The sequence below is a fragment of the Citrobacter sp. Cb028 genome (assembly GCF_030336705.1).
Lineage (GTDB): Bacteria > Pseudomonadota > Gammaproteobacteria > Enterobacterales > Enterobacteriaceae > Citrobacter > Citrobacter braakii.
In genome coordinates this window covers 57,672-115,342 of the sequence record NZ_JAOWCZ010000026.1, presented here as the reverse complement: position 1 = coordinate 115,342, position 57,671 = coordinate 57,672, and the positions used below count along the sequence as shown (strand labels likewise).

At 50.0% G+C, this 57,671-nt stretch carries 53 protein-coding genes (1 of these 53 only partly in view); 24 read left to right on the top strand and 29 right to left on the bottom strand.

Going from position 1 to position 57,671, the window contains the following annotated elements; all coding sequences use genetic code 11:
• Positions 1-40: 40 nt before the first annotated feature.
• Complete coding sequence (locus OGV75_RS04225) at positions 41-472, bottom strand: carboxymuconolactone decarboxylase family protein (protein ID WP_131346641.1); 432 nt, start codon at positions 470-472, stop codon at positions 41-43.
• 90 nt (positions 473-562) lie between these two features.
• On the opposite strand from OGV75_RS04225, the gene pdxR reads away from it, so the two are divergent.
• Positions 563-1,897, top strand: coding sequence for a MocR-like pyridoxine biosynthesis transcription factor PdxR (pdxR, locus tag OGV75_RS04220; protein WP_286480382.1), 1,335 nt, complete (start codon positions 563-565; stop codon positions 1,895-1,897).
• A 124-nt stretch (positions 1,898-2,021) separates the two neighbouring features.
• Positions 2,022-2,372 (top strand): DUF2002 family protein, encoded by a 351-nt coding sequence (locus OGV75_RS04215; RefSeq protein ID WP_016154145.1) that lies wholly within the window; start codon positions 2,022-2,024, stop codon positions 2,370-2,372.
• A gap of 36 nt (positions 2,373-2,408) precedes the next feature.
• Here the strand turns inward: OGV75_RS04215 and alaE are convergent, their stop codons facing one another.
• Complete coding sequence (gene alaE, locus OGV75_RS04210; RefSeq protein ID WP_016154144.1) at positions 2,409-2,858, bottom strand: L-alanine exporter AlaE; 450 nt, start codon at positions 2,856-2,858, stop codon at positions 2,409-2,411.
• A 557-nt stretch (positions 2,859-3,415) separates the two neighbouring features.
• Between alaE and stpA the strand changes: the two genes are divergently transcribed.
• On the top strand, positions 3,416-3,817 hold the full coding sequence (gene stpA, locus OGV75_RS04205; RefSeq protein ID WP_053389460.1) for a DNA-binding protein StpA: 402 nt from the start codon (positions 3,416-3,418) through the stop codon (positions 3,815-3,817).
• Positions 3,818-3,853: 36 nt separating this feature from the next.
• Here the strand turns inward: stpA and OGV75_RS04200 are convergent, their stop codons facing one another.
• The 3 genes from OGV75_RS04200 to OGV75_RS04190 all read right to left on the bottom strand — a co-directional run bounded on the left by OGV75_RS04200 (position 3,854) and on the right by OGV75_RS04190 (position 4,950).
• Positions 3,854-4,033, bottom strand: a complete 180-nt coding sequence (locus OGV75_RS04200) for a GDFGVC terminal motif YodC-like protein (RefSeq protein ID WP_016154141.1) — start codon at positions 4,031-4,033, stop codon at positions 3,854-3,856.
• Positions 4,034-4,113: 80 nt separating this feature from the next.
• Positions 4,114-4,641, bottom strand: a complete 528-nt coding sequence (locus OGV75_RS04195; RefSeq protein WP_016154140.1) for a rhodanese family protein — start codon at positions 4,639-4,641, stop codon at positions 4,114-4,116.
• Positions 4,642-4,650: 9 nt separating this feature from the next.
• Complete coding sequence (locus OGV75_RS04190; RefSeq protein ID WP_016154139.1) at positions 4,651-4,950, bottom strand: ArsR/SmtB family transcription factor; 300 nt, start codon at positions 4,948-4,950, stop codon at positions 4,651-4,653.
• 184 nt (positions 4,951-5,134) lie between these two features.
• On the opposite strand from OGV75_RS04190, the gene OGV75_RS04185 reads away from it, so the two are divergent.
• Positions 5,135-5,293 (top strand): YqaE/Pmp3 family membrane protein, encoded by a 159-nt coding sequence (locus tag OGV75_RS04185; protein WP_003037242.1) that lies wholly within the window; start codon positions 5,135-5,137, stop codon positions 5,291-5,293.
• A 96-nt stretch (positions 5,294-5,389) separates the two neighbouring features.
• The gene (lysM, locus tag OGV75_RS04180; RefSeq protein WP_016154138.1) at positions 5,390-5,839 is read left to right on the top strand and encodes a peptidoglycan-binding protein LysM; all 450 of its coding nucleotides are present in this window, start codon (positions 5,390-5,392) and stop codon (positions 5,837-5,839) included.
• 12 nt (positions 5,840-5,851) lie between these two features.
• Here lysM and csiR read toward each other — a convergent pair whose 3' ends face one another.
• The 9 genes from csiR to OGV75_RS04135 all read right to left on the bottom strand — a co-directional run bounded on the left by csiR (position 5,852) and on the right by OGV75_RS04135 (position 16,241).
• Positions 5,852-6,538: a DNA-binding transcriptional regulator CsiR gene (csiR, locus tag OGV75_RS04175; protein WP_047358821.1), complete on the bottom strand. Its 687-nt coding sequence runs from the start codon at positions 6,536-6,538 to the stop codon at positions 5,852-5,854.
• A 45-nt stretch (positions 6,539-6,583) separates the two neighbouring features.
• Positions 6,584-7,984 (bottom strand): GABA permease, encoded by a 1,401-nt coding sequence (gabP, locus tag OGV75_RS04170; protein WP_016154136.1) that lies wholly within the window; start codon positions 7,982-7,984, stop codon positions 6,584-6,586.
• 153 nt (positions 7,985-8,137) lie between these two features.
• Positions 8,138-9,421, bottom strand: a complete 1,284-nt coding sequence (gene gabT, locus OGV75_RS04165; protein WP_019077521.1) for a 4-aminobutyrate--2-oxoglutarate transaminase — start codon at positions 9,419-9,421, stop codon at positions 8,138-8,140.
• Positions 9,422-9,446: 25 nt separating this feature from the next.
• The gene (gene gabD, locus OGV75_RS04160; RefSeq protein WP_016154134.1) at positions 9,447-10,895 is read right to left on the bottom strand and encodes an NADP-dependent succinate-semialdehyde dehydrogenase; all 1,449 of its coding nucleotides are present in this window, start codon (positions 10,893-10,895) and stop codon (positions 9,447-9,449) included.
• Between the two features lie 23 nt (positions 10,896-10,918).
• On the bottom strand, positions 10,919-12,187 hold the full coding sequence (gene lhgD / locus OGV75_RS04155; RefSeq protein ID WP_016157289.1) for an L-2-hydroxyglutarate dehydrogenase: 1,269 nt from the start codon (positions 12,185-12,187) through the stop codon (positions 10,919-10,921).
• 19 nt (positions 12,188-12,206) lie between these two features.
• On the bottom strand, positions 12,207-13,184 hold the full coding sequence (glaH, locus tag OGV75_RS04150; RefSeq protein ID WP_286480380.1) for a glutarate dioxygenase GlaH: 978 nt from the start codon (positions 13,182-13,184) through the stop codon (positions 12,207-12,209).
• A gap of 240 nt (positions 13,185-13,424) precedes the next feature.
• Entirely contained in the window at positions 13,425-14,138 is a 714-nt protein-coding gene (locus tag OGV75_RS04145; RefSeq protein ID WP_016157288.1) for an MgtC/SapB family protein, read from the bottom strand.
• 31 nt (positions 14,139-14,169) lie between these two features.
• Positions 14,170-15,405 carry an MFS transporter gene (locus OGV75_RS04140; RefSeq protein WP_016157287.1) on the bottom strand — a complete coding sequence of 412 codons (1,236 nt, stop codon included), beginning with the start codon at positions 15,403-15,405 and terminating at the stop codon, positions 14,170-14,172.
• A gap of 11 nt (positions 15,406-15,416) precedes the next feature.
• On the bottom strand, positions 15,417-16,241 hold the full coding sequence (locus OGV75_RS04135; protein WP_016157286.1) for an MBL fold metallo-hydrolase: 825 nt from the start codon (positions 16,239-16,241) through the stop codon (positions 15,417-15,419).
• A 336-nt stretch (positions 16,242-16,577) separates the two neighbouring features.
• On the opposite strand from OGV75_RS04135, the gene OGV75_RS04130 reads away from it, so the two are divergent.
• Positions 16,578-18,752, top strand: coding sequence for an extracellular solute-binding protein (locus tag OGV75_RS04130; protein ID WP_075847561.1), 2,175 nt, complete (start codon positions 16,578-16,580; stop codon positions 18,750-18,752).
• 56 nt (positions 18,753-18,808) lie between these two features.
• Here OGV75_RS04130 and OGV75_RS04125 read toward each other — a convergent pair whose 3' ends face one another.
• Positions 18,809-19,411: a short chain dehydrogenase gene (locus OGV75_RS04125; RefSeq protein WP_016154131.1), complete on the bottom strand. Its 603-nt coding sequence runs from the start codon at positions 19,409-19,411 to the stop codon at positions 18,809-18,811.
• A gap of 98 nt (positions 19,412-19,509) precedes the next feature.
• Between OGV75_RS04125 and OGV75_RS04120 the strand changes: the two genes are divergently transcribed.
• Positions 19,510-20,400, top strand: coding sequence for a LysR substrate-binding domain-containing protein (locus OGV75_RS04120; protein ID WP_286480379.1), 891 nt, complete (start codon positions 19,510-19,512; stop codon positions 20,398-20,400).
• Between the two features lie 43 nt (positions 20,401-20,443).
• On the opposite strand, the gene OGV75_RS04115 is transcribed toward OGV75_RS04120, so the two are convergent.
• The 3 genes from OGV75_RS04115 to OGV75_RS04105 are packed head-to-tail and all read right to left on the bottom strand — an operon-like array spanning position 20,444 to position 23,395.
• Positions 20,444-21,958: a tripartite tricarboxylate transporter permease gene (locus tag OGV75_RS04115; protein WP_016154129.1), complete on the bottom strand. Its 1,515-nt coding sequence runs from the start codon at positions 21,956-21,958 to the stop codon at positions 20,444-20,446.
• Positions 21,959-21,968: 10 nt separating this feature from the next.
• Positions 21,969-22,403 carry a tripartite tricarboxylate transporter TctB family protein gene (locus tag OGV75_RS04110; protein WP_016154128.1) on the bottom strand — a complete coding sequence of 145 codons (435 nt, stop codon included), beginning with the start codon at positions 22,401-22,403 and terminating at the stop codon, positions 21,969-21,971.
• A 14-nt stretch (positions 22,404-22,417) separates the two neighbouring features.
• Positions 22,418-23,395, bottom strand: a complete 978-nt coding sequence (locus tag OGV75_RS04105; RefSeq protein ID WP_080859118.1) for a Bug family tripartite tricarboxylate transporter substrate binding protein — start codon at positions 23,393-23,395, stop codon at positions 22,418-22,420.
• A 153-nt stretch (positions 23,396-23,548) separates the two neighbouring features.
• On the opposite strand from OGV75_RS04105, the gene tctD reads away from it, so the two are divergent.
• Both tctD and OGV75_RS04095 read left to right on the top strand, forming a co-directional pair.
• Positions 23,549-24,223, top strand: coding sequence for a transcriptional regulator TctD (gene tctD / locus OGV75_RS04100; RefSeq protein ID WP_016157281.1), 675 nt, complete (start codon positions 23,549-23,551; stop codon positions 24,221-24,223).
• Positions 24,210-25,661, top strand: coding sequence for a sensor histidine kinase (locus OGV75_RS04095; RefSeq protein ID WP_216403902.1), 1,452 nt, complete (start codon positions 24,210-24,212; stop codon positions 25,659-25,661). The genes tctD and OGV75_RS04095 overlap by 14 nt, the downstream gene beginning before the upstream one ends.
• Here OGV75_RS04095 and OGV75_RS04090 read toward each other — a convergent pair.
• From OGV75_RS04090 to OGV75_RS04075, 4 genes are read right to left on the bottom strand one after another with little or no spacing between them, the layout of a single operon-like run.
• Positions 25,654-26,736: a fimbrial protein gene (locus OGV75_RS04090; RefSeq protein ID WP_095715246.1), complete on the bottom strand. Its 1,083-nt coding sequence runs from the start codon at positions 26,734-26,736 to the stop codon at positions 25,654-25,656. The genes OGV75_RS04095 and OGV75_RS04090 overlap by 8 nt on opposite strands.
• 10 nt (positions 26,737-26,746) lie before the next feature.
• Positions 26,747-29,299 (bottom strand): fimbria/pilus outer membrane usher protein, encoded by a 2,553-nt coding sequence (locus tag OGV75_RS04085; RefSeq protein WP_286480378.1) that lies wholly within the window; start codon positions 29,297-29,299, stop codon positions 26,747-26,749.
• A gap of 13 nt (positions 29,300-29,312) precedes the next feature.
• Positions 29,313-29,984 (bottom strand): fimbrial biogenesis chaperone, encoded by a 672-nt coding sequence (locus tag OGV75_RS04080; RefSeq protein WP_016157277.1) that lies wholly within the window; start codon positions 29,982-29,984, stop codon positions 29,313-29,315.
• 54 nt (positions 29,985-30,038) lie between these two features.
• A complete protein-coding gene (locus tag OGV75_RS04075; RefSeq protein ID WP_502873967.1) occupies positions 30,039-30,611 on the bottom strand; it encodes a fimbrial protein in 573 nt (190 codons plus the stop codon).
• Positions 30,612-31,659: 1,048 nt separating this feature from the next.
• On the opposite strand from OGV75_RS04075, the gene OGV75_RS04070 reads away from it, so the two are divergent.
• The 11 genes from OGV75_RS04070 to OGV75_RS04020 are packed head-to-tail and all read left to right on the top strand — an operon-like array spanning position 31,660 to position 44,784.
• Positions 31,660-33,075, top strand: a complete 1,416-nt coding sequence (locus OGV75_RS04070; RefSeq protein ID WP_046274861.1) for an undecaprenyl-phosphate glucose phosphotransferase — start codon at positions 31,660-31,662, stop codon at positions 33,073-33,075.
• Positions 33,065-34,351, top strand: coding sequence for an outer membrane beta-barrel protein (locus OGV75_RS04065; RefSeq protein WP_046274862.1), 1,287 nt, complete (start codon positions 33,065-33,067; stop codon positions 34,349-34,351). The genes OGV75_RS04070 and OGV75_RS04065 overlap by 11 nt, the downstream gene beginning before the upstream one ends.
• Position 34,352: 1 nt before the next feature.
• Positions 34,353-34,910 (top strand): polysaccharide biosynthesis/export family protein, encoded by a 558-nt coding sequence (locus OGV75_RS04060; RefSeq protein WP_016154118.1) that lies wholly within the window; start codon positions 34,353-34,355, stop codon positions 34,908-34,910.
• 2 nt (positions 34,911-34,912) lie between these two features.
• Positions 34,913-37,042, top strand: a complete 2,130-nt coding sequence (locus OGV75_RS04055) for a GumC family protein (RefSeq protein ID WP_286480375.1) — start codon at positions 34,913-34,915, stop codon at positions 37,040-37,042.
• Positions 37,039-38,250 carry a lipopolysaccharide biosynthesis protein gene (locus tag OGV75_RS04050; protein ID WP_286480374.1) on the top strand — a complete coding sequence of 404 codons (1,212 nt, stop codon included), beginning with the start codon at positions 37,039-37,041 and terminating at the stop codon, positions 38,248-38,250. The genes OGV75_RS04055 and OGV75_RS04050 overlap by 4 nt, the downstream gene beginning before the upstream one ends.
• Positions 38,247-39,617, top strand: coding sequence for a hypothetical protein (locus OGV75_RS04045; protein WP_016154115.1), 1,371 nt, complete (start codon positions 38,247-38,249; stop codon positions 39,615-39,617). Before OGV75_RS04050 ends, OGV75_RS04045 begins: the two co-directional genes overlap by 4 nt.
• A 4-nt stretch (positions 39,618-39,621) precedes the next feature.
• Entirely contained in the window at positions 39,622-40,611 is a 990-nt protein-coding gene (locus tag OGV75_RS04040; RefSeq protein WP_286480373.1) for a glycosyltransferase family 2 protein, read from the top strand.
• Between the two features lie 14 nt (positions 40,612-40,625).
• Positions 40,626-41,837, top strand: coding sequence for a glycosyltransferase family 4 protein (locus OGV75_RS04035; RefSeq protein ID WP_286480372.1), 1,212 nt, complete (start codon positions 40,626-40,628; stop codon positions 41,835-41,837).
• Between the two features lies 1 nt (position 41,838).
• Positions 41,839-42,951, top strand: coding sequence for a glycosyltransferase family 4 protein (locus OGV75_RS04030; RefSeq protein ID WP_286480371.1), 1,113 nt, complete (start codon positions 41,839-41,841; stop codon positions 42,949-42,951).
• 2 nt (positions 42,952-42,953) lie between these two features.
• Positions 42,954-43,361 (top strand): hypothetical protein, encoded by a 408-nt coding sequence (locus OGV75_RS04025; protein ID WP_016154111.1) that lies wholly within the window; start codon positions 42,954-42,956, stop codon positions 43,359-43,361.
• 31 nt (positions 43,362-43,392) lie between these two features.
• On the top strand, positions 43,393-44,784 hold the full coding sequence (locus OGV75_RS04020; protein WP_216426096.1) for a DUF4832 domain-containing protein: 1,392 nt from the start codon (positions 43,393-43,395) through the stop codon (positions 44,782-44,784).
• A gap of 46 nt (positions 44,785-44,830) precedes the next feature.
• Here the strand turns inward: OGV75_RS04020 and galE are convergent, their stop codons facing one another.
• The 6 genes from galE to melR form a co-directional block, all read right to left on the bottom strand.
• The gene (gene galE / locus OGV75_RS04015) at positions 44,831-45,847 is read right to left on the bottom strand and encodes a UDP-glucose 4-epimerase GalE (protein ID WP_016154109.1); all 1,017 of its coding nucleotides are present in this window, start codon (positions 45,845-45,847) and stop codon (positions 44,831-44,833) included.
• A 67-nt stretch (positions 45,848-45,914) separates the two neighbouring features.
• Positions 45,915-46,853 (bottom strand): glucosamine inositolphosphorylceramide transferase family protein, encoded by a 939-nt coding sequence (locus OGV75_RS04010; protein ID WP_131405261.1) that lies wholly within the window; start codon positions 46,851-46,853, stop codon positions 45,915-45,917.
• A 259-nt stretch (positions 46,854-47,112) separates the two neighbouring features.
• Positions 47,113-47,748, bottom strand: a complete 636-nt coding sequence (locus tag OGV75_RS04005) for a carbonic anhydrase (protein WP_016154107.1) — start codon at positions 47,746-47,748, stop codon at positions 47,113-47,115.
• 154 nt (positions 47,749-47,902) lie between these two features.
• Positions 47,903-49,075, bottom strand: a complete 1,173-nt coding sequence (locus OGV75_RS04000) for a MalY/PatB family protein (protein ID WP_286480369.1) — start codon at positions 49,073-49,075, stop codon at positions 47,903-47,905.
• A gap of 124 nt (positions 49,076-49,199) precedes the next feature.
• Positions 49,200-50,660 (bottom strand): Na+/H+ antiporter NhaC, encoded by a 1,461-nt coding sequence (nhaC, locus tag OGV75_RS03995; protein WP_046275107.1) that lies wholly within the window; start codon positions 50,658-50,660, stop codon positions 49,200-49,202.
• Positions 50,661-50,853: 193 nt separating this feature from the next.
• Positions 50,854-51,792 carry a transcriptional regulator MelR gene (gene melR, locus OGV75_RS03990; protein ID WP_053389478.1) on the bottom strand — a complete coding sequence of 313 codons (939 nt, stop codon included), beginning with the start codon at positions 51,790-51,792 and terminating at the stop codon, positions 50,854-50,856.
• 309 nt (positions 51,793-52,101) lie between these two features.
• Here melR and OGV75_RS03985 point away from each other — a divergent pair, with 309 nt between their 5' ends.
• Complete coding sequence (locus OGV75_RS03985) at positions 52,102-52,602, top strand: anti-virulence regulator CigR family protein (protein WP_053389479.1); 501 nt, start codon at positions 52,102-52,104, stop codon at positions 52,600-52,602.
• Positions 52,603-52,681: 79 nt separating this feature from the next.
• On the opposite strand, the gene OGV75_RS03980 is transcribed toward OGV75_RS03985, so the two are convergent.
• Positions 52,682-54,430 (bottom strand): sigma-54 interaction domain-containing protein, encoded by a 1,749-nt coding sequence (locus tag OGV75_RS03980; RefSeq protein ID WP_049270992.1) that lies wholly within the window; start codon positions 54,428-54,430, stop codon positions 52,682-52,684.
• A gap of 379 nt (positions 54,431-54,809) precedes the next feature.
• On the opposite strand from OGV75_RS03980, the gene dpaL reads away from it, so the two are divergent.
• The 3 genes from dpaL to OGV75_RS03965 form a co-directional block, all read left to right on the top strand.
• A complete protein-coding gene (gene dpaL, locus OGV75_RS03975; protein WP_131405393.1) occupies positions 54,810-56,021 on the top strand; it encodes a diaminopropionate ammonia-lyase in 1,212 nt (403 codons plus the stop codon).
• Positions 56,022-56,057: 36 nt separating this feature from the next.
• A complete protein-coding gene (locus OGV75_RS03970) occupies positions 56,058-57,242 on the top strand; it encodes a YgeY family selenium metabolism-linked hydrolase (RefSeq protein WP_047499508.1) in 1,185 nt (394 codons plus the stop codon).
• A 67-nt stretch (positions 57,243-57,309) separates the two neighbouring features.
• Positions 57,310-57,671, top strand: partial view of an N-acyl-D-amino-acid deacylase family protein gene (locus OGV75_RS03965; RefSeq protein ID WP_080859110.1) — the 5' end (the start) only. 1,231 nt of this gene lie beyond the right edge of the window; the window shows 362 of its 1,593 coding nt (coding positions 1-362); the start codon lies at positions 57,310-57,312; the stop codon falls past the right edge of the window.

The following is a 57,671-nucleotide window of genomic DNA, read 5'->3' as shown; positions in this document are numbered from 1 at the left end:
TTGCCGGATGGCGTTTATGTCGCCATCCGGCAGCGCAGAATCACATGCGCATCCCTACCGCCAGACGGTTAAAGCAGTTCATCAGGCTAATAGCAAACGTCAGATCGCTAATCTCTTTCGCGCTAAAATGGTTGAGCAGCGGCAGATAAACGTCATCTTCGGCATGGGTGCTGGCTATATGGGTGACGGATTCGGCCCACGCCAGCGCTGCACGCTCCTGCTCGCTGAAGTGATGACTCACCCGCCAGCCTGCCAGCGCGTCCAGTTTGGCCTGCGCAACACCGGATTTGCGCAGCGCCTTACTGTGCATTTCCAGGCAAAAGGCGCAGCCGTTGATTTGCGAGACTCGCAGGTAAATCAGTTCCGTCAGCGTAGGTTCCAGCGCGCAGTTTTCCAGCGCTTTGCTGGCCTGAACCAAAGCGTTATAGATTTCAGGACTGAGTTCATAATAGGGCTGGCGTAACATTGTCATGGTATTTCTCCTCGTTTGGATGACCCGCAATGTAGCACTATAATGGACTGCTACAGAGAGCCATATTGTTGCCAAAAAAGCAGACCATAAATGCCACGCTATCAGCAAATCGCCCGTCAGTTAAAAAACGCCATTGAGAAAGGTGAACTAAAACCAGGCACAAGATTGCCCTCCAGTCGGACCTGGGCCCAGGAGCTGGGGGTATCACGTTCGACGGTGGAAAATGCCTATGCAGATCTGGTGGCGCAGGGCTGGCTCGCGCGACGCGGGCAGGCAGGAACATTTGTCAGTGAGCAACTGCGACCGGAAAACGCACCTGTGTCTCCCGCTATCTTCGCCGGAGAAAACCCCAGGCCGCAGCCTTTTCAGATGGGATTACCCGCACTCGATCTCTTCCCGCGGGATGTCTGGGCGCGGGTGATGGGGCGGCGTTTACGCACCCAAACGCGTTTTGACCTGGCCGTGGGCGATATTTGCGGCGAACGGGTTTTACGTCAGGCGATTGTCGATTACCTGCGCGTCTCACGCAGTATTGAGTGCCAGCCGGAGCAGATTTTTATTACTTCAGGTTACGCGGCATCAATGACGTTAATCCTGCGCGCTCTGTCTCAACCCGGTGAGGGGATGTGGGTCGAAGATCCTGGCTTTCCGTTGATTCACCCCGTGGTGGCTCAGGAGCGCATTGAGCTGATGCCGGTGTCGGTTGATGCCGATGGTCTGGATGTCTGTGCTGGGATCCGTGACTACCCGCAGGCGCGTTTTGTGCTGCTCACACCCGCACACCAAAGTCCGCTGGGCGTCGCCCTGTCATTAGACCGTCGCCACCAACTGCTTGAATGGGCGACTCGGGCGCAGGCGTGGATCATTGAAGATGATTACGACAGTGAATTTCGCTACCACGGTAAACCGTTGCCGCCGCTAAAAAGTCTGGATGCGCCCCAGCGGGTGATTTATGCCGGAACGTTCAGCAAATCGATGTTTCCGGCTTTGCGCACGGCATGGCTGGTGGTACCCCTGACTCAGGTCGAACATTTTCGTCAGCAGGCGGCGCTAACGGCCTGTAGCGTTCCGGTTTTATGGCAGCAAACGCTGGCGGATTTTATGCAAGATGGCCACTTCTGGCGGCACTTAAAACGTATGCGCCAGAATTATGCCCTGCGACGTCAATGGATGGAAAACGCGCTGAGCGAACAAGGATTTAACGTCATTCCTCAGGAAGGAGGGATTCAGCTGGTGATAACTGTCGACGGAGATGATGTTGCGCTAGTGCGCAAAGCGAATCAGGCCGGGCTGGCGGTTCAGGCGTTAAGCCGCTGGCGAATAACTTCAGCAGGAAAGGGGGGAATATTGCTGTCGTTTACCAACATCAGCTCGGTGGAAATGGCGCAGCAGGCGGCGTATCAACTGCGGATGTCGCTGACATAATTCTGCGCGGTTCTTAAGATATTAGTCCCACCATCGCCACTCGTTTATGGACTTTTCTGAAAGCGTTGCTAATGCTGAATCAGGTAAGGTAAGCCCGCAGTAAAAAAGATAACGAGGAAAATATATGTATTTACGACCTGATGAGGTGGCGCGCGTACTTGAAAAAGTGGGCTTTACCGTCGATGTAGTGACGCAAAAAACGTACGGCTATCGTCGTGGCGAAAATTATGTGTACGTTAACCGTGAAGCACGTATGGGACGTACCGCATTAGTTATCCATCCCACGCTAAAAGAGCGCAGCTCTTCGCTGGCGGAACCTGCGACGGATATTAAAACCTGCGATCACTACCAGCAATTCCCGCTATATTTAGCCGGAGAGACTCACGAACATTATGGTATTCCGCACGGCTTCAGTTCGCGAATTGCGCTTGAGCGTTATCTGAGTGGGTTGTTTGGCGACGTTAGTTCAAACTAATAATGCGACTGGCAGGGCCAGTCGCGAAGAGATCTGTCAGGCTTTAGCCTGGTGATAGCTGCTGACCTTAAACAGGCGGCGGCAATAATCAAGAAAGTAGCCATAGACCGCGCCCATCAGCATTGATACCACGATGTTCGAACTTACTGCAGCCGTAATCTGGTGCCAGTCTGCGCCAACCGTCAATAGAATAATCACATACACTGGTGACTGGAAGGTGACATAAGCCAGCACGTCCGCCAGGTTTTTCCCCCATCCTGCTTGCGTGGCTTTACGCGCCGCGCGCATAAACAAATCGCGATACATGCCGTATGGCCACGCGATCAGTATGTTGACGGGGATAGCCACCAGTCTGGAGTACAGAGACTGTTCGAAGCTCATTCCTGAAAGGAATATTTCGATCAACATGTTCACGACAGAACAATAAACAACCATCGCGAACGTGTCTGCTACTGCATGACGCAAGCGTGACTGCGGAGAGAACATGTTAATGCTCCTTGTAAAAAGGGAAAAAAAGGTTTTGAATACCTTCTTGCTAGTGATTTGTCTTGCTGCTTTCGCGTTTGAATAGGATATCTGCCTGGATAATAACTAGCAACTAGCTTAAAATTTTTATTTATTACCTTTTTGTCGATAAAATGCTCTGCAATGGTTTGTTTTTTGTTCGTTTTGGTATTTTCGTTGCTGATTTAATTAAAGGCATTTTAGATCAATGGGTTATGGAAATTTGTTTTTCTGAATTTTTTGCGCTCCTTTTCTCAATGTTGACTAATGTGCAATATGTATACGCACCGGCTCCGCGCGATGTTGTGGCCTGTTTCTCGACTGATACCCTGAGACTCCTTGCAGGTATATTTATAGCGACTAGCAGAGGAATAGAATATATCGCATAGGCGATGTCAAAATGGATGCTATAAATACACGAATTAGCTTTTTTGATTAGTAATATGCGAATAAATTAGACTGGAAATATAATAAGCAGTTGCATACAATATTTAGGGTAATACCGTTTTTATGTTTTACGTTAAAGAGGTTTTGTTAATATGAGTTCAATGTTAAAAAACTTAAATAATATCCGCTCGCTGCGTGCAATGGCTCGTGAATTTTCCGTTGATGTGCTGGAAGATATGCTTGAAAAATTCAGGGTAGTGACCAAAGAACGCCGTGATGAAGAAGAACAACTACAGCGCCAACGTGCAGAACAGCAGGAAAAAATTAATACTTTGCTGGCGATGATGCAGGCAGACGGGATCAATCCGGAAGAGCTACTGAGCATGACGCCTGCGACGGCAGGTTCAGTTAAAAAACGTCAGCCGCGCCCGGCGAAATATCGTTTTACCGATCTCAATGGTGAAACAAAAACATGGACCGGACAGGGTCGCACACCGAAGCCAATTGCCCAGGCACTGGCTGCCGGTAAATCTCTTGATGACTTTTTGATCTGATTATTAATGCGGTGAGGGCGACCTCACCGCTTATTTTCAGCAAACGCCAAAATCACCCTCTTCGGTATATCGCGTCACGTCAGCTGCTTTTAGCGTGAATTTTTCGCCGCTTTCATTACTGGCGTGTACCGCCACAATGTGATCGCCATTGACTTCGACAACTTTCAGTTTAGGTCCACCCATGCGTGGTTGAACCAGATCGCCAGGTTTAAACATATTGCTCTCCTTTATTTATCGCAGAACTCACCATAGATCACGTCAATCAGCGGGTACAGCGCAGTTTCAATGATTACCGCTTAATGAGTACGTCGGTTCCAGGGCATGATATCCAGCAATCGCGCCATGCCGCAAAAGCCGGTCACGCCAGCGAGTATTAGCCCGGCGCCCACAAAACCGCTCAGCAGGAAGAAGGCGCTGCTAACGGTGTAGCCCAGAATGACGCCGAGTAAGGCAAGGCTGCCTGCGGCTATCTGCACCTGGCGCATCAGCGGTAACGGTTGTGAACGATCTTTTGCCACCGGAAAACCTGCGGCTTTCCAGCCGTCAATGCCACCTTCCAACAACCAGACCTGCGCAGGCGCGGCAATAGCGTTCAGTTTTGTCGCCGCGTTTTGTGTACGTTTGCCTGACTGGCAGTGAAAAATCACCTGCCCGGCGCGTAAATTCGCAGGCAGCGATCCCTGCTCTAGCGTAGGTAATGGCGCCAGATGCGCCTCCGGAATATGCTCGTACAGATACTCGTCAGCATCGCGGATATCAATCAGTTTTGCGCCTTGTGCGACCAGCGTCTGCGCCTCGCGCGGGGAAATCGTCCCAATGGTCATGATGGCTCCTTATGGGCAATACAGTGTTTTTAATGTGGCGATCAGTGAATTCACGGCCGCATTTTTGATGGAGTACAGGATGCGCTGGGCATCGCGTTGGCTGTCTATCAGGCCCTCTTCACGCATACGCGCCAGATGCTGCGAAGTGGCGGAAGGACTCAGGCCGGTAACACGGGCTAATTCGCCCGCGCTGGTACCGGGTGAGCCGCAGAGCATGCACAAAATCAGCAACCTTTTCGGGTTACTCATCGCTTTTAGCAGGGCGGCAGCCTGCTCAGCGCTGGCCTGGAGTTGTTCAAGTTCAGTCATATGTATTTAAGCATGTTCTAAATTAAGCTTATTCTAAAATAAACGGTCAACGTACGCCAGCGTAAAGAGCGTAAAGGAGGGTAAAACAGCAGGGGAAGGCTGGCAGAGTTAGGTACACTGACTATGCTTAGAGATAAAATCTCTTTTTAAACAATGAGTAACTTTTTGCTTGTATGGAGTGTGTATGGGTTTCTGGAGAATCGTTTTTACTATTATTCTGCCCCCGCTTGGCGTGCTGCTGGGGAAGGGGTTCGGCTGGGCATTTATCCTCAATATTGTTCTGACGCTGCTGGGCTACATCCCGGGTCTGATCCACGCCTTCTGGATACAAACGCGTAACTAATTACCTTTCTACTACGGCGCTCTGGCGCCGTTTTCTTTTCGCTTCTTTCTCCTCTGCTACACTTCCTGGTGTTGATTGTTAACTACCGAGGTGGATATGGGACTCTTTAATTTTGTAAAAGATGCGGGTGAAAAACTGTGGGATGCGGTTACTGGCAACCATGACACTGCCGATCTGGCAAAAAAGGTACAGGAACACCTGAACAAAACGGGCATCCCGGATGCGGATAAAGTGAACGTCCAAATTAACGAAGGTAAAGCCACCGTTTCTGGCGATGGATTAAGTCAGGAAGCGAAAGAAAAAATCCTGATTGCGATTGGTAATATCTCTGGTATTGCCAGCGTCGACGATCAGGTAAAAACTTCTGCGCCGGCGAGTGAAAGCCAGTTTTATACCGTAAAATCAGGAGATACCCTGAGCGCTATTGCCAAACAGGTATACGGTAACGCCAACCTGTATAACCAGATATTTGAAGCGAATAAACCGATGCTGAAAAGCCCGGATAAAATTTATCCAGGGCAGGTTTTGCGTATTCCAGAACAATAAGAAAGTTCAGGCTTATTGCGTCAGCAATTTGCCGGACATCGCTTGTTGAATAATCGGAATGGGCGTCAGCAGGTGCTGGCGCATTAATTCGCTGGCACGTGCGGCATCGCGTGCCAGAATTGCTTCGGTCAGCGTTTGGTGCTGATCGTGTTTATCTTCCAACATCTCCACCGACAGCACCGTTTTTCGCAGCCAGATAAACCGGTAGCGCGCCGCCAAATCGAATAGCCGTTCGCGCATTTGCAGCAGATACTGTGAACCGCAGCCAGCGACAATTGCCGAGTGAAAAGCCTGATGGCGCTGATCCCACTCGTCGAGCATCTGTTCACTGGCGTCAACGGCTTCAAGCTTGCCGAGCATATGCGCCCGCGCCAGAATTTCAGCTTCCCAGGCGTCGCCGCCGCGTTCAATGGCCAGCGCGACCAGCATGGCTTCCATATTTGCGCGGGCATCGAAAATATCGAGCAACTCCTGTTCGGACATTGGGGCGACACGATACCCTTTCTGATTGACCACCGTGACCAGCCGCTCGGCAACCAACTGCGAAAGCGCTTCGCGTAGCGGTCCCACGCCAAGCTCATAGCGTGAGGTCAGCAGGCTCATACGCAGTTTTTCATCAGGCTGATACACACCGCGGATGATGTCGTTTTTCAGCCAGCGGTATCCATCAATGGCCGTCGGTTGGGGAATGGCGGTCATGGTCTTACTCCTGAACGGTTTTCCCGGCCTGCGCCGGGAAAAGGTTTAATGCGTATTTTGCAACGGTGCTTTTTGCCACGATAGCAGTTTTTTCCAGCGTGACATAATAGGCACGGTGCAAATAATTCCTATGGCTAACAACCCGGTAGAGATAACTTCCAGCTGTTGAGCCGGGCGAAAGAGCATCACCACCAGCACAAAGATAATAAAGGCGATTACCAGCCAGGTAAGCCACGGATAGAGCCACATTTTCAGTTTAATTTCACCGCCTCGCGCCAGCAGGATTTTGCGCATCCGCAGTTGGGAAATTGCAATCACCAGATAAACCAGCAGGGCGATGGCGCCGGAGCTGTCGATCAGGAATTTGAACACCTTGGCCGGGGCGTAATAGTTGACCACCACGGTGAGGAACGCGGCACCCGTAGACAGCAACACCGCCACATAAGGCGTTTTACTCCGGTTCGTTTTACCCATAAAGGCGGGAGCATCGCCACGACGGCTCAGGGAGTAAAGCATACGCGAGGACGTATACAGCGCGGAGTTCAGACAACTGGTTACCGAGAGCAATATGACACAGTCCATGATCAGCTTCGCGTGTGGGATATGCAGTAACTCCAGCACCGAGCGGTAAGAGCCCACCTCTTTCAGTCCCGGCATGTTCCACGGAATCAGCGCGACGACCACGAAAATAGAGCACAGATAGAAGATGGAGATACGCCAGATAACCGAGTTGGTGGCGCGGACGATGTGCTTATCCGGGGTATCGGACTCGGCGGCGGCGATGGTAACAATCTCTGCGCCCATAAAGGAGAACATGGTGATTAGCATCGCGCTGATCACCGCGCCAAAGCCATTGGGCATGAAGCCGCCCTGATCCCACAGGCGCGAAACTCCGCTGACCTCGGCATAGGGGTAGAAACCGCTAATCGCCACCGCGCCGAGAGTGATAAACGCCAGAATGGCAATCACTTTGCACAGCGCCAGCCAGAACTCGAACTCACCGTAATTTTTGACGCTCAGCAAATTACTGCCGGTTAATGCCAACGTGATAACCAGAGAAAACAGCCAGATAGGAATGCCTGGAACCCAGGAGTGCAGAATGATGGCGGCGATATTCGCTTCCAGCGGGATAACCAACACCCAGAACCACCAGTACAGCCAGCCGATGGTATAACCCGCCCACGGCCCGATGGCCTTATCGGCGTAGGTGGAAAAGGAACCGGTATCCGGGGTGGCAACGGCCATTTCGGCCAGCATGCGCATAATCATCACCACCAGCAATCCGGCGAACAGATAGGCCAGTAATACTGCGGGACCGGCTTCTGCAATCGCCACGCTTGAACCCACAAACAAACTTGCGCCGATAACCCCGGCAATAGACAGCATGGTGACGTGGCGTGATTTCAGCCCGCCCCCTAAATCATGTGATTGTGACACTTGCCCCATCTTTTAAACCTCTCGAAAGTATTTCACTTGGGAGAGCACCCCGGCATTCCCGCGCCGGGGCACGCGTATTTATTGTTATTGACCCTGTCTGCCGGATGGCGGCTCCGCCTTATCCGGCCTGAGGATTGCGTTTTTTATTGGTCGAATGCGGTGTTAACCCTGCTTCGCTTCGGCAAAACACTGAGCGATAATGTCCAGCCCCTGGCGGATTTGGGCATCTTCAATGGTCAGTGGGACAAGAATGCGCAGTACGTTGTAGTAAGGTCCGCAGGAGAGCAGGATCAGCCCTTTATCGCGCGCACGCGCGACGATTTCCGCAGTCAGTTTGGCGTCTGGTTTCGTGTGATCGCCGTCTTCAAACAGTTCGATTGCGATCATCGCTCCCAGCCCGCGTACATCGCCAATCTCGCGGTGGCTTTCCGCGATAGCCAGCAGGCCTTCGCGCAGGGTTTGCCCCAGGTCGTTGGCTTTTTGCAGCAGATTTTCCTGTTCGAAAATATTCAGTACCGCCAGCGCGGCGGCACAGGCAATCGGGTTACCGGCATAGGTACCGCCCAGACCGCCCGGTGGGATTGCGTCCATGACTTCGGCGCGTCCGGTCACTCCCGCCAGCGGGAAGCCACCGGCGATAGATTTGGCGAAGGTGGTGAGATCGGGCGCAACGCCCATCTGCTCCATAGCGAACAGCGTACCGGTACGGCCCGCGCCGCTCTGTACTTCATCGGCAATCAGCATGATGCCGTGCTCGTCACAAATGGCGCGCAGACGTTGCATAAAAGCAGGAGAGGCGGCGTAAAAACCACCTTCGCCCTGGACGGGCTCAATCACGATGGCGGCAACGTCTTCCGGAGCGGCATCATTTTTGAAGATACGGTGAATGCTGGCGATAGCATCGTCTTCACTGATGCCGTGCAGCGGGCAAGGATAAAGCGCACGATACACGTGGCCCGGCATCAACCCCATTCCGGCAGAGTACGGGTTTACTTTCCCGGTCAGCGACAGGGTGTAGTGGGTTCGACCGTGGTAAGCGCCGCTGAAGGCGATAGTGCCGGTTCGTTTGGTGGCAGCGCGGGCGATTTTCACCGCGTTTTCCACCGCTTCCGAGCCGGTTGTCACCAGCAGGGTTTTTTTGGCGAAATCGCCCGGCACTTTCTTATTCATGATTTCGCACAGCTCCAGGTACGGCTCATAGGCCAGCACCTGGAAACAGGTATGGGACAGCTTTTTCAACTGTGCTTCTACCGCAGAGACGATCTGCGGGTGCAGGTGGCCGGTGTTCAGCACCGCAATACCGCCAGCAAAATCGAGGAATTCACGGCCTTCAACGTCCCAGACTCGACAGTTTTCTGCACGCTCGGCAAAAATAGGATGGATTTGTCCTACGCCACGGGGAACGGCGTTGCTGCGACGTTGCATAAGTTCTTTGTTGGTGCTCATCAGGTGTTCTCCAGTATTTATTTTATTAAAGGCCGATGCACATATATTTGATTTCTAAGTAGTCTTCGATGCCGTATTTCGATCCTTCACGGCCAAGACCGGAGGCTTTGATTCCCCCAAACGGGGCGACTTCGTTGGAGATAATGCCGGTGTTAATCCCGACAATGCCGTATTCCAGCGCTTCGCCAACGCGAAAGACGCGGCTCAAATCACGGGCGTAGAAATAGGCGGCCAGACCAAACTCAGTGTCATTAGCCTGAGCGATGACGTCAGCCTCGTCCTTAAACCGGAACAGCGGAGCCAGCGGGCCGAACGTCTCTTCTTTGGCGACCTTCGCGTTGTCAGGCACATCCACCAAAATGGTGGGCTGGAAGAAGTTGCCGCCGAGTGCGTGAGGTTTGCCACCCGCGATAATGCGCGCGCCTTTATCCAGAGCATCGGCGATGTGTTCCTGCACTTTGGCTACCGCTTTCTCGTCGATCAGCGGCCCGGTGGTGACGTCAGGTTGCAGACCATCACCGAGGTGCAGTTTGCTCACTGCCTGCTGGAGTTTTTCGGCAAAACGGTCATACACGCCGTCCTGCACGTACAGGCGGTTGGCACAGACACAGGTTTGGCCTGCGTTACGGAACTTTGATGCCAGTGCGCCTTCCACGGCTTTATCAAGATCGGCATCGTCAAAGACGATAAACGGCGCATTGCCGCCCAGCTCCAGCGACACTTTTTTGATGTCTTTGGCGCACTGCTGCATTAACTGACGGCCAATTTCGGTTGAGCCGGTAAATGACAGCTTGCGTACCAGCGGGTTGCCAGTTAGCTCGTTGCCGACCGCGCTCGCTGAACCGGTCACCACGCTGAAAACGCCTGCCGGGATCCCGGCGCGATTGGCAAGCTCTGCCAGCGCCAGTGCGGAGTAGGGAGTCTGGCTGGCCGGTTTAAGCACCATTGTGCAACCAGCCGCCAGCGCCGGACCGGCTTTGCGGGTAATCATCGCCGCGGGGAAGTTCCACGGCGTAATCGCGGCGGTAACGCCGATCGGCTGTTTGATGACGATTAGGCGTTTGTCGGCCTGGTGGCCGGGGATCGTATCGCCATAGATACGTTTGCCCTCTTCGGCAAACCACTCAATAAAGGAAGCGGCATAGGTGATTTCACCTTTGGCTTCTGCCAGCGGTTTACCCTGTTCCAGGGTCATCAGACGGGCGAGATCGTCCTGATGCTCAATCATCAGGTTGAACCAGCGGCGCAGGATGTTGGCCCGCTCTTTGGCGGTCAGCGCACGCCAGGCGGGCAGAGCGCGGTTAGCGGCGTTAATCGCTTCGCGGGTTTCATCCGCCCCCATTTTCGGTACGCTACCTAATTGCTGACCATTGGCGGGGTTGGTCACCGCGATGGTCTCGCCGCTGTTGGCGTCACGCCAGTTGCCGTCGATCAGTGCCTGCTGGCGAAATAAGGTTGGATCGTTAAGTTGCATAATTGCGTCCTGTCTAAATCGTTTTAACGGGTGAATGCGGCGTGTAATGTTTCCACGCTACGTGCCGCACGCAGCGTGCGTCCGGGATTACTCTGGTTCTCCAGCAGCGCATGAACTTTGCTGACAATATGCGCGCCGATAGGGATCGCCGACGTTGCTGCCGGAGAAGGCGCGTTACAGGTGTGAATTGAGCGTGGCGTGGTGACAAACAGGAAATCGTCGATTAGCTTGCCGTCCGGTGATACAGCCTGTGCCCGCACGCCTGCAGGCCAGGGCTGCAGATCCTTGAGCGTCAGACTCGGGCAGTACTTTTGTACCAGCCGCAGATAACCGCTTTTGCACAGCGAATTCTTCATTTCGCCAAGTCCTGAGCGCAGGTTGTTTTGCAGCACGCGACGAATGCCGGAAGAGCTGAGGATCTCCAGCGTATCGCTGAGCGAGAAGTCGCGTTTACGGTAGCCTTCACGTTTAAATGCCAGTACCGCGTTGGGGCCCACGGTGACGCTGCCGTCAATCATCCGGGTCAGATGAACGCCGAGAAACGGCATCGCCGGGTCGGGGATGGGGTAGATCAGATGGTTGACTATCTGGTTATGTTCTGACGCCAGACGGAAATATTCGCCACGGAACGGACAGATGATAAAGCCGGGTTCAACGCCGAGCATTTTCACTAGTCGGTCCGCCATCAGGCCAGAGCAGCTAATCAGCGTCGCTCCCTCAAATTCCTGACCCTGACGGGTATGTACGACAACGCCCGCAGCGTGCTCTTTTAGCGCGCTGACCTCAGCGTTGTAGATAATCTCACCGCCTTTGGCCTGAAATATCTTCGCCATCGCGGCGGTGACTTCGCGGTAGCTGACGATCCCGCTCGACGGAACAAAAATACCGCCCAGCCCGGTGATGTTGGGTTCACGCTCGCGAAGCTCCTGCGCATTCAGCCATTCGCGCTCAAGGCCGTTAGCGGCGGTGCGATCCCACAGCGCACGCATGCGCTCCATTTCCAGTTCGGAGGTGGCAACCAGCATTTTTCCGCAGACGTCGTAGCGGATGCCGTTTTGATCGCAAAAGGCTTTTGTGGCGCGATTTCCGGCCAGGCAAAACTGCGCCTTCAGGCTGCCGGGGGTGTAATAGACCCCGGCATGAATTACGCCGCTGTTGTGGCCCGTCTGGTGACAGGCCGGGCCGGACTCTTTTTCCAGCAGCGCGATTCTGGCGTCCGGATAGACATCAATCAGCTGCATGGCGGTCGACATGCCGATAATGCCGCCGCCAATAATCACAAAATCATACATCCGCTTTATTCCTTCGCGCTTACTGATGGGTCTGGTAGTGGTTTGTCGCGTAAGCGAAATAACCACGCTGGCGCATCAGTTCGCGGCGCAGGTCAGGATGCGAGGTAAAGCGATCGCGACCGTGCAACCAGAACAGGTTGTTGATTAGCAGGAATTTACCGACTGAAACCGGAACGGAAATAATGGCCTTGCTGGTTTCCAACGCATCGGACAAATCGCTCAGCCAGACGCCTTCTTCATAATCTTTTGGCTGGACGAACTGGTCGATGTAGCGCATCACCGGACGGCCTTGCTGGTCAACGTCAAACACCGGATGGAACACTTCCTGGCTGACGTTTTTGCTTGGCGGTGCGGCAAAGCGCATGGTGCGACGGGCCAGCGGGTGGGTAAAGTACTGATCCAGATGTTCCCAGTCGTCGAGGTGCAGCAGCAGCGAGTTACCGCCGGTCATGTTCTGCTCGTCAATCTTCATCATCAGCACATAGTCGGTGATTTCTTCGAGGTAGGTTCCGTCGTTATGCAGCTCCATTACACGGTGCGGCTGGCGCAGATAGCTGTCTGAGTTATCAACGTTTTTCACCACAAAACGGGCATAGTATTGACCGCTCATCGCGTCAAAATTGGAGCGCCCGATAAGATGCGCTACCGCCGTCGCCAGCTTGACCATCTCTTCAGCCTGTGCGACATCATCCACGCCAACGGCGTTGATCAGCAGTGCGCCTTCGGCACGATCGAGCAACGTTTTCAGCAGCAAAGGCTGCAACTGATTACCGCACAGGTCGTCGAGGATCTTGCCCACTTTGAAGCGCAGGAAGGATTTGTATTCCAGTGCCTGCACCGGCCACTGCGCTACGGCTTTCAGAAATTGCTCAGTGGTCTCAGCGGAAAAAGTCAGCTCCAGCAGGCGTGGGGACTGGGCTGATGGTTTCAACGTGAAACCGCTGTAGTGCTGGGCTGGATCATCAGCGTTCGGTTTTACGGCAGTCAGTGCGTTCATCAAATCGTTCCTCTCAGTAGATTGTCAGGGAGATATGGCGCAGCTCGTTTCGTAGCCATAAATTAAAAATATCTACATTTTTGAAAAACGCGCACAGAATGGGCTTATTTGTTTATTATTTGTGATCAAAAACAACAATTATTTAACATTATAAAAAGTAAGTATTTAGAGGCTGGATGGATACTGAGTGGCTATTTCAGGGGCGAACCCCCCTGATTTTAAAGAAGAATATAAGGTGTATTAATGTTCAAGTGCGATGGCGCAGACGTGTTCAACATGAGTCAGATCGTGGTATAAGTCGGGCAAGGTCATCTTTTTACGTATTACGATTTTGAGATTAACCTCAATTTTGCCCTTCTTGATATCCCTGATCGTGATGTTTTCAATAATGTTTTTCTGTTGATGAATGCGGGTTATCAGATTTTCGAGAGCGTCGCGTTGATCAAGAATGACCCGCACTTTTACTTTTCCGGGAAACTGGTTTCTGGTCTGTAAGAAAATAATGAATGGGCTTAGTTTGATGGCGAGTAAAAATAAAGCCGTGGCAAAAAAAGCATGAAAATAAAAACCGGCTCCACAGGTGATTCCCACCCCTGCAGATGCCCAGACAATTGCTGCTGTAGTAAGACCAGAGATAGCATCGTCATGTCGGTGCAGAATGACTCCCGCACCGAGAAAACCAACGCCGCTGATAATCTGGGCCGCCAGGCGCATAGGATCGCTACGGATATTCATCGAAATTTCAGCATAGTATTCAGCAGATTGTATTGATACGACAGTTAACACACAGCTGGCTACGGATAAAATAACGCAGGTTTTGAAGCCGACCGGTTTCCCTTTCGATTCCCTTTCCAGGCCAATAATGCCACCCAGAATAAATGCAATGCTGATTTTGATGATCGTAGTTAAAGGCAACAATCCTTGCTCATTGATGATGGCGGCCAGATTATTCATGCAATTACCTTAATGAGAGAGTCTTTAACGATCAGGAGTTTGCTTTTTTCAATGTGAGGTCCGTTTTGCGTTTGGAAATATCGTCCCGGAAGAAAATCAGGAAGAATACGCTGACCACTGCGGCAACGCCTGCTGAAACTAGCCAGAATGTTTCCCATTGGGGTAACGACTCTGGACCTTGTTCCGTCACGGTGTTATTAAAGATTTGCCCGCATACGGTAGAAGCAAATAGCAGACCAACGCCGTTGGAGACGATAAATCGCAAGCTTTGGGCTTGTGCTTTGATCTCTGGCGCGGCTTTACGGTCAACATAAATGTCGCCCACGGTAAAGAAAAAGTCCCAGCAGAATCCTTGTAACATCAGGCCGATCAGCACAAACATCATGTTGGCATCCAGCGAAGCATTAGCAAATAATAGTGTGCGGATAATCCAGCAAACGGCGCCTAACATTAGAGTTATTTTGAAGCCAGCTTTCAGTAAGAAAAATGACAGCAGGAACATGAAAATGACTTCACAGGCGATGCCAACCTGCATCATTGAAGCGGCGTTATCGAATCCAAGCGCTTTTAAAAAGACCGGGATATAGGCGGAATAAGCCGTTTTGGGGATCATCAGGACAAAAATACTGAGCATCAAAACTGAGAAACTACGGTCTTTGAAGAGCGCCAGAGCATCCAGACATAACAGATCGCGAAGCGTAAACACGCTTCCTTTTGCTTTCGGTGGGGTATTTGGCAACGTAAAACAGTACAGGCCGAGAACGACACCTGAGGCCGACGCAATATACCAGGTGATGGTATTTCCAGAATAACCCATTTCACCAATGATAAAGCCGATGACCATAAAGCCAAATGTGCCGAATACACGAATAAATGGGAAGTATTTTACCCCGTTAATGTGGCTGAAACTGATACTGTTAGCCAGCGCAGTTGTAGGATAAAACAGCAGACCAACCAGGAAAATCATGGTCAACGTCATACCTGTGTTGTGTGCCTCAATAAATTGTGGAACAAACAACAGTACACCAGCATTAATTAAATGCAGGATCGCCATGACTTTTTGTGACGAAAAGAAGCGGTCGGCGACCATGCCAATAAATAGCGGGGAAAGAATAGTCGCCAGGCCAAGCAAGGCATAGGATGAGCCAATAATTGTCGCCATACCATAGGTGCTCAATACCAGCCCCATGGTCATATTCCAGGCACCCTGCATGAAATATTGTATGAACATCATAATCAACAGGCGTGGTGTTTTATTAAGGTCCATATTGCATATCCTTATTGATTGATGCTCAGGTTAAGCCCGTCCCAGGCGACAAGAATGTTTTCTTTGTCGCATGCCGCAATGAGATCGTCGTGCAGCAGACCTCCGCTGTGTGAAATATGCGAGACGATAAGTTGGCTATTTTTCTCAAGGCAACCCAGTTCCGCAAGCCTGTCTCTGGCGGCGAAGACTGTTTCCAGACTCATGTGGTTATTAGTACGATTATCACCATTAAAACCGTAGGTGCATTCCAGGACAGCCAGATCGATTTTTTTCCCTTTCAACCACTGCCATGTGAGCTCAGGAAACCAGCCTGAATCATGTCCGTAGAAAATGGACTGACCTTCCTTTTCGATAAACCAGGTATAACAAAGCTCCCACTTGGCATGGTTAGCCAGTAGTGGAGTGATGCGGTATCCGCGAGTTTCAACGGTCACGAAGGGAACCAGACAATGAAAAGCAAATCTTTCAGCGCTGTAGCCCGGTAACACTTGGGCGGCACCGTTAATTGCACGGTCATTACCAAAAATGTGCAACGGATGAGTAATCTCAAATCCGTACCCTTCCATCCGGCTAAAAAGATCGCCGACGTTGAAATGATCGGGATGAGTATGTGTGAACAATAGCGATCTGATCTCTGTTGCGTCCAGGCCATCTCGCAGCAGTTGCTGGCTGAATTCAGGCGCGACATCAATGAGTAGTTCATCGTCGATAATCGCTGAAGAGTGTGTGCGTAAGTCTTTGCCTTTACGAATGCGGGCTTGCTGGCAGTGCTCACAACGGCAAAAAGGATTGGGGATCCCTTCAGATGCAGCGGTTCCCAGAAAATGAATCTTCATGTTTCCCTCTTAATGACAAATGTGATTGTTGTTTTTTTAAGCGTTAGTGTAATGAAACGTAATTGGAACGTGTCAATTATGATTCCAGCGTTTTATATGAACAATGATCTTTTGCTTTAGAAGTGATCCTCTTCAAATATTATAAAATTTATATATGCATTTCATTGTGTTAAGAATTTAATGTCATGAGTTTTGTCTATGGATAGCGTCAGGCTTTTATTTTGATATGATTATAAAATGCACATTTTTGTTTTGTAACGTTCAAATTATTGTGCTGAAGATAGTTTCCTGATGAGTGCCGTGCTAGCATCAAAGCATCAGGGGAAGGATGTAAAAATGCCAACTATCAAAGACATAGCAAGAATTGCCGGTGTGTCGCATGGGACTGTTTCGAATGTGCTCAATGGCAGAGGGAATGTAAGCGTCGAGAAAATTGAAGCGGTTCAACGTGCAGCCCGGGAAGTTGGCTATCAGTTGAATGCGCAGGCGCAATCGTTGAGAGCCAGCAAAAGTCAGGGAGTGGCATTGATTCTGCCCGACATCAATGCCGAGCAGTATTTTCAACTCTATCGGGGATTGCATCAGGTCTGGCAGCCTTCATTAAGCGAACCGATTGACCTTTACCTGACCAATGATCTGCCCAATCTTGAGCTGGAGATCCTGCAAACGCTGGCGGCAAAGTCTTACCAGGCCATTGTCTCAGTCAGTTGCCTGAATGACAGTCAGCCCTATTACGACTTGCTCAGACTCTCTCCGGAGAATGTTTTGTTTGCCTATCGCCAGCCTGTCGGCGCAGTTTGTTATTTTAGCCTTGACTATGTGACTGCCGGCGAAGAAATAGCGAGAAGGGCGCTGGCACAGCAGCCGGGCCATATTGGCGTTTTCTGTGAACGTCTGGAATTTTCCCACAGCGCGCGCTTTACTCAAGCGATACAGGAAACCTGCCGGGAATTAAGTCCGCATACAAAGCTGACGATTTTACCTGCACATGCCAGTGAAGCTAACACCGTCGCTTTTGACTTTTTTCGTGGGGCAATTCCCGATCTGTTTATTGTCCAGGACTCTGAGAGAACGCGAGCACTAACGCAAGCAGCCTGGTTTGGTAGCTCCCAGTCCTGCCCGCCAATATTGCAACTGAGTGATAATCTTCCTGCATCTTTCGACGGGATCACAAGCTACCAAATGGATTATGGTCGTTTGGGGACAACAATTGCCTCCAGAATTCGCCAGCCCAAAAGTAAAGAAAAGCATCGTATTCTGACGAATTGCGGTTTTTCCTGGAATGGTCAGTACGTGCCGCCGCCTGAGAAAGAGGCGACGCTGAATATGTTAATTTTACCGAGTCCTTCGACTGATGCGTTGAAGAAACTATTACCCCATTTTTATCGCCAGACCGGTATTAAGGTAAATCTTGCGGTTTATCCCTATGATGAAGTTTTTGAAATTCTCTCCCATCTTCATCTACATCCTTATTACGATTTACTGCGAATCGATATGGCGTGTTTTCCCTGGTTTGCAGAGAAAGCACTATTACCACTGGAGTCCGTCTCTTCTGAGCTTCCGTTACTGCTGGAACACTTCTCTGAGCAAATTCAACAGCACTTCAGCATAGTAAATGGGACGGCATGGGCAATACCTTTTGATGCCAGTATGCAGCTTCTGTTTTATCGACGAGATCTGTTTGAAGATGCGACGATTAAACGGATGTTTTATGAAGCAACGGGAAAAGAGTTAACGCTTCCAGAGAGCTTTGCGCAATTTGATGAGATAGCGGCTTTCTTTAGTCAATTACATCAGCCAGAAAACAAGCAGCGCCCGATGGGAACGGCGGTGACGCTAGGAAGCTCAGGGCTTATCGCTACTGAGTATCTGCTACGTTACTACGCGCTCGGTGGGCGTTTGGTGCGTGAAGGCGAGCCGGTACAACTCGAGCCTTCACTTGCCACTGCTGCACTCGAACAATATCTACAACAACTTTCTATCGCCGTGAACCTGCCCGGAGAGTGGTGGAGTGACGCGGTAAAACAGTTTGAGCGTGGAAATCTTGCCATGCTGATCATGTATCTCAATTTGTTTAACGATGTGGCGCACACCGCCATAGCTCCCACAATTGGCTATGCGCCCGTTCCGGGGCAACTTCCACAATTGGGGGGCGGCTCCATCGGAATGTCCCGCTACAGTAAAAAGAAAAAACAGGTTGAGCAGTTCTTTCATTGGCTCTATTCCGATGAAATTGCCCGGCATCTGGTTCTGCTGGGAGGGAATAGCGCCTGGTCTGGAATATGTCACGACCAAAACGTTCTCAATCTCTACCCGTGGTTTAATTTATTGAATGAAAAAGGTATGACGGGAATAAGGGAGTCTGAGGGAAGTAAAGGTGAACCTTTCAACCTGCGCCAGGCAGAGATTATTATCGGGCAAGGTGTGACGAATGCGATTAACGGCATTATGGATGTCACCCAGGCCGTGGAATATATCAATGCGCGAATAAGAAACGAAACGGGTGCCTGAAAATAGGCTGCGCCTCGCCTCTTAGTGATGACGTAAGAGGCGAGGTAATGCTTTGATCAGTAACCGACTTTATAAATGCGTCCGGTTTGGATGCCTTCCACGCTGCGGCGATAGGCATTGGCAACGGTAGCGGCGGGGACGCTTTCAAAGCCTGGGAAGAAACCATCGTATGCTTCGGCGGATTCACTGAGTACGGTTGGGCTTATCAGGTTGATGCGCTGACCACGACCTAGCTCACAGGCAGCAGCGCGCACAAATCCTTCCAGTCCGGCATTGATCGTTGCCGCATTCGCCCCTTGTGCGATGGGTTCATGGGCGATAATGCCGCTAATCAGCGTAATCGAGCCGCCATCATTGAGGAAATGTTGCCCGGTTAATGCCAGACGTATCTGGCCTAACAGCTTATCCTGTAATCCCTGATTAAAGTCCTCGTCGGTCATTGTCGACAGCGGACCAAAGAACAGGTTGCCGGTGGCGGAAACGATCGCATCTACCCGACCGACTTTTTCAAATAATGCCCCGACACTCTCCTGCGAGGTGATATCGACCTGGTAATCTCCCTGCGTGCGACCTACGCGGATCACCTCATGTTTACGGCTTAACGTTTCTGTGACTGCGCGCCCCACTGTACCGCTGGCACCAATAATGACGATTTTCATAACCACCTCCAGAATAGTGTGAGCCACTATTCTTTAATGAAAATGAAATCGGATAAACTGGCTATAAGTTAAATGATTGCTAACCAGAGGTTTGTAATATGGATAAGCTGCGCGGCATGGAAACGTTTATCGCCGTGGTGGAGAGCGGCAGCTTTACCTCCGCGGCAACAAGACTCGAGATGTCTGCGGTGATGGTGGGAAAATATATCACCCAACTGGAAGCACAGCTCGGCACGCGTCTGCTGGAGCGCAATACTCGCCGCCAGAGCCTGACCGATGCCGGGCGTGTCTATTTTGAAGAAGCCCGCCGCGTGCTGGAGCAGGTGTCGATAGCCGAGCGTTCGGTAGAGCGTCTGCGGCTGGCCCCTGCGGGGACGCTGCGCATTAGCGCGCCTACTTCTTTTGGCGCTTGCGTTATCTCGCCGCTGGCCGCTGCGTTTTTACAGGCCTGGCCAGAGGTGCGCATTGAGCTGGATCTGACCAACCGGATGGTTGATCTGGTGAATGAAGGCGTCGACCTGGCGATCCGTATTGGCGATATCCATCAGACTGAAGTGGTGGCGAAATACCTGTGTCCTTACCGTATGGCGATCTGTGCATCAAAGGATTATCTTGCCCGTCATGGCACGCCCCTTACGCCAGCGGATCTGGTGGATCATCTGTGCCTGTCCCATACCGTGTGGACGGCTCGTAACGAATGGATACTGCCTGGCGTGACGGGCGAAGTCAGATGGAAGCGCGATGCGATCCTGCGCTGTAACGATGGTCATGGCCTGCGTATGGCGGCGGTAGCGGGGGCCGGACTGTTATTACAACCGGAGGTGCTGCTGGCGCAAGAGCTGGCTACCGGGAAACTGATTCGGATACTGGAAAAGTTTACGCCGCAGCCGCGGCCGATTCATCTACTGTGGCGACAAGATTTGCGTCCGCTGCCCAAGCTGACGCGGTTTGTTGAGCACGTACTCAGTGCCGTTCAGGAATTAAGATGAAAATGCCGGATAAGGTGCGTCAGCGCCGCTATCCGGCATATTATTAGCTGATATCCACCTGCGGTTTGCTGTTACGTTTACGAATCAGGCGTAGCACTGGCGGGACCACGATAACCAGTACCGCCATCACCAGCAGCACTTTCGCCACGCCGCTGGCCCACAGAATATCCATATTACCGTTACTGATAGACAGCGCCCGACGCAGGTTCTGCTCCAGCATTTCCCCGAGAACGAAGCCTAAAATCAACGGCGACATCGGGAAGTGCATTTTGCGCAATATGTAGCCCAGCACGCCGAGGGCAACCATCAGCACCAGATCGAAAGTGGTGCTGTGGACGGCATACACGCCCACCGCGGAGACTGCCGCGATAGCCGGTACCAAAAACCACAAGGGGATGGTCAGCATACGGGTAAACAGGCCGATCAACGGGATGTTCATCACCAGCAGCATTACGTTAGCAATCAGCAGCGCCGCAATCAGCCCCCAGACGATGTCCGGCTGTTCGGTGAACATGGCCGGACCCGGGGTGATATTGTACAGCGTCAGCGCGCCCATCATCACCGCCGTGGTGCCGGAGCCCGGTACGCCGAGCGTCAGCATCGGGATAAAGGAGCCACAGGCCGAGGCGTTGTTGGCGGCTTCGGGGGCCGCCACGCCGCGTATATCCCCTTTGCCGAAGCTGTCGCTATTGCCGCTGAGCTTTTTCTCGGTCATGTAGGTGATAGCGCTGGCAATGGTTGCGCCCGCGCCGGGCAGGACGCCGACGAAAAAGCCAATCACCGATGAACGCAGGGTTGCGCCAACGCACTGCGCACCTTCTTTGGCGTTAAATAACATGCGGCCCGTTTTACGCACCAGCGTCTGGCCACTACTGGTATGTTCCAGCATTAACAGTATTTCAGAGACTGAGAACAGCCCAATCACTACCACGATAAACTGCACACCGTCGGAGAGATGAACGCTGTCAAAGGTAAAGCGATAAACCCCGGTATTGGCGTCTACGCCGACGGTCGCAAGGCCGAGACCGATAAGCGCTGCCAGAAATGATTTCAGCGGGTTTTGCGCCATCATGCTGCCGAGGCAGGCAATGGCGAAAACCATTAAGGCAAAGTATTCCGCCGGACCGAAGGCCAGCGACCATTGGGCTAACGCCGGGGCAAACAGAATGATGCCGCCGATAGCGATAAGCGAACCAATGAAAGAGCTGACCGCCGAGATAGAGAGCGCAACGCCGCCGCGGCCTTGCTGCGCCATCGGGTAGCCATCCAGCGCGGTCATAATCGCCGCCGCATCGCCGGGAACATTCAGCAGGATGGAGGAGATACGTCCGCCGTATTCACAACCTATGTAGACCGTAGCCAGCAGGATCAGCGCAGATTCTGCAGGCAGATGCAAAGCGAAGGCCAGAGGCAGGAGGATCGCCACGCCGTTAATGGGTCCAAGACCAGGCAACAGCCCGACAATGGTACCGACAAAACAGCCAATCAGGGCGATGACCAGGTTTTCCGGCGTCATGGCCACCGCGAAACCCTGAGAAAGATAAATCCAGGTATCCATCGTTTCTCCGTTAACCCAGCCAGGCGCCGAGTGGTAAGGTGACGTCAAGCAGTCGGTCAAAGGCATACCACAGCAGAATGCCGAGTACCGCGCCGGAAATACCCGCAGCCGGAATCGTTGCGCCGAACAGCATGCCAATCACCACGGTGAGAATGGCGGTGGAGATGGGAAAACCGAGCCATTCGAAACCCCAGGCGTACATCAACAGAACAATCACCATCGTCAGCAGCTTTTGCAGCACGTGACGGCGGGGCCAACTGATGGTGTCGGGATGGCGCAACAGCAGCGCCACGGCGCATACCAGCATCAGGCTGATAATGCCAAGCGGAAAGGGACGCGGCCCAACCGGCTCATAGCTGTATTCGCTGGTGATTTGCCAGGCCACGAACAGCCCGGCTATACAGAGCAACAGCCAGATACCTGCAAAAATACGATCGCTCATCATCTTTGCCTCTGCGCTTATTTCGCCAGACCGAAAGCTTTCGCCTGCTCACGGTAATCCGTGACCTGCTTTTTCACGTATTCGTCGAGCTGCTTACCGCTCATGTTGAATTCAAACAGGCCGCGCAGATCGCGCTGCTTTTTAAACTCATCGGTCTGCTGGAGTTTGTTAAAGGCATCAACCCACCACTGATACTCGGCGTCGCTGACTTTTGGTCCAACGTAGAAGCCACGAATGATGGGCCACACGAGGTCGTAACCCTGCTCTTTGGCGGTTGGTACGTTAGCTAACTGGCCTGGCAGACGTTCATCAGAGAACACGGCGAGCACGCGGATTTTGTCGCCGCTAAGATAAGGCACCATCTCGCTGAGATCGCCGGAAACCACCTGGACGTGATTCCCCATCAGCGCGGTGACCGGTTCGCCGCCGCCCTCAAAGGCCACATAGCGCATCTTGTGTGGATCGACGTTGGCTTTTTGCGCCAGCAGCGCCGACTTCATCCAGTCCTGACTACCGATAGAGGCGCCTGCGCCAATGACCACGCTGTTAGGATCTTTCTCCATTGCCGTCAGCAGATCTTTCAGCGTTTTCCATGGTGAGTCCTGGCGTACGGCAATCATGCCGTAGTCAGTGCCGACGCTTGCCAGCCAGCGGACATCATCAACGCCGTAGCGACCAAACTTCCCTTGTGACAGGTTCAGCAGCGAGCCGCCGGAGAATGCCACTACGGTACCCGCTTCAGCCGGACGTTGCGCGACGATCGCGTTATAGGCCACGGCGCCAACGCCGCCGGGCATGTAGGTAACGCGCATCGGTTTTTCGATAGCACCGGTTTCCATCATGCTCACTTGAATCAACTTACAGGTGAGATCGAAACCACCGCCAGGTTTAGCAGGGGCGATACATTCTGTGCGCGATGGCGCTTGTTCCGCCAGAACAGAGGTACTCATCAGTAAAATGCTTGCAGTAAGGGTACGAAGTAACTGTTTTTTCATTGTTTATCCTCACGCCGGAAAACCGGATTTTCGGGTACGGAAGAAGATTTTTGTGATTATGTGAGCCGATGTGTAGCAGTTCGGTTGCATGATTGTTAAAACATTAACCTTTCAATTCCCTTTCAATGCGGCAGAAACTTTACAGGATGTGATATGCGTCTCTTATTAGCGGAAGATAACCGTGAGTTAGCTCACTGGCTGGAGAAAGCGCTGGTGCAAAACGGTTTTGCCGTCGACTGCGTTTTTGATGGCCTGGCGGCCGACCATCTTTTACATAGCGAAACGTACGCGCTGGCGGTGCTGGACATCAATATGCCGGGACTGGATGGTCTTGACGTCGTTCAGCGCCTGCGCAAACGCGGGCAGACGCTTCCTGTGCTGCTGCTGACGGCGCGCAGCGCGGTGGCCGATCGGGTGAAAGGATTGAACGTCGGGGCCGATGATTATCTGGCAAAACCGTTTGAAATCGAGGAGCTGGATGCCCGGCTGAGGGCTTTGCTACGCCGCAGCGCGGGGCAGGTGCAGGGCATACAGCAACTGGGAGAACTGGCGTTTCACGATGAGGGCTATTTTCTGTTGCAGGGGCAGCCGCTGGCGCTCACGCCGCGCGAACAGGCATTGCTGACGGTGCTGATGTACCGTCGATTGCGACCGGTTTCGCGTCAGCAGTTGTTTGAACAGGTCTTCAGTCTAAACGATGAGGTCAGCCCCGAAAGCATTGAATTGTACATCCATCGTCTGCGTAAAAAGCTACAGGGAAGCGATGTGCGCATCGCCACGCTACGCGGGCTGGGCTATGTGCTGGAGCGTAGCGATGAAGTGGGTTAAACCCCAATCGTTGTACCTGCAACTGCTGATGTTTCTGGGTTTGCCGCTCATGTTGTTGTGGGGGCTGTCGGCATTTAACAGCTATGTCAGCGCGCTACAGGCGGCGACGCAGGCGTATGACCGGACGCTGCTCTCGTCTGCCAGAACCGTCTCCGAGCGACTGGTGGTGCACAACAAACAGCTGGAAGTGAATGTGCCGTGGGTGGTGCTGGACAGCTTTGAGCTGAATATGAACGACAGGTTGTATTACAAGGTGGTCGATCCGGCGGGGAAGGTTATCTCAGGTTATGACGATTTACCTGCGATGCCGCCTGCGACATCGCGTACGCGGCTTTATCCGGCGCTGGCGTGGTTTTATCACACTGAATATCGCGGGGAGGCAATTCGCGTGGCGCGTCTGCTGCAGCCCGTCAACGAGGGCGGCATTATCGGCATGGCCGAGATTTATGTCGCCGAAACGCTGCAATCGCGACGTTACCTGGCGCGACAGCTGCTGTTTTCCTCGTGGGTTTCGCAAGGGCTGCTGGTGCTGCTCACGCTGGTGCTGGTCGGCTGGCTGCTGCGTCGGGTGTTACGCCCGATGCGCCAGCTGTCATCGCTGATGGTGCGTCGCGAGCCTGGGCTGCTGACGCCGCTGCCGGAGCTGCTGCCGTGGTCGGAAACCCGTCTGTTGATTGTGGCATTCAACCGTTATCTGGACCGACTTCGCGGCCTGATCTCTCGCCAGGAGCGCTTCAGCGCGGATGCTTCCCATCAGCTTAAAACGCCGCTGGCGGTGCTAAAAACTCAGGCGTCGGTGGCCCTCGCCAGCCAGCAGCCGCAGCAATGGTATGAGAGTCTGCAAGCCATGAGCTCCACGCTGGACAACACCATTCAACTGACGGAAAGGCTGTTACAGTTGTCGGCTGTGAAGCGCAAAGAGCAAGGAGAAAGGCACTTCTCGCCGGTTAATTTGTATGAGGTGGTGCAAAGCAGTTGTTTCACGCGACTGGCGCAGGCACGCAGTAAAGGGATCGATCTGGGCTATGAAGGGGAGCAGGATGCGGTGTGGATTGAGGGCGATGAAGTCCTGCTTGGCGAACTGTGCGGGAATCTGCTGGATAACGCACTGAAATACACGCCGCCGCATGGTGTGGTAACCGCCCGTCTGCTGCGAAAAGGAGAGGCGGTGGTGCTGGTGGTTGAAGATAGCGGGCCGGGCATCGATGAACAGATGGTGCACCAGGCGCTGCTACCGTTTCATCGCCTTGATAACGTCGGTAATGTCCCTGGCGCCGGGATAGGCCTGGCGCTGGTCAACGACATTGCTCGTCTGCACCGCACGCACCCTCAGCTATCACGGAGTGAAGCATTAGGCGGGTTAAGCGTACGGCTGCGGTTTTTATGCCTGGTGCGAGACGCGCAGGACGATCAGCATCGTCCTGCGCCTGTTATTTAAAGGTCACCGTCGCATTGACAGGGATACTAAATGTGCCGGGTTGGGGAGGATTCTTCAGCCAGAACAGGGTTGCCATGAACTCTTTGCGTCGGCTGTCGCTCTGGTTGGTAAACGCGCTGCTGGCAAAATCGATACGGTTGCCGCTGATAATGTCCCCGGAGCCGGGGTGTGCAGCATCCTGGAGCGTAATGCCGATATCTGGCGTCCCCTGACCGGTAAAAACTGCGCCGCTGTTGCTCGTGGTGCCGGTAAACGTTACCGCGTAGTTGATACCGCGACATTCATGCTTCCCGGCGGCTTCTGCGGCAATAACGGCAAACTGTTTACTGTGGCTGTTATCTTTTCCCACTTTTGCTTCGGTAATGCTGATCCTGCCAAACTCGACGGTATCCGTTCCTTTGTCAGAGCTGATAGAGACGATCGGTTCGCAGTTGATATAACTGATGTTATTCAGGCCATTAAGCGCGGGGCCAAAGTTTTTTGCCGGATTGCTGGTGGAGCAATGCGAACCGCAGGCGTTAATGCTGCCAATACCGTCGACGACGAAAACTTTGTTGATGGTGCGACCGGCCAGCGCAGGCAAAGGATCCGGGAGTTTTCCGGTAGCGACCAGACTAAGGTTAAAGGTGAAAGAAAATGTTTGTGGGCGCGCCTGGCAGTCACTGGTATGGCTGTGGTTATTACTCCTGCAGTAGTTGTCTGAACCTGCTCGGGGCAACGTTGCCTGATATTGGGTGGTGACGGCCTGGGCGCTTTGATCGTAGGGGCGACCATCAATGCTCACTACCAGTTTCATATTGGTTCCCTGCAGAAAATGCGCAAACTCATGATCAGGGTCGATGTAGATTCTGGCGGCTTCGCCGTGGGGCATATAGTCTGTGTCGCGGCAAGTGACGCTAACGGTTTGTGGATTGGACACCCAAACGGTGTCCCCAGCGGTGGTACTGTGGCTGATTTTAATGGGATCAACGTGTACGGAGACGCTGTTTGCTGTACAGGTAACCGCATAGCTTGCACTACTGAATATCGGCAAACAAAGCAGCACCACGAGTTTAACTATTTTTAACGGATTCATTGATTGCACCTTACGAGCCGACGCACTGGGCGGTAATTTGTGTATATCCGATTTTCTTCACCGGCTGGTTATGGTTATCCGGCATTTGAATAAAGCAGTGTTCATTTGCATGGGAGCCCCAGCGCACTTCCAGGCGAGAATTGTCCTCCACGCCGCTGGCATACAGTGCGCCATGCATACCGACCAGACCGTGGCTACGACCTTTGGTATCTCGTACGTTCGCGCCGACCGGGGGGGCAATGTTGCCGGGCATGACGGCATTGACCAGATAGTTGCGGCCGCTGAAGGTTTCAAACACCACTTTGCCGATGGCTTTCTCTGTTGGAACAATTTTTTTCTGTGCCTGCGGAATATCCAGCCCGGCACCAATATCAGCGGTATTCAGACTCACCACGTTGTAATGCCATGCGTCTGCGGCGGTAAGGACCGCATAGCCGTTACCGTCAATTGCCACGCCATTTTGTTGCTGAATATGGACACCGTCGGCATTTTTGGCCTCGACCAACACCATGGTATCGCCAGGAGAGTGCATGAGCGTCACGCCGCCTGCGTGCAGCATTGCCCCGCCGCTGATGCCCATATTCATATTCTGGTAGTTGCGTCCTGCGCTGTAGCCCCCCTGAACATTCATCTTGTCACCTTGCCAGGCGGCGTTAACCCCGGCAGAGGAATCCTGTCGATCGGTGGTACTGCCCTGAACGCCCCAGCTCAGACGATCGTCAAATGCTGTATTGCTGTAGCTGGTGGAGTAGCTGTCGCCATTCTGCTGGCTATGCATGAGGTTGGTGGAGACAAAGCCGCGGCTATCCATGAAATCGAATGGAATGGAAAGCGTCAGGTTGATACTGCGGTCCTGGTAGTCGTACTGGTTACGGGTATCCTGTACATAAACGCTCCAGTTGATTTTCCCCAGTGTATCGTTGTAACCCAGCTGTATCGTGCGGTCGTGACTCCCGTTGTGCCAGTAGTTTTGCTGGCTGGCGCTGACGTAAAGAGAGGCGTTATCCCACAAACGCTGGTTAACAGAGACCTCAAAACGTTGGCGGCGATTATTGTAGTTAGTGGTGTAGTAATGCTTTTTGTTGTGCTCTTCGCCAGGAAAACGCAGCTGTTGATTCGGGTCGTCATAGGCGATGTCGTAATAGCCCGAGGACCAGCTGTTATGCTCGTTAATGGTGTCGCTAAAGCTGTAATAACCGGAGGTATTGTAGCGGTAGCCTACCAGACGGAAATCCGTACCGTACTGGTTCAGCGATTTGGAGTATAAGAAACGATAACTTTGTCCTGTGGACGCATCTCCACTGGCGAGCTGCGCTCTGGCGGTAGTGATATCGAAAGAGATCGCGCCGAACTGGTGCAGATCCTGCGCGATCCCGGTGGCAATCGCATTATAGCTTTCTGCGGTCAGGAAACCACCGTACAACGTGGAGCCAAAGCTGAGACCATAACTCAATGTGCCTTGAACAAAGCGGGGCCGCCAGCCGCCGCTGTAACCGTCGCGGTATTCCCCTGCCGTAAACTGAAAGCGGTTGTTACCTGCACGCAGCATGTTCGGGACCGCTGAATAAGGCACAGTGAAATTACGCCGACTGCCATCGGCTTCAATAACGCTGACGTTCAGGTCGCCGCTTTGGTTGCTGGGGTTGATATCGTCAATGTCAAACGCGCCTGGCGCGACGTTTTTACTGTAAATCAGATAGCCATTTTGACGGATTTCGATTGTGGCATTGCTATTGGCGACGCCGCGAACGACTGGCGCAAAATCGCGTTGGCTATCAGGCAACATGTTTTCATCGCTGGTGAGTTGTGCCCCGGTAAACTGGATGCTGTCAAATACATCGTCGTCCGTATAGGTTTGCCCGAAGCGCAAGCGGCTACGCAGCGCAATAATATTACGTTCCACCCACGTGGAAACCGCCTGCCATTGACGGCCTGAACCGCTGGCATAGCTGAAAGTAGACTGGTTACGAAAATGCCATCCCGCCAGGTTTATACCGTTGGCAAAACTGGCAAAAACAGAGTCATGATCCTGGCCCTGTTCAATCAGGTGCGTCGTATTGGCGTTGTAGCCGACAAAAGCGGCATTAATCCCATCGTCATAGGCCGATTCAGGCACGGCGTCATGCGCAGTCGAAAGCAGAAAAGCTTCTGGCACTGAAATATCAATGCGCTGGTAGTTTGCATCTGCCGTCAGGCGGCTGTTTGCGATCAGCGCCGTGAGCTCCACGCAGGTATCGGCGTTACCTTCGGGGATTTTAATCCCGTATTTGCGCAGATCGTCCGCGCTCAGGCAAGGTTGCGGCTTGCCTTGTGGTTGACGTCTTTTAAAGTCAACATTGCGCGTTTCGACGAAGCTATGGTCAAGATATATATCGTATTCAAACGTGCCTTCGCTAAGTCCGTCATTACGGGCTATTTGCACTACGGAGGTAATATTTTGCGTACCATGTACAAAACGGGTATTAAACTGCGGCGTGCTGCTGGCGTATGCAGGTATGCACACGGCCAGCGTTGACAGCGTAAAGAGGGTGTACCGTTGCGGGTGCTTATTTTTTTTCATCATGTGCAACCCTAACTTAATTGCAAGATACCGGGACGTTATTAACCGCGTTAGTGCCGCCGTAATCATCTACCCAGCTAAAACCGATATGGCTGACTTTTTGCTGTGACAACGCAAACGTGCGTTCGCCATGCGGATTAACCATGTCGGCATCGATGTTTTGGCCGTTAATATGTAATTGCGTCAGGGAGATATGTAACGGCGTCGCATTGACCGCCCGCAGAGTATGACCGTGGCACTGCCACTGTAATTTCTCAACGGCTTCAGGTAGCGTCATATTCAGCCCAACAGGGCGATAAAATAGTTTGATGCGAATACGCTGCGCCAGCTGTAAGGTATTTTCTTCATTCTCGATGGTGGGGATTTCCTGCACATTAATCCACACTACAGATTCAACATCCTCAGGAAAGCCATTGCCCTGATAAATAGCTCGCAACACGGCTGATTTATGGCCATCAAGTTTCAGGATCGGAGGCGTAATTAACATTGGCAGATTGGCTGGCGTCTCATCCGGATTACCATTATCCAGCCACGTCTGTACCATATATGGCTTGTCTGTATTATTATTGACGTCAAACATCGCCGCTTTATCGTTCTCATTATAAATAACGCGCGTTTGACCCAAATTAATTGCGCTGTGAGCGGTGCTAACCACACACAGCAACAGGTAAAAGAATATTTTATTCATCAGGTGCACTTTCCAGGTTCAGGGAAGAGTGCCATCCATAGCAATCAACGTCCGTTATTTATAAATGACGGTGTAATTCATATCCGCAGTGATCGTGCCAGCTGCAGGCAGCGTTGCGCCAATTTGCTGATATTTGGCGACCAGAGTGATTTCTGCATTGCCATTTGCGCCAGTTGGACTCAGAACCACTTCGTTATTACCACTGGAGAAATCGAGGGCTTGACCTGCATAATCCACTTCGATGCCTACATCGGTGGCAGGAGTTGAACCACGATTCGCTTCCAGAAGTGTTGTGTTACTGCCAGGGTTTTTACCGGTAAAGACCACCACATAGCCGCTTCCTCCAGTTGACCCCTGGCAGTTGGTAAATTGCAACTTAAACGAAGTATCACCGGTGCTAGAACCCGCGCTGCCAAATAACTGGTTGGTGACTTGCGGTAATGTAATATCTTTATCTGTCGTAGCGGTATTAACCACGCAGGTACTGGCAACAATTTCACCGGTAAAATGGACCGTCGCGGTGGCTTTAGAACCTGTTGCGGCAGTGGTAACGTAATTCGCTGCTGCGCCAGCATTAGCGGCAAACAAAGCGACCAGTACACTGCTGGTAAGTGCAGTTTTCATCATCATAACTCCGTTAAATTTATTATTTACCCAGAAAAGTACTTGTCAGAGGCACAGATTCAGCTGGAGTTCATCAACGTCAAAAAATGATGTAGGACTTCATTTGAAAGAAATGATTAACGTGCGTAAATTGCTCAACAAGTAATCCGGCGCGGATATTATTTATTTGCGAAAAATAAGTAAACAAAATTTTTTGGCATGATTGAATGGCTTTGGAAGGTGTTTTTATATATATCTTAACAAAACTGTATACATTGTTATCAATAATTCGTTGGGTCGATTTACGCTGCTTTTAACAAAATTTTAATGCTGTCATTTATTCACTTCTCTTTATTTTAAATCGATATGTTGGTAAGCGCTGAAAATTCTGATGTTAAAGGTGTGTTCATGCAGAATGTTGATATTAGTAATATGTAACACGCATTTTCTCAATGATTGGCTATAGTTTTAATTTAAGCCATGCTTACCGCTTCTACTCATCGGAGTTGCTACAATTATTTAAACTAAATTTTTTTTACTATTCGTTTTTTTTGAATTTTGAGCGTGAAAATGAAAGCAATCGCATACTCTTCGTAAAATACCTTATTTATAATAAGGTTGCTAATCATTGCTTTGTAAATGTGTTACTAAGTTATTTTTATGGTGGGAATTATAAATAGACTTATTGATTTCTTCTTGTCGCTCTCCAGGACTCTCATCACTGACCATAGCGCAACGAGGTTTGGACAAAGTATTGCTTTTTGTAAGGTTAACGCGTTGTCAGGCGATCATCATGTGATTCTACCCGTGGTAGCTTATGAATTGTGAACTGTCAATGACGTTTATGTTGCAATTAATCATGTTTTTTAAGGATGAAATTAAAAAACATTACCAATAAATAATCATCTAAATCATTGGGTTGCATTTGTATGGTGCGAAACCCATCACATTGTATTACATTGTTTTTTACATTTAATGACTGTGTGCCATTGCGTTTTTAAGACTTGTGATATAATTAGCAACATAAATGAGGAAAAAAACAATTAAAAATCAATAAATAATGGGCTGAGATATGCTTAAAAAATCGCTAAAGATTAGCAGCCACGGATATCCAGTCTTTTTAAAGCTGGTCGATTTCATTGTGATCAATGCGACGTTAATTTTTAGCGCCCATCTGTTAGGTCTGGCGCCATTTAACACCATTGCCATTCTGAGTATTCTCTTCTCAGTCTTTTTCTTACTGTTTGCTGAATACATTAAAATGTATCAACAAAAGATTAAGACGATCGGTTTACGTAATCAAAAACGGTTGGTTTTTTGTACGCTACTGGCGATTTTTTTTAACGAACTGGTCAGCATGACGGTGGCTGAACCCGAGTCTCTCGGCTACTTAGACAAACTGCCTTCCCCCTTTTATTCAGCGATTATTTACTGGTACTTCATCCCATTACCTTTTCTTTATTACATTCGCTTTTTCATTTTTAAATATTCAACGAAAAAGAGTATGCGCGTGGCGATTATTGGTCTGACCGACAATGGTCTGGCGGCAGAAAACGCGTTAATGGATGAATACGCTAATATCACATTAGATCTGGCTTTTTATGATGAGCGCGCCTTATCCCGCTGTGGCGATATCGTCGATAAGGTTAAAAGCCCCTTTCGTGGGCCGGTGATCAATCTGGTTGAGGAAGCCCGGCAGGGAAATATAGACGAAATCTACATCGCTTTACCGATGGTAGCTTTACAGCGCATTCGTCATTTTTTGGCGATGATGTCAGACACTACCGTAGATACGTATATTGTTCCTGACTTCTATACCTACAGTAACAACATGTCCAAGCTGCGCTCCATTCACAACCTGCAAACTATTGGCATTTTTAGTTCGCCGTTTGAAGGGGCGGGTTCGTTTATCAAGCGGGCGGAAGATTTGGTGCTTGGCAGCATTATTATGGTGATGATTTCTTCGCTAATGTTGGCCATTGCCATTGGAATCAAACTTACTTCCCGCGGGCCAGTCTTTTTCAAACAAGATCGGTATGGTCTTAGCGGGCAAAAAATTAAGGTCTGGAAGTTTCGCTCGATGCGCGTTATGGAGAACGCCGATACGGTTATTCAGGCTACTAAAAACGATCCGCGGGTAACCAAATTCGGTAGTTTCTTACGCCGCACCTCACTGGATGAACTGCCGCAATTTATCAATGTGTTGCAGGGAAGTATGTCGATTGTCGGTCCCAGACCTCATGCGGTTACGCATAATGAGCAGTACCGTAAACAGGTCGAAAATTACATGATCCGCCATAAAGTTAAGCCTGGGATCACCGGGCTTGCGCAGATCAACGGTTTCCGCGGGGAAATCGATGCGCTTTATAAGATGGAAAAAAGGGTTCAGTACGATATTGAGTACATTCAAAACTGGTCTTTATGGTTGGATATAAAAATTATTATTAAAACTATTTTTAAAGGATTTATCGGTAAGAATGCATACTAAATTACTCGTGATTACCGGAATCGTGATATCGCAGCCCGTATGGGCTGATTTAACACCGAAATCACACATTGGCTTTGCGGGGATCGACTTCCAGGGCAAGGTCGCTGTGGACTATGGTTATAATGATAACGTGTCTTATCAGCCACATAGCAGAGATGCTATCGGTTCCTCGTTTCAGAGCGCAGCGCCCGTTTTGAGTATGATCGGAGAGCGCGGTCAGGATAAGTATTTACTGATGTACTCCGGTGATTATCGTAACTACTCAAGCGATTCCGCTGATAACTATAACGATCATTTTTTCCGTTTTAACGGTGCCTGGCGCTATGGGCTCAAGCACGGCTTAACACTCAATCTGGAGGATACGCTTGGGCACGAATCCCGCGGTCGAGGGATCACTGAGGGGTTTCTACCGGGTCAATTCGAGCAGTATGGGATTAAATCTCCGCTGACGACGAATTTTATTAACAGTGAATTGCGCTATAGCTATGGCGCGCCGGATGGGCGCGGGAAAGCGGAACTGGCGTTGTTATACAAAAAACTGACGTTCGGCAATACGTCCGACGCCCAGGAGAGTAGTGAAGATTTCTACAATTATATTCAGGAACAGGAATGGCACGAAAATAGCCTGGTGGCAGAAATTTTTGACCAATACACATCCAGAACGCGTTTTCGCTATAGCTTTATTACTAACCAGCGTCACTATGATAACAACTCAGAAAAAGACACTAATGAGTATTATTTGCTGTATGGCCTGAAGTCGCAGTTGACGGGAAAAACCAATGTCGACATGAATATTTCATGGTTGTACAAGACATTTGAAAACAACGCAAACTCGCATGATTTTAATGGTCTAAACTGGGATATAAAAGGGGAGTGGAAGCCGTTACAGCAGTCTGTTTTCACGGTGCACTCAGCGCAAAGCATTAAAGACCCATCGGAAGTTGGGGGATATATTTTAGTCACCCAGTATGGTCTTTCTTACCAGCACTTCTGGTTAGGCAACCGTTTTTCTACCTTGCTGGATTACTCATACACTTCAGAAGACTATAAAAAACAGAATAAAGATCGGCATGATAAAGATGGGGTATTTAGCGTAACCATGAGCTATGACTACACGCCGTCTGTCAATTTTGAGATTAAATATCAAATAGATACGTTGAATTCGAATAAGGATACTGATTCGTTTTATATCGGTCCCAACGACAATCAGGAAGTCATCAGAACGTTGGGTTATGATAATTCTATGATTATGCTTAAAGCTAAGGTTCAGATCTAAAATGAAAATAATAGAACTGTGCGCGGTTTTGCTATTCAGTATCCTGATGGTCGGATGCACAACGTCCAGCCCGAGATTAATGGACGATCCTGCTACTGTTCAGCAGGATTACCGACTTGGGGCAGGGGATACTGTCAATATCGCTGTTCATGGTCAACCCGATATGACGATGCGGTTTATTTTGGATAAGAGTGGGGAGATTAATTTCCCGTTTGTTGGTGCTCTTATATTAAAAGATAAAACTGTTGAACAGGTGACTAACGAATTAACTCAACGCCTGACCGGAGATTATTTTACTACTCCGATGGTGACGGTGAGTATTGCCGAGTTCCGTAAATACTATGTTTCTGGCGAGGTGAAAAGTCCGAATGGATTCGCTTATGAGCCAGGACTTACCGTCGAGAAATCTATTGCGCAGGCGGGGGGATTTACAGATCGTGCTGACCGTCAAGATATCAACATTCGCCTGTCAGGTAGCAATCAGCTGCTTGAGAATGTTGATTTAACGCACTCTGTTCATCCTGGGGATGTTGTGATTATTGGCATGGGGTTCTTCTGACGATGAAACTATCAATAGTGGAAAACGGCAAAAAACGAGAAAGCACTGTTGAATTCTCCCGCTTTGCCAAAGCGCTGAAAAAGAACGCCTGGAAAATCGCGCTGGCCGGTATCGTTGCCGGGGTCGTGGCTTATCCGTTAATCAGCATGATGTCCTCAAAGTATGTATCAACGGCGACGGTGCTGATTAAGGCGCAGGCCGATAACGTTTCTCCGTTCCCACAGGTTGATGGTTTCGATTCAACGCGCAGTGGTTACTACGAAACGCAATATGCGTTGATGCATTCACGAATTGTGCTCGAGCAAGCCGTTCGCGATATGAAGCTGGATGAAAACCCGGCATTTACCGGGGAAAAAGCCGATGCTCAGGGCGCTGATAGCAATGAAAGTCGGCAACTGAGAATGGAGCTGGCGCTGAAAACGTTGTCGAAAAACCTGAATGTCATCGGTATTCGGACAACGAACCTCGCCTCTATTACCTATGAATCGACTTCGCCCCAGGTTGCGGCTGATATCGCCAACGGCGTCGCGCAGGCTTTCATCAACTATACGCTGGAGCAAAAGCGTCAGAAAGCAGAGAAAGCCCGCGAACTGAATTATGAAAAAATGGAAGAGATTCAGAAGTCGATAGCGAAGCAAAAAGAAGAGATGGAAAGCTATCTGAAAAATGCCGGGCTGTTGACCTTTCGCGGTATCGATGGTTTTGAAACCGAGCAGTTAAGTATCGTGACCAATCGCCTGGCCGATGCGACCCAACGTCGTATTGCCGCTGAATCCATTTATAACGAGGTGAATGGAGCAGGGAAGTCCGCCGAGAGCGTTATCTCGCTGCCTTCGGTCTCTAACCACGCTCAGATTCAGGATCTGCGCATTGCGTTGATTCAGGCGCAGCGTACGTTGTCTGAATTGCGCAAAGTTTATGGGCCAAAAAACCCTGCCATTTTAAAAGCAGAGGCCGATGTTCAGTCGATCCAAAGCCAAACCGGACGGGTGTTGGGTGAGCTGAAAGTAGGCTTACGTCAGCAATATCTGGCGGCGCTGGCGGATGAAAAGAACTATCAGCAACAGGTGGAACAGCAGAAAGAGATCTTCCAGAAAATAGCGTCAAAACGGGATGCCTGGAACGGCCAAAAACTGTCGTTAGATAAAATGGAAGACCTGTATAAATCGCTCTTTCAGCGTACTCAGGAGCTGTCGCTGTCCGACGTGAATGCCGATGCGGTGTTATACGATCCCGCAGTTCCCGCATTAAACCCGGCGAAGCCGAATAAATCACTGCTGTTGGTGATGGTGGTCATGCTGGTGGTCGTGTTCAGCATCATGTATTTCATTGTCAAAGCGGCAATGGATAACTCAATCGCCAGCCTGAGTCGCATGAAAAAGCGCCTCAACGTTACCCCGCTGGGCGAAATCCGTCGTTTTAGTGGAACCTCAGGGCGTGCGCAAGTGCGCGACATGATCCTGAAGAACCCGCTGAATGCCGATATTGTGCACGGTATCCGTACCCGGATTATGCTGGATAATCGTCCATTACAGACGCTCGCCGTGGCATCGACGGAACACGGTGATGGGCGTTCTTTGTTGGCGAATCTGTTAGCGAACTCCTTTAGTTTTGACCAGAAAACGCTGCTTATTGATGCGGATTTCTTTAATACGGGCGGGCTTTCTTCTGAACTGGCATCAGCCACATCCGCAGGCCTGGCTGAGCTGCTGCGCGGAGAGACTCAGCTGGAACAGGCGCGGATCACGCTCAGTGATAATCTCGACTTTATTGCGCACGGCAAGAGCACCATCTCTTCTTTACTGATGTTGTCGTCGGAGCACGTTGAACCCTTAATGCGCGAACTGAAATCGCATTATCAGCGCATCATTATTGATGTTGCTGCTGTGAATCAGAGTCAGGATGTTCAACTGATCAAACGTGCCGTCGATGGGGTTGTTTTCATTGTGAAAGCCGGGATGGGGTCGGCGGGACACATCGCCAGCGCACTGGATAAGATTGAGGAAAATAACGGCGTGGTGATTGGCGCGGTGCTCAATGCGGTTGAAGAAAGAGATCTTGAAACCCAGGAGGGTCTGCGTTCACTTAACTTCAGTACCGATCAACTGTTGACGACGCCAGGCCGGGTATGAGTCTACTGAAGAGCGCTTCCACGATAGCCGGTTCATCAGTCATCTCGCAGTTGATTGGTGCGCTGTCTATCTGGTTGATTTCGCACAAGTATGATATGGCTGAGGTGGGGCTTTATGCGCTCAATTACAGCATCGCCGTGGTGGGCGCGCAGGTGTGTACCTTTGCATCGCAGCTTTTAATTCCAAAACAGCACGACGACGAACTGGTACAGAACGTCGTATTTTGCCTGCTCCAAAGCACGATCATTGCCTTACCGTACGCCGTACTGACAGCGTGGCTGTTTCACCAGAACATCCTGTTTCTCTATTTGCTGACGCTGGCGACGGCGTGGGTTTTAATCTCGGAAAACCTGTCGCTGCGCACGGCCAATTTTCGTTTTCTGATTTTCCAGCGCATCTCTGTCTCTGTGGTGGTATTACTTTCGGTTCTGGTTACGCATCAGGTGCAACTGTTTTATTGGTCATGGGCCTGCGCGACGATGCTGCTGACCATAAGCTGTATTTTGCATTCGTTTGATATTCGCTCTGTGGCGGCCAGACATTTGCGACCTGCCAGTAACTGGCATTTTTTCAAACAAAATATCCATCACATTACCAAAGTCGGTAGTGCGGAAGTGCTGGCGATGGCCAGCAGCAATTTGCCGATTATGTTGATTAACTTTTGGTTCTCGGCGCTGACGGCAGGTTATTTTTCCGTGGTTAGCCGCTTTTGCCTGGCGCCGGTGGTGATCATCGGCAACGCAGTGCGCAATACTATTTTTTCCAAGTGGTCTATCGACTTCAGAAATAATACCTTTAATTTTCATGAATATACCAGGGTACGGATGCTATTGTTGGTTCTGGGGGTTATCTGTACTCTCGGGGTGTTTATTTTCTATCCAATAGTGATGCGTCTGGGCTTTAGCGAAGACTGGATTAACTCCATTGAAACGTCGCGCTACATGTTGCCCTATTTATTCCCGGCGCTGGCGATAAGCCCTCTGACGGTGATTGAGCTTATTTTTGGTTCCCACCGCTATTTTCTGCGTATCCAACTGGAACAGCTGGCGATTGTGTTATTCGCATTTGTCGTCATTCCCTATTTTCATAAAGATTATGCCACGTCGGTTATCCTGTTTTCTTCACTGACATTTATTCGCTACGCCTTCATTTATCTGAAAATGAATAAGCGAGCCAATCTTCTGAAAGATAAGCCGGTGATACTATGACGCTGAATACCGGATACTATTTACAGGTTTTTAGCTTTGTCACGCTGATCCTGTGTGGCCTGGTGCAATACTTTACCGGTATGCAGTCGGTGCTGTGGATCCCCTTTTTCCTGACCCTGTTGATGGTGGGATTATTGGTGATGCAGACGCGTGATGGCTCGCTGCAGCTGGATGCGCAGGAGACGATTGTCCTGGCGTTGTATTTTTCGTTCCTGATACTGGCCGGAACATCGACGCTGATTCAGGGCGGAATCACCGTCGCGATTGTGGCATTTAAAAATGAAATCGCATTGTCACTGGTGATGATCTGTTTGCTGCTGGGATTTTGCCGGGAGTCGCAGATTTACCGTGCAACGCGCTATCTGTACTGGGTGTTTTACGCGCAAATCCCGGTAATGATTTATCAGGTTTTACTGGTCGTTCCCCAGCGCGTTGCGGTGCGTGGCGAAGATGAGAAATGGGACTCTGTGGTTGGCACGTTTGGCGGTGACCCCATGGGGGGCGGTAACACTGCTGCGATGGGCCTGTTTTGCCTGTTGATTATGTTGTTAAAAGTCTCTGAGTATAAGCACGGGTTGACCACGTTCAAGTCCATGGCGTTGCACATTGTTCTTGGGATCGGGCTATGTATTATTGGTGAAGTGAAGTTCGTCATTCTGCTGTCACCTCTGTTCCTCGCGTGGGTGTGGATCTCACCGAGCTACGTCAAAGACGTCAGTAAGGTTAATCTGAAGACGCTGTTGGTTATTGTGGCGGGCATGCTGCTGCTTATTAGCCTGTCGATAGTGATCCTCGCGTACTATTATTCTTCCGCGTTTGGCGGCGATCCGTCGAAAAGCTCGTTAAGCATTTTCATCGACTCCTTAAGCTATATCTTTGACCCGAACTACATCATGTCTACCGGGGAGTTAGGGCGCTTTACGACGTTCCTGTTCTGGTTGAAAAATAACGATCTGTGGGGGCTTTCAGGAACGTTATTTGGGTACGGGCTCAACGCCACAAACAGCGGGAGTACGGTGTCGCCGGGCTTTTTGAATATCATTTATAACTTAATTCTCGACTCGACTTCCCTGAGTATGCTGCTGTGGGAAGTCGGGGTGATCGGCACGTTACTTTTTATTAGCTTATTCATTTATATCCTGAAAGTTTGTCAGCCAAAGCCATTACTGACGCTTGAACAACTGGACCAGCAGGATCTTCAGTTGCTGAGCTTTGCACCGGCGTTTAACGCTTTTGCTATCAGTTGCTTAATTAGCTTACCTTACAGCCAGATACTGATGATTACACCGATGTTACAATTCCTGTTCTATTTATCACTAGGATCAAGTTTAGTGATTCGTCGAACCGTCCTTCGCTGTGTAGGGTAATTGTATGGACCAAAAACCGTTTATTTCAGTGAGTATTAAAACACTCAATGAATCTGAATGTATTGAGAAAACGATAGACAGTATCCGCAGGCAGCTTGTTGATTATCCACATAAAATTATAGTGGCAGATAGCCTGTCAACGGATAACACCCAACAGCTTGCGATCGATAAAGGGGTGACCGTGGTCTCTTTAACTGACCCTGGCGATCGCTGCTGCGGCGTCGGGCATCAGTTAGGTTATCTGTATAGTGAAGGGGAATATCTGTTGCTGATGGACGGCGACATGGAGCTGGAAGAGGGCTTTGTGGATCAGGCTGTCGCTTTTTTGCAGGTTGAGCCGGAATATGCAGGTGTCGCGGGAACCGTTGAAATGGACGATGCCGTTAACTATGAATTTAAATCGCGTAAGCAGCGTATTAGTAAAATCTATCCGCTTGGAGATAGCGACCATTTAGGCGGTGGTGGGTTATATCGCCGCTCTGCGATTGAGAAAATTGGTTATCTCACCAACCGTAATTTGCACGCTTATGAAGAAGCTGAACTTGGCCTGCGTTTGCTCGATGCGGGTTATAAACTACGCCGTCTGAATATTCCATATTTTTTCCATACTTCGCATACCATGCCGACCTTTCAGATGCTGAAGCACCGCTGGAAAAGTGGATACTATCAGGCACCGGGCGAGCTTTTACGTTGTGCATGGGGAAAACCTTATTTCGGCAAAGCGTTAAAAATGGTTAAGAATGAGGCGATTTTTTCTGTGTATCTGATTGCCTTGTTTATTGCGGCGGTGACCTTCAATCTCGAACTTTTCGATATTGCATTTCTACCCTTGCTTGCCTTTATTATCTTGAAAACCGTGCAGAATCGATCGTTATTGAACGGATTGCAGAGCGTAATGAACCTGGCCGTGCTTTCTGCGGGACTTGTTAAAGGGTTGACTAAACCAGTACGCGATCCGTTGACTCCGCCTGACAGTAAAATCATTCATGAATAACTAAGGCTGGCGCAATGAAAGTTTTATTAGTGAATAAGTTTTTTTTCATTAAAGGCGGCGCGGAAACCGTTTATTTTCAAGAGCGCGAGATGCTGAAACAGGCCGGAGTACAGGTTATTGATTTCTCGATGCAGCATGAGAACAATTTCCCTTCGGACTATGCGGATTATTTCGTCGGCAATGTGGACTACCACCAGGAGAGCAATCTGCTGGGCGGGCTCAAAACGGCGGTTAACTTTATTCATAATTCGCAGGCCTGCAAAAAGATGCTGGCGCTACTACAAAAAGAGCGTCCGGATATCGTCCACTTCCATAACATTTACCATCAGTTAACGCCGGCGTTGATTAAAGTGGCCCGCAATTTTGGCTGCAAAACGGTGTTGACCGCGCATGACTATAAAATCGTCTGTCCTGCCTATTCCATGCTGCGCGACGGTAAAGTGTGTGATTCCTGTATTACCGGGACGGTTTTCAATGCCTTCAGGTATCGTTGCCAGGAAGGCTCTGCTTCAAAAAGCCTCCTGCTCTCTTTAGAGGCGACCTGGCAGTATATTGCGCAAAATTACCAGGCGCTGGATGTGATCGTTTCGCCGAGCGTCTTTTTACGCGGCGTATTGTTGCGTACGCTGCCGAATTCGCGCATTGATGTCATCGTCAATGGCGTTGATGACAGCCGTCCTCTGGGTGAGGTAAGCGATGCGGGCTATATGCTGTACTTCGGTCGCCTGAGCCGTGAAAAGGGCGTGGCAACGTTATTGGCGGCGCATGAGAAAATGCAGAACAAAGCGCCGCTGAAAATTGTAGGGCACGGTCCACTGCACGATGAATTAGTCGCCCAATACCCGGGCGTTGAGTTTTTAGGTTATGTGCAACAAGGGGAAGCTCTCGATAACCTTATTAAGCATGCGCGGGCAGTGATCCTTCCTTCAGAATGCTATGAAAACTGTTCTATGGCGATATTAGAGGCGATGTCCTTAGGCAAGCCGGTGATCGGATCGCGCATCGGTGGCATCCCGGAACAAATTCGTGACGGAATCGAAGGGATTTTATTCGAACCTGGCAATGCGCAGGAGTTAGCAAATGCGCTGGATGCACTGGCCGACTCGCCAGAGAAGGCGCGGGTCATGGGCTTACAGGGTCGTGCGCGATTGAGTGAAAAATATGCGCTGAGTAAACATATGGATACTCTACTGGCGCTCTATAAAGAACTGCTGAGCAGGCCATAGTATGAGTAAAAAAATAACGGTTTTTGGTACGCGTGGTATTCCCGATGTATTGGGCGGGGTGGAGACACACTGTCAGAATCTATATCCTGCCATTAAGCAGCAGTTGGACGTTGATATTTGCGTGATTGCACGCTCGCCGTATGTAAATTACAAACGATCGTTATATAAGAAAGTTGAAACCTACGCGCTGTGGGCACCAAAAAAGCGCTCGCTGGAAGCGATTGTCCATTCCGTTTTAGCGGCATTCAGGACAAGTATCGACCATTCAGATATTGTGCATGTCCATGCTATCGGACCTGGGCTTGTGATCCCATTATTACGCATGTTAGGGAAGAAGGTGGTTTTCACCCACCATGGACCTGATTACGATCGTCAAAAATGGGGATTCGTTGCCAAAAAAATATTGCTGCTGGGTGAGCGTTGGGCAGTGAGATATGCCAACGAAGTGATTGTGATTTCTGAGGTTATTAATCAACTGATCCAGAAAAAACACGCTCGCTATGATGCGCATTTAATTCACAATGGCGTCAACGAGCCGCGGTCGTTATCTGCGCTGACCATCGACAATACGCTCTCCCGCTTTGGGCTGCAGCCGAAAAACTACCTCGTGGTGGTTGGGCGATTTGTGGAAGAAAAAGGGATGCATGATGCCATTGCCGCCTATCAGCACAGCGGTTTAACTATGCCGTTAGTGTTAATTGGCGATGCGGATCATCCGACCGAATACAGCATTCGCCTCAAAAAGCTTGCCGCGGACACGCCTGGCGTTGTGATGACGGGGTTCTTGCGTGGTGATGAGCTTCAGGCGGTGTTTTCCCAGGCACAGCTGTTTATGATGCCTTCATACCATGAAGGATTGCCCATTGCGCTGCTGGAAGCGATGTCATTTTCTCTTCCTGCCGTCGTCAGTGATATTCCGGCTAACCTCGAAGTTCAACTGCCGTCCGAGGCCTATTTTAAGGTGGGGGATGTGACCAGCCTGGCCGAAAAACTAACCGAGTGGGCGGCAACCAATAGCGTGGACTATCGTGTATATTTGCAAAACTATAACTGGCATGAAATCGCCAAAAAGACGATTAACGTCTATCACTCAATTGATAAAGATATAGGTTAATTTTGACCAGTCCTCAAAATCGTCCTCCCGTCATCGAACGATTTTATGCTCATCTTGACGAGCCGATTGCGCAAGGGTTGACCCCTGAACAAAAAGAAGGGGTGGAAAAAGCGATCCTGGCCTCGACTCTGACTTCGCGGCATCAGATCGATATTCGCCGAAGCTTTCCCTTTTTCAGTAAACGCTATTATCTGGTTTTTTTGTTTGGCAGAGATTTGCGTCGGCAGCATCGTCAGGAATCGACCCTGTCGAGAATATTGCTCACTTTTTTGCTGCTGATAGCCGTGTTGTTCGTTACCTGCTGCGTATTGCTGACGCTGTATATGATCAAATCAGCATTAGGTATTGATGTGTTCCAAAATTTTCATGTGGGTATATGGGACTGGTGGTTAAGTCTGAAAAACCGCTAGCGTAAACAAACCTGTGGAGGGCGTCACTGCGATGAAGTGTAAATGGGTTTCTGCGCTGTTGTTGATGTCCTTTCCGTTGGCGGTTATGTCCGCATTAACGACCGTAACCCCCAAAGCATTAACGGGCCCGCTAACCAATCCGGGGATTGGCGTGGCAAGTTTCCATCAGGGGTACGGTGAAACGCTGGGTCTGGCGGATTATCCCAATACCGGATTTGAATACGAGCGATTTTACTGGCGAGAGCTGGAGCCTGTTGAAGGTCAGTATAATTTTGCGCTGGTGGATGATGCCTTCAAATACGCGGCAGCGCATCGTCCCGCGATGAATGTCGGGCTGCGGTTTATGGTGCTTGCCGATCCGGGGGATGGCACCAAAATTCCCGATTGGCTGATTAAAAAAGGCGTGAAAGGTAGCTGGACGCCCGATAATAAAACATTTATTCCGGATTTAAGCGACCCGCTGTTTATTGAGTACAGCCAGCGTCTGCTGAACGCATTCGGAAAACGCTACGACGGTAATGCGAATCTCGCTTTTGTGGATATCGGCATGGTGGGGGCCTGGGGGGAATGGCATAACAGCAATTTCCCTGAGCTGAAACCACTGTTGGAGCAGTACTCCACCGCGCAGTTAGACCGCTACGTCGCAATGCACTTTTCTGCCTTCCCTTCGACGCCGAAAATAATGTTGATGAGCGGTGGGCAAAGTCTGGCGAATGCGGTGGCGCGAGGGGCTGGATGGCGGGCGGATTGCTGGGGTGACCTGCGCGTATTTTCGGACTCCTGGAGCCATATGGCCGATGATTACCCGCAGCGATTACTGGCAGCACAGCAGAGCTATTCGGGGTTTAACGATGCCTGGAAACGTGCGCCGGTCAGTCTGGAAATCTGTTCATATATGCAGGACTGGAAGAACACCTTCCACTATACGCGTGCCGAAGTGCAGGGCATTTTTGACTGGGCGGTCAAGCAGCACGCCAGCACGATCAACCTGAAATCGAGAGCGATACCCAGCGATTATCGACCGATTGTTGATGATGCGCTGACCAAACTGGGCTATCGGTTTCGCTTAGCGTCTCTGAGCCATGAGTCCGTGTGGGACGGCGGACAAACGTTGAGGTTGAACAGTACCTGGTATAACGAAGGTATCGCACCGATTTATCTGCCCTACACGCTGGCATTTCGTGTGGTGGATAGCGCCAATAAGGTGGTGGCGCAGGGGAATGCGGCGGATGATATACGACGTTGGCTCCCGGGCGTTTATCAGGTTAGCTACGCATTGCCCATGCCGGGTCGACTGGCGAAAGGGCAATACGCCATTGAGGTTTCGATGCTGGATAAATCCGGGGTGGCAAGAATTAACTTTGCCAACGAAGGAAAGCAGAGCAGCGGCTGGTATCGCGTATCAACGATAACTGCACACTAGCCCGTCACGGCAACGAGCCTGAGGCTCAGGCTCGTTGCCGGGTACATCAGATGTTATAACCATTCGGGTTGTTTTTTTGCCAGTTCCAGGTGTCACGCATCATTTCATCAAGGTTGTAGATGGCCTTCCAGCCCAACTCTTTGTATGCCAGTGACGGGTCAGACCAACATTCGGCAATGTCGCCGGGCCTTCTGTCGACAAACTGATAGCTTATTTTTTTCTGCGCCGCTTTTTCAAACGCCTCAATCAGATTAATCACAGAATAACCGACCCCGGTACCGAGATTAATCACCTTATAGGCAGCGCCTTTATTCTGGCTATCCAGCGCGGCTAAATGGCCGGTCGCCAAATCCATGACGTGGATATAATCACGAACGCCGGTGCCGTCGGGGGTTGGATAGTCATTACCGTAAACCGACACAGTTTTCAGCTTACCAATCGCAACCTGGGAGATGTACGGCACCAGGTTATTGGGGATACCGTTGGGATCCTCACCAATCCGACCCGATGGATGGGCGCCTACCGGGTTGAAATAGCGCAGGCAGGTAATGCGGAAATCGGGCTGCGCGCGGGAGAAATCGGCCAGAATCTGTTCGACCATTAATTTAGAGGTACCGTACGGATTGGTGGTTCCCCCCGTACGCGATTGCTCGCTCAGCGGCACGCTTTCCGGATTACCGTATACCGTAGCTGATGAGCTAAAAATGAATCGATTAACGCCTGCGGCCAGCATCTCATCCAGTAAAACCAGCGTTCCAGTGACGTTGTTTTCGTAGTAAGCAAGGGGTTCTTTTATCGACTCGGAAACCGATTTGAGGCCCGCAAAATGAATGACATCGGTGATGTTATGGTTGGCGAAAATGTTTTTTAATGCCTGCCTGTCGAGAACATCAGCGATATAGACAATGGGTTCCCTTCCTGTGAGTTCCGCGACCCTGTCCAGCGAGATTCGGCTGGCGTTTGCCAGATTATCGATGACAACGACATCATCGCCTCTTTCCAGTAGCGTTAAAACAGTATGTGAACCAATATAACCTGCACCACCAGTGACAAGAATAGCCATATGGACTCCAGAAAAATGCTAAAAACCCGAGCGATTTTCCACCAATACCACCCAAGGATCCAGGGGATCAGTTATTTTGCCGGGAAAGGTATACGTTTCTATATTTTATCATACACTTATAGGATATTTTTTTAAAGATTGCCAACAGACTGAACTTATTTATTTTTGTATCATAGGCAATATAGTTACTTGAAAAATTTAGCGTGTGAACGCCGTCACTGTGGTTGATCGACGAATTGATTTGTTCGATCAGATTCTCATCAAAAGTAGCGTCATTCAGTGTGACTAATTCTTTGATGTAGATAGATTTTCCATATGTTTCAGGTGTGCATTCCTGGGTTAAGAAATACATTTTGTTATCGACAAGATAAGGCGCACCCGCTCCCCGATGATGATGATTGCTCACCTTCAATGCAGGAGTAATTCTCTGCCACTGTCCGTGAAGATGCTCTGCCGAATGAATAATTATTTTATTATCCATGGTGGTCGATATAAGATAGCAGGTCTCATTCATTGAAAGAAAAATGTTATCTGTCACTTCGGTGTCAGAGATTAGAACTTTAATTTTCTTCCAGCGTGTAGGAAACTCTACTGACTGAAACAGTATCACTTCTTTTCTTTCTGATGATTCAGGAATCATGAAGAGCTGATCGTTAATATTGATCAGGAACGGAAATGACAAATGACACATCAGGTCGTCAAAACCTTCAAGTTTCACGTCATCAATTTCAACCAGTTCACGATCAAGAATACGGCATCGGAGCGTGCCTTTCGAGTTGCGAAAGCTAAAAGCTTCATAAAAAACATACAGTTTATCATCTTTTTCAATAAGAAAAGGATCGGCTTGAAACGTATATTCCTTTTTTAACTGCTGTGCAGCGGATTTATTTAATATATCCAGTGTGTTATCTGGGAATTGGTGTGTACCATGATCCTTAATAATCATGATATCCCATGATTCATGATAGAATAACATGTTTATTATTCGTTTTAATTTCGCTTGCATTTGCGTCAGCTCCTTTTTATCGCCTGCACCATTATCAGAATTGATATCGCTGCTAGATAATTTTGATAAAACACTCAGGTGAACAGCTGTTTTAACTCTAAATACATGCAATCTGTTGCAATACTGAATGGATGAGCTAAGGCCAATGCAAAAGCAAAACATCAACGGCTATTTAAAAAACTAGCTGCAAGTGCGTTTTTTGTCTATAGCACAAAAGTAGGTAAAAGCTCTCCAGAGCATCCTTGCTCCAGGGGAAAATTTACTCGAAATGCACCTGCGGGTTATCTGCAAGGGAAACATAGGTTTTGCTGTTTTTATCAAGGGTACGGATTTCACCGCTTTCGATGTCATATACCCAGCCGTGCAGACGAAGCGCATTATTTCGCAGCCCAACCGCGACGCAAGGATGCGTTTTAATATTATTGAGCTGTGCGATAACGTTTTCTTCCACCATGGCGTTAACTTTATCGATTGGGTTATCCCAGGTTTTCTTCTCAACCACGGCTTTCGCGGCATCGGCATAGTGCAACCAGTGAGCCACAGCGGGCATCGGATCCAGAGGCTGGCTATCAGCAATGGCTTTCATCGCGCCGCAGTTGGAGTGTCCGCAGATGACGATATCCGTCACGCCAAGTGCGACAACCGCGTATTCAATCGTAGCAGATACGCCACCGGGTTCCGGTCCAAAAGACGGAACGATATTACCGGCGTTGCGGATAACGAAAAGCTGTCCGGGCTCTTGCTGAGTAACGAGTTCTGGCACCAGGCGGCTATCGGAACAGGAGATGAAAAGCGCTTTGGGATTCTGGCTGGATGCCAGGCTGCGAAAGAGTTCCTTACGTTGAGGGAAAATCTCTTTTTGGAAGTTGAGGAAGCCCTCAATGATATGTTGCATAGCAGTGTCTCTTTTCTCTGTTTAAGCAGGTTATGATGAAGATCACACTTTCCAGTTTAACACCAGCCGACAGAACGGAAAAACTTTATAGCAGTTCTGCAACATCTTTGTATAGTTTTGCCCCACCGTGGCGGGGCAAAGAGTGTGATGCGCGCTACGCGTTCTGTCGTTTTTGGTACGCGGCTTTCAGTCGGTTCATCGCTTCTACCAGTACCGAGTGCGGGCACCCAACGTTGAGTCTCATGTGACCCTCTCCGCCGGGGCCATATTGCGCGCCTGGTGACAGACCCAGTTTTGCTTCCTGCACAAAAAATGCGCTTAGCTGTTCATCGCTAAGATTCATTTTTTCCGCGTTCAGAAACATAAGATACGATGCGCCGCCATACACAATGGAGATTAAGGGACAGTGCTTTTCAATTTCACTTTTAACAAACGCCACATTGTCGGCCAGGTAGGCTAATAATTTTTGGTGCCAGTCGCCACAATGGGTAAAGGCGCTGTAAATGGCCGCCTGCTGTAATGAATGTGTCTCGGCCAGGTAGCAGTTATCCAGGAAACCATAGAACTGATGGCGTAATTCATCATTTTTAATAATGGCAATTCCGCCCTGGATCGCCGCCGTGTTGAAGGTTTTACTGATTGAGGTCAGCACGATTGACTGGCTCCCTGTCGCTTCGTCTAAAGTAAAAAACGGCAGATGGCGCTTGCCTGGCAGGGTTAAATCACTATGCACTTCATCGGAGAGAATAATGACGCCAGCTTGCTGACAATAGTGACTTACTTTTTCCAGCGTTTCCCGCGACCACACCATACCGCCCGGATTATGCGGCGAAGGGAAAAGAAACATTTTGCACTGCTTGAGTTTTTCGCTGAAATCATGCCAGTCAAATTCGTAATGACCATCTTTCTCAATGAGGCGCGTTTGAATCAAATTCCTGCCGCTGGTATTTACCAGATTAGGGTAGGGGTCATATATTGGCGTACAGGTTAAAATATTATCACCTGGTCGGGTAAACACCATCAGAGAGAGCACGATAGTTTTTATGACGCCGGGAATAAAATGCAACCAGTGTGGCTTTATGTCGACATCATACTGTTGCGCATACCAATGAATAACGGACTCTTGCCATTGCGGATAATCCAGGTTGTAGCCTTGTACCGGCTGCGACACCACTGAACGCAGTGTGCTCATGATTGGCTCTGGCGTCACAAAATCCATATCTGCAATCCACAGCGGTAATACTTCGGTGGTGCCGTACATCTGTTGTAATTGACCGTATTTACGGCAATTAACATCCCTTATGACAATATCATCAAACAAAGACATTGCTGACTCCTGGACAGTCTCTGAAAAATAGTTTAAGCAACGCAACAGTGAAGAATATTTCTGTATATCTAATTGATATATTAAATTTACCCTGGTGGTAGCCAATATTTAGCTATTTATTAGCCTATGATTTTTGCTCAACCATATGCTCTGTAGCTTCATTTGGTTCATATTTAGCAATACCAATACCGGTGGCCGCCCACAGCAGGGCAAAGATGATGCCGCTGTAGCAGAGGATTGCCCATGGCAAATAATCAAGCGTCGCCACGCCCAGCATCGTGGCGCAATAAACGCCTGAGGCAGACCAGGGGATAATCGGTTCGACAACGGTTCCCGCATCTTCGGTAGTACGCGAGAGGTTCTTTGTCGCAAGCCCTCGTTTTTTATATTCTTCTTTAAAGGCATCGCCGCACAGCAGCAGTGGCAAGGTTCCATTTGCCGTACAGGCACAGATGGTGAACGTCGTCACAATCGTGGTGGCCACCAGGCGGAATGTGGATTTAACGCCTTTCGTGAGCGCGTTTATCACGGTGTGCAAAGAGCCTGTCGCACTCATTGCGCCGGCAAAGCTGAAGGCGCTGAAGACGGTGACGAAGCTGCTAAACATTGAAATGGCGCCGCCTCGTTCCAGTAAGCGCGAAACATCTGATGACAGTGTTGGCAGGTTATCTCCGGTGAGCATCGCGAGCTTAAAACCGCTAACCACGGATTCGCCAACCGATGATGCGGTAAATTGCTGAAAGGCTAATGCCAGAATCATCGAGACTATTGTGGATAAAAAGAGCATCGGGATTGGCGGTCTTTTTGACAGTGAGCCATACAAAACGATGATCGGTGGCAACAGTAGCAGAATGTTAAAGTGATAAATCTGGCCGATAGCGTTCATCAAGTTGGTGATATTGGCTGGCGCGCTGGATGAGGCATCAATGCCCATGCCCATATAGCTGTATACGACGCAGCAAATAATAAATCCCGGGCCGGTGGTCCACAGCAGATGGCCGATATGCGAGTACAGGTTTACACCGGCAGCCAGCGCCGCCATGTTGGTTGAGTCAGAAACCGGAGAAAGCTTATCACCAAACCAGCAGCCGGAGACAATAGCGCCAGCAGCAATGGGCAGCGAAACATTCAGACCAATCGCTACGCCAATCATGGCGATCCCGACGGTTCCGATGGATCCCCAGGAGGTGCCGGTACAGACTGAGATCAGCGCTCCCAGCATAAATGCTGAAATATAGAAATACTGCGGGTTAATCCACTTCAGACCATAATAAATCATCATTGGAATAGTGCCTGACACCATCCATGCGCCAATTAAGAAACCGATACTGGCGACGATTAATATGACAGGAAGCGCTTCAGATATTTTATTGCAAATAGATTGTAGAATGTCATCCCACGTGTAGCCGTGAGCGATGGCGATAAACGAGGCGGTTGCGGTTCCCACGAGGATCATGGGTTCAGCTCGAATATTGAAGATAAAATATCCGATGCTAATGCCACCCAGCATGACTATCATGGGTAAAACTGACCAAAAGAAAGACAATGGCTTTCTGTTGTTGGCGGTGCAGCTATTTAATTCCATAATTACATCCCAATCGTTAATGGTTGAACACGTCAAATAAATACCTGCTACAGGTCACCCATAACTGAGTAACATAGTTGCCAGAGTTCATGTCTGAACCCTATTTTATTAACTGCTGCAGATTATCTATTTTGACCTGCTATTCTGATGCTTATATTTTGGTTGTAAGGTAAGAGTGAGTTTGACGAATAAATTACCCCTCGGCATAAGGTGAATGATTTCGGCGCTGTTGGCTCAGTTTGCGATACTGCTGCGGCGGCATGCCGACGTATTTATGAAATGAGCTATAAAAACGGCTGCTGGATCGGAAACCTGCAATTGTAGCGATATCCAGAATTGTTTTATCCGTATCGCTGAGCAAAGCCCGCACATGGTTGATGCGCATTGCGGTAATATACTGTTTCATGGTTAGTTGCATCACGCGATGAAAAATGCCCATCGCATAATTTGGGTTGAGCTTAACGTGTTCGGCAATTGCATCGACCGTAAGCTGTTTGTCGCAGTTTGCGGCAATAAACTCCAGCATCTGGCTGACGTAAAACTGTGAATGCCGTGAAATACTGTTTTTCTGGGTGCGCGATGTTTTGTTACCCAGCACTGGCCGCCAGCCAGCGAGGCTAAATCGCTTGAGCATCAGGGCAATCTCATCAATGGCTAATTGACGAATTTGCTCATTGTCGCTGTTGAGTTCAATCTGCCAGCGCTGCACTTCAAAAGCACTCAATTGCTGCGAGGCAAGCGACGTGATCACCATCCCATGCGTCACGTGGTTAATCAGTTCCCTGTCCAGCGGCCAGGACAAAAACAGATGCATCGGTAAGTTGAAGATGGCCATCTGTTTACAGTGCCCGGCATCCGTCAGCTGATGGGGTGTGCAGGCCCAGAACAGCGTGATAAAGCCCTGTTTGCTTTTCACTACTTCGTCATTGAAAAGGTACTCCACATCGCCATCAAACGGCACATTCACTTCAACCTGACCGTGCCAGTGGCTGTAGGTCATGGCCAGCGGAGCCCGCAGCTCGACGTCCATCCGCTGATACTCTGAGTAGAGCGCCAGCGGACTTCGCGACTTTTTTTCATAGCTGCGACACATATGTGGGTCGAGCGGCAGCTGCGGGGTACTTTTTGCCATTATGGGTGGGTTCCTGAATAGTGAATCTGACCATGGGTAGCGCCAAAGCATGAACATAGCTTAACCGAAAAAAAACGCCGTTTTCTCTCCATTTTCGCGAAGTTATTCCCAAAAACTCAGATCCTGTGCCTGTCGCTTGCCGATCTGAGTTAACGGGAATGGCGGTTTTTAATTTAAAAAACGGTCAATCAAAGCTGCTCACTTTGCAAAGCGACAGCGTTTTTCTGCCAATAAATCGGATTCATAGCGATAGCCAATATTCACGCAATACCATACATTTTGTATGTATCCATATCTTAAGGAATCATCATGTCCAGGCTCCGTACTTTAGCAACGGCTTTAGTTGCCGTTGCCGCGATGTCGATGTGCGCTATCCCCGTTTCGGCTAACCCCGGCAATGGCAACGGAAATGGTAATAGCGGCAACCATGGTAATAGTGGGAATAAGGGTAATAGCAGTCATAGCCAGAAAGGAAATCCAGGCCCAAAAAACAACTCGCAATCGGAACAGCGTAAAAATTATGGCAAGCCGGACCATGTTGATAGTGATATTAGCTATAACATGGCCAGGCAGTACGCCGTCAGATATGGTTTGACGGGATATAAGTCACTGCCTCCGGGCATCGCCAAAAATCTGGCGCGAGGAAAACCACTTCCTCCGGGGATCGCTAAGAAAAGTGTCCCATCCTCGATGCTGAATCAACTGCCATATTACCCGGGTTATGAATGGCAGGTTGTTGGCGACAATCTGGTGTTGATTGCACTGAGCACGGCAATTGTCACCGCGGTTATCAATGGTGTGTTTGATTAAGTATCCCTGTACTTAATTTGCTCTGTTATACCCACCACAAGCCCGCGCTACGCGGGCTTAATTGTTAAAAAAATGGGGCTCACAAACCATACAGTTTTATTTTTCGATAGAGCGTGGCAATACTGACTCCCAGTTCTGATGCAGCCTGTTTTTTGCCCTCCACGCTTGAACCAAATCGCTGAATGGCATTTTCGATGGCGTCCCTTTCCGCTTGTTTTCCTTGGTTCGCCAGCTGTCGGGGTTGTGCGGTCATCGTGGTTTTCCTGCTGTCAGCCGGGGAGAGTAAATAAGGGGGCAGATGGCTGGCGTTGATCCCGGCGGCTTCTCCGCGCATCACAAAAATGTATTCGATGACGTTGCGTAATTCACGAATGTTCCCCGGCCAGTGCCAGGCATAAAGGCGATTAATAACGTCATCGGGCAGTTTTTGCGGTGCACGTTGGTAACTGACCGAAAACTCATCGGCAAAGTATTGTGCGAGGACGGCGATATCAGCTCTGCGTTCACGCAGGGAAGGAAGCACCAGAGGGACGACATTCAGGCGATAGAAAAGGTCTTCGCGAAACTGATTATTCTCGACCATCGCGCTAATATTTTTGTTGGTCGCGGCAATAATGCGCACATCAATATTAATGATGTTATTAGAACCCACGCGGGTGATCGCTTTTTCCTGCAACACCCTGAGCAGCTTGGCCTGCAGGTGCAGCGGCATATCGCCGATCTCATCCAGAAACAGGCTGCCGCCGTTGGCCAGTTCAAATTTCCCCATTCGTCCTTTGGGATCTGCACCGCTAAATGCACCGCGTACATAGCCAAACAGTTCGCTTTCCAGTAGTTGCTCGGGGATTGCCGCGCAGTTGATTGTCACGAAAGGGGCTGCTTTACGGGGGCTGTTTTGGTGAATGGCAAATGCCACGACCTCTTTACCCGAGCCGCTTTCCCCGGTGATGAGCACGCTGGCGTAGCTGTTGGCAATTTTGCTAATGGTGCTTCTGAGCTGCTCCATTGAGGAAGAGTGACCAATCAGCCGCACCTGCGTGTCAGACTCGTAAGGGGATGGAGTAAGGTTACTCAGGTAGTCGTGCGCATCACGAAAGATGACCATCGTTAAGCGATCGTTATCCAGCGAGGAGAGCGAAATTTGTTTGCACAGTACATGGTGTTTCTGGCCTTCAAGCGTCAGCCATGCTTCTTCATCGCCATACAAACTGTCCCCGGTTGTTTCAATGGTCAGCGGTAATCCTTGAACTTCGCGGTTGAGAATGCGATCGGCTGAATGATTGGCATGCCAGATAAGACCATTGCCATCAATTGCTACAACGCCGCGGTCCATGGCATCGATCAGACGCCGAAATGCGCCGAGGGTTTCCTGCGCGCGTAAACGCTCCAGACATTCAAAGACCTTACTGGAGATCATCACCGCGATTTGCTCAATAAAAGTGACAAATTTATCAATCTGGCTCAATAACGCGTCACGCTGCGCCTGGGTTGAGCAAATAATTCCGATCACGCCAATCACACGATTGTTGAGAAAAATTGGTGCGTTCAAATCCAGCATTTCAGAACAGTAGTGGTGTTTTTCACATAACTGACACAGCGGATGTTCGCCGGGGTTTTTGATAAGAACTGTTTCTCGGACCTGCAAAACGTGGTGGTAGATGTAGCCATTTTTTGCCACGTTTTCATTGAGCATATGTCGGTATTTACCGGTGCCAGCGATGCGCATTAAGGATTCATCGATGATTTCAACATCCGTTCCGGTTATGCCAGAAATAGCGTCGGCATAATTGCAGATATCATCCTGGATATTGCTGAGTACTGAAATCATGGTACTTCTCCGGCAGTGAGTGGCATTTCTCAAGGGAGATGATAAATATGCGAAGCAATGCAAAAATGATTTGCGAAAAATCAATCTACCGCTCTGTTTTTGGATGTTTTTTTTATTTTATCTTCCGCGATCACACTATTTATCAATTGTGAGAATTTATCAAACGAGGCGATAAACTAACGCTGTGGTATTTTTCAGTGCCCATCTCGGTTTCTTTTTAATTATTTGAAAATAAAGACTTTGTTAAAATATTTATAAGGTTTTACTCGATTAATAAAAAACTGGTAAGCATTTTGCTCTATTGGCAATACCGATAGCGTAAATATCTCTGTATACGTCTATTACAGGGAGCGAAATACCAGAACAATGAGGTTTTATGATGCAGGAAAACTTATCATTTTTTATCAACCAGACACCGTTTACTGAACATCCAAACGCGCCGCTGGCACCGTTTAGTCGCCAGGAACTGGTAAAAGCGTTGAATTTTCATCGGTCTATTCCGGGTTATGCGCCGACGCCGTTATATACGCTGCCGGCTCTTGCACAAAAGTTGGGTGTTAAAAATATCTATCTCAAGGATGAGTCTCAGCGTTTTGGCCTGAAAGCCTTCAAAGCGTTGGGCGGCTCCTATGCGATGGCGTGCCATATCGCGGAATTAATCGGCAAGGATATCAGTGAACTGCCGTTTAACGTGATGACCAGCGAAGAGGTACGCCGCGATCTCCAAACCGTCACGTTTGCCACCACCACCGATGGCAACCACGGTCGCGGTGTGGCGTGGATGGCGCGCCAGCTGAAGCAAAACGCCGTGGTTTATATGCCGAAGGGCTCTTCGCAGCAGCGTTTGACCTCCATCCGTAATGAAGGCGCTACCGCTGAAATCGTCGATATGAACTATGACGATGCGGTTCGCATGACCGCGGAACAGGCACAAAAGCATGGCTGGATTGTGGTGCAGGATACCGCCTGGGAAGGGTATGAAAAAATCCCGCAGTGGATTATGCAGGGCTACGGCACGCTGATGCTGGAGGCGATAGACCAGCTGCATCAGGTTGCGCCGACGCATATTTTTGTTCAGGCAGGCGTTGGCTCGTTTGCCGGAATGGTGCAGGGAATGGTGACGGCAGCCTGGGGTGAACACCGCCCGAAAGTGATCGTCGCTGAAGCGTTAATTGCCGATTGCCTTTACCGCTCTGCCCGCTCTAAAGAGGGGGATGCAATTGCGGTGGGCGGCGATTTGCAAACCGTGATGGCTGGTCTCGCCTGCGGTGAGGCGAACAGCATCGGCTGGAAACTGCTACGTGATTATGCCAACGCATTTGCCTCTTGCCCTGATGAAGTCGCAGCGCTGGGCATGCGCATGCTGGGTAATCCGTTGGCGGGCGATCCGCAGATCGTATCTGGTGAGTCCGGCGCGGTCACTTCCGGTCTGCTGGCGCTGCTGATGACCTCACCTGAACTGGCGCAAATGCGTGAACAACTGGGGCTGGATGCGCATTCCCGCGTGCTGTTGGTCAGTACCGAAGGCGACACCGACCCGCAACAATATCTGGATATTGTCTGGGGCGGTCAGTACCCGGGCATCAAATAACACATTTCCTGATTGAGAGAAATAACGGAGAAACCCATGTTATCTGCAAAACGTATTGATGAAGTTATTAAAAACTGTCAGGCGCTGATCCAACAAAAAAGTTATTCCGGTCAGGAAGGGGAAGTGGTTAATGCCATAAAAAAAATGATGCAGCATTACCAGTTCGATGACATCCACGTTGATAAGTACGGCAACATTGTGGGCGGCATTGTCGGCAATCAGCCGGGGAAAACGCTGGTTCTCGATGGACATATCGATACCGTGCCGGTCAACGAAGAGAAGTGGAGCCGCAACCCGTACGGCGGCGATATCGACGATGGCAAAATTTATGGTCGCGGTACAACCGATATGAAAGGTGCCGTGGCGGCGATGATTTCCGCCGTGGGTTTTTTCGGCCAGGACAATCAGCGTAATTTTGCCGGCAAAATCTACGTTGCCTGCATCGTGCATGAGGAGTGCTTTGAAGGTATTGCTGCCCGGCTGGTCAGCGAGCGCTATAAGCCGGACTACGTGATCATCGGTGAAGCTTCCGAGTTAAACCTGAAAATTGGTCAGCGTGGCCGCGCTGAAATTGTGGTCGAAACGTTTGGTAAACCCGCGCACTCCGCCAACCCGCAGGCAGGCATTAACGCGGTGTACAAAATGGCGCAATTGATCGACAAAATTCGCACAATCACTCCGCCAACGCACCCGGTACTGGGGCCTGGCATTCTGGAGCTTACCGACATTAAATCTTCGCCATACCCGGGAGCTTCGGTAGTGCCGGATTATTGTCGCGCAACCTACGATCGTCGTTTGCTGGTGGGTGAAACCAAAGAAAGTGTTATTGCCCCACTGGAAAATGCGCTTGCGGAACTTACCGCACAGGATCCGCAGTTTAAGGCCCGTGTCTCCTACGCGGTAGGTCAGGAGTCTTGCTATACCGGTGCCACGATTGAGGGCGAGCGCTTCTTCCCGGGTTGGGTGTATGACGAGTCTGACGAATTCGTGCAGGCCGCTCTGGCTGGCGTTCGCGAGGCCGGGTTTAATCCAACCATCACACAGTACTCATTTTGCACCAACGGCAGCCACTATGCGGGCGAAGCGGGAATTAAAACTATCGGCTTCGGACCTTCACGCGAAAACCTGGCCCACACCATCGATGAATATATCGAGATTGATCAGTTAACCGGCTCGGCCAGCGGCTATTACAGCATCATTCAGACACTCTATCGCCAATAAAAAGAAAGATAACAACCTCTTACCTTACAAGTGGTGTCGTGAAGCGATACCGCTATGGAGAATAACGATGAAAACCATTTTCAAAAACGGAAATGTAATCGATGGGACGGGCAGTAAAGGCAGAATTGCCGATGTGATGGTTGACGAAGGACGCATTGTCGCAATCGGTCAAATTGACGTTGGCGTTAATGAACAGGTTATTGACGCAACGGGAAAAATTATTTGTCCTGGTTTTATTGATACCCATACGCACTCTGACCTGTCGGCCATTATTAACCCCGCGCTGTCGGCAAAAATTCGTCAGGGTATTACCACCGAGCTGTTAGGGCAGGATGGTGTCGCCCTGGCGCCGTTGCCTGAAGAATATATTCCGGCCTGGCGTAAAAATATCGCCGGACTGGATGGCGATACCGACAAAATAGACTGGAA

Coding starts and splice junctions, on each gene's coding strand:
- lhgD (WP_016157289.1), bottom strand. CDS start 12,187: ATGTATGATTTTGTGATTATTGGCGGCGGCATTATCGGCATGTCGACC.
- OGV75_RS04190 (WP_016154139.1), bottom strand. CDS start 4,950: ATGACTGAACTTGAACAACTCCAGGCCAGCGCTGAGCAGGCTGCCGCC.
- OGV75_RS04215 (WP_016154145.1), top strand. CDS start 2,022: ATGTATTTACGACCTGATGAGGTGGCGCGCGTACTTGAAAAAGTGGGC.
- OGV75_RS04055 (WP_286480375.1), top strand. CDS start 34,913: ATGAAACTATCAATAGTGGAAAACGGCAAAAAACGAGAAAGCACTGTT.
- OGV75_RS04075 (WP_502873967.1), bottom strand. CDS start 30,611: ATGATGAAAACTGCACTTACCAGCAGTGTACTGGTCGCTTTGTTTGCC.
- OGV75_RS04030 (WP_286480371.1), top strand. CDS start 41,839: ATGAGTAAAAAAATAACGGTTTTTGGTACGCGTGGTATTCCCGATGTA.
- OGV75_RS04200 (WP_016154141.1), bottom strand. CDS start 4,033: ATGTTTAAACCTGGCGATCTGGTTCAACCACGCATGGGTGGACCTAAA.
- OGV75_RS04065 (WP_046274862.1), top strand. CDS start 33,065: ATGCATACTAAATTACTCGTGATTACCGGAATCGTGATATCGCAGCCC.
- OGV75_RS03985 (WP_053389479.1), top strand. CDS start 52,102: ATGTCCAGGCTCCGTACTTTAGCAACGGCTTTAGTTGCCGTTGCCGCG.
- OGV75_RS04085 (WP_286480378.1), bottom strand. CDS start 29,299: ATGATGAAAAAAAATAAGCACCCGCAACGGTACACCCTCTTTACGCTG.
- OGV75_RS04130 (WP_075847561.1), top strand. CDS start 16,578: ATGCCAACTATCAAAGACATAGCAAGAATTGCCGGTGTGTCGCATGGG.
- gabT (WP_019077521.1), bottom strand. CDS start 9,421: ATGAGCACCAACAAAGAACTTATGCAACGTCGCAGCAACGCCGTTCCC.
- OGV75_RS04035 (WP_286480372.1), top strand. CDS start 40,626: ATGAAAGTTTTATTAGTGAATAAGTTTTTTTTCATTAAAGGCGGCGCG.
- OGV75_RS04110 (WP_016154128.1), bottom strand. CDS start 22,403: ATGATGAGCGATCGTATTTTTGCAGGTATCTGGCTGTTGCTCTGTATA.
- OGV75_RS04140 (WP_016157287.1), bottom strand. CDS start 15,405: ATGGACCTTAATAAAACACCACGCCTGTTGATTATGATGTTCATACAA.
- OGV75_RS04225 (WP_131346641.1), bottom strand. CDS start 472: ATGACAATGTTACGCCAGCCCTATTATGAACTCAGTCCTGAAATCTAT.
- OGV75_RS04145 (WP_016157288.1), bottom strand. CDS start 14,138: ATGAATAATCTGGCCGCCATCATCAATGAGCAAGGATTGTTGCCTTTA.
- glaH (WP_286480380.1), bottom strand. CDS start 13,184: ATGAACGCACTGACTGCCGTAAAACCGAACGCTGATGATCCAGCCCAG.
- alaE (WP_016154144.1), bottom strand. CDS start 2,858: ATGTTCTCTCCGCAGTCACGCTTGCGTCATGCAGTAGCAGACACGTTC.
- OGV75_RS04090 (WP_095715246.1), bottom strand. CDS start 26,736: ATGAATCCGTTAAAAATAGTTAAACTCGTGGTGCTGCTTTGTTTGCCG.
- OGV75_RS04005 (WP_016154107.1), bottom strand. CDS start 47,748: ATGCAACATATCATTGAGGGCTTCCTCAACTTCCAAAAAGAGATTTTC.
- OGV75_RS04020 (WP_216426096.1), top strand. CDS start 43,393: ATGAAGTGTAAATGGGTTTCTGCGCTGTTGTTGATGTCCTTTCCGTTG.
- galE (WP_016154109.1), bottom strand. CDS start 45,847: ATGGCTATTCTTGTCACTGGTGGTGCAGGTTATATTGGTTCACATACT.
- tctD (WP_016157281.1), top strand. CDS start 23,549: ATGCGTCTCTTATTAGCGGAAGATAACCGTGAGTTAGCTCACTGGCTG.
- lysM (WP_016154138.1), top strand. CDS start 5,390: ATGGGACTCTTTAATTTTGTAAAAGATGCGGGTGAAAAACTGTGGGAT.
- gabD (WP_016154134.1), bottom strand. CDS start 10,895: ATGCAACTTAACGATCCAACCTTATTTCGCCAGCAGGCACTGATCGAC.
- OGV75_RS04000 (WP_286480369.1), bottom strand. CDS start 49,075: ATGTCTTTGTTTGATGATATTGTCATAAGGGATGTTAATTGCCGTAAA.
- OGV75_RS04115 (WP_016154129.1), bottom strand. CDS start 21,958: ATGGATACCTGGATTTATCTTTCTCAGGGTTTCGCGGTGGCCATGACG.
- OGV75_RS03980 (WP_049270992.1), bottom strand. CDS start 54,430: ATGATTTCAGTACTCAGCAATATCCAGGATGATATCTGCAATTATGCC.
- OGV75_RS04080 (WP_016157277.1), bottom strand. CDS start 29,984: ATGAATAAAATATTCTTTTACCTGTTGCTGTGTGTGGTTAGCACCGCT.
- OGV75_RS04185 (WP_003037242.1), top strand. CDS start 5,135: ATGGGTTTCTGGAGAATCGTTTTTACTATTATTCTGCCCCCGCTTGGC.
- OGV75_RS04095 (WP_216403902.1), top strand. CDS start 24,210: ATGAAGTGGGTTAAACCCCAATCGTTGTACCTGCAACTGCTGATGTTT.
- OGV75_RS04040 (WP_286480373.1), top strand. CDS start 39,622: ATGGACCAAAAACCGTTTATTTCAGTGAGTATTAAAACACTCAATGAA.
- OGV75_RS04050 (WP_286480374.1), top strand. CDS start 37,039: ATGAGTCTACTGAAGAGCGCTTCCACGATAGCCGGTTCATCAGTCATC.
- OGV75_RS04045 (WP_016154115.1), top strand. CDS start 38,247: ATGACGCTGAATACCGGATACTATTTACAGGTTTTTAGCTTTGTCACG.
- nhaC (WP_046275107.1), bottom strand. CDS start 50,660: ATGGAATTAAATAGCTGCACCGCCAACAACAGAAAGCCATTGTCTTTC.
- csiR (WP_047358821.1), bottom strand. CDS start 6,538: ATGACCGCCATTCCCCAACCGACGGCCATTGATGGATACCGCTGGCTG.
- stpA (WP_053389460.1), top strand. CDS start 3,416: ATGAGTTCAATGTTAAAAAACTTAAATAATATCCGCTCGCTGCGTGCA.
- pdxR (WP_286480382.1), top strand. CDS start 563: ATGCCACGCTATCAGCAAATCGCCCGTCAGTTAAAAAACGCCATTGAG.
- OGV75_RS04135 (WP_016157286.1), bottom strand. CDS start 16,241: ATGAAGATTCATTTTCTGGGAACCGCTGCATCTGAAGGGATCCCCAAT.
- OGV75_RS03970 (WP_047499508.1), top strand. CDS start 56,058: ATGTTATCTGCAAAACGTATTGATGAAGTTATTAAAAACTGTCAGGCG.
- OGV75_RS04010 (WP_131405261.1), bottom strand. CDS start 46,853: ATGCAAGCGAAATTAAAACGAATAATAAACATGTTATTCTATCATGAA.
- gabP (WP_016154136.1), bottom strand. CDS start 7,984: ATGGGGCAAGTGTCACAATCACATGATTTAGGGGGCGGGCTGAAATCA.
- dpaL (WP_131405393.1), top strand. CDS start 54,810: ATGCAGGAAAACTTATCATTTTTTATCAACCAGACACCGTTTACTGAA.
- melR (WP_053389478.1), bottom strand. CDS start 51,792: ATGGCAAAAAGTACCCCGCAGCTGCCGCTCGACCCACATATGTGTCGC.
- OGV75_RS04125 (WP_016154131.1), bottom strand. CDS start 19,411: ATGAAAATCGTCATTATTGGTGCCAGCGGTACAGTGGGGCGCGCAGTC.
- OGV75_RS04060 (WP_016154118.1), top strand. CDS start 34,353: ATGAAAATAATAGAACTGTGCGCGGTTTTGCTATTCAGTATCCTGATG.
- OGV75_RS04120 (WP_286480379.1), top strand. CDS start 19,510: ATGGATAAGCTGCGCGGCATGGAAACGTTTATCGCCGTGGTGGAGAGC.
- OGV75_RS04195 (WP_016154140.1), bottom strand. CDS start 4,641: ATGACCATTGGGACGATTTCCCCGCGCGAGGCGCAGACGCTGGTCGCA.
- OGV75_RS04105 (WP_080859118.1), bottom strand. CDS start 23,395: ATGAAAAAACAGTTACTTCGTACCCTTACTGCAAGCATTTTACTGATG.
- OGV75_RS04070 (WP_046274861.1), top strand. CDS start 31,660: ATGCTTAAAAAATCGCTAAAGATTAGCAGCCACGGATATCCAGTCTTT.